Raw genomic sequence first — 56,282 nt, forward strand, 5'->3', positions numbered from 1 at the left:
TAATACTAATCGCTCGAGGACTTATCCTAGAATAAGAGCTTCATCAGAGTGCAGCGAATGGTTTAGAGAAATGTGAGATTTGATATTGTATTCAATTTTGAGTTGACAAGGCTTGTCTGAGAGGACAGGAACGTTAATTCAATAGTTAAGTGACGATAGCCTAGGAGATACACCTGTACCCATGCCGAACACAGCAGTTAAGCCCTAGAACGCCGGAAGTAGTTGGGGGTTGCCCCCTGTGAGATATGGTAGTCGCTTAGCGAAGGGAGTTTAGCTCAGCTGGGAGAGCATCTGCCTTACAAGCAGAGGGTCAGCGGTTCGATCCCGTTAACTCCCATATTAGGTCCCGTAGTGTAGCGGTTATCACGTCGCCCTGTCACGGCGAAGATCGCGGGTTCGATTCCCGTCGGGACCGTTGAAGTCGAGAAGATTTCAATAAAAGTAAGAGACTCGTTAGCTCAGTTGGTAGAGCATTTGACTTTTAATCAAAGGGTCACTGGTTCGAGCCCAGTACGGGTCATAAGAGCGGGTTTGGCGGAATTGGCAGACGCACCAGATTTAGGATCTGGCGCTTTAGGGCGTGGGGGTTCAAGTCCCTTAACCCGCATATAAGATAATAATGAGCCGGCTTAGCTCAGTTGGTAGAGCATCTGATTTGTAATCAGAGGGTCGCGTGTTCAAGTCATGTAGCCGGCATTTTTGAATAGGATGCGAACGTAGTTCAGTGGTAGAACATCACCTTGCCAAGGTGGGGGTCGCGGGTTCGAATCCCGTCGTTCGCTTGAGGCGGCCGGGGTGGCGGAACTGGCAGACGCACAGGACTTAAAATCCTGCGATTGGTAACGATCGTACCGGTTCGATTCCGGTCCTCGGCATAGACTTGTAAGAGGCAGTAGAAGAAGATGAGCACCCTTAGCTCAACTGGATAGAGTACCTGACTACGAATCAGGCGGTTAGAGGTTCGACTCCTCTAGGGTGCATTAAAGCGTCCGGTTCATACCCGGGAGGTCGGGGGTTCGATCCCCTTCGCCGCTATAATGATCTTGTCGGACCTTTAGCTCAGCTGGTTAGAGCTCTCGGCTCATAACCGAGTGGTCGTAGGTTCAAGTCCTACAAGGTCCATAGTGTTATCTTGGAGGATTACCCAAGTCCGGCTGAAGGGAACGGTCTTGAAAACCGTCAGGCGTGTAAAAGCGTGCGTGGGTTCGAATCCCACATCCTCCTTAGGGACGAATAGTAATGACGCGGGATGGAGCAGCTAGGTAGCTCGTCGGGCTCATAACCCGAAGGTCGTAGGTTCAAATCCTGCTCCCGCAATAATTGGCTCGGTAGCTCAGTTGGTAGAGCAATGGATTGAAGCTCCATGTGTCGGCGGTTCGATTCCGTCTCGCGCCATACATTATCATAGTGGTGATGCGGGTGTAGTTTAGTGGTAAAACTACAGCCTTCCAAGCTGTTGTCGCGAGTTCGATTCTCGTCACCCGCTTTGAACGAAAGTTCATACCAAGTTTTCAAACTTGGGCGCGTAGCTCAGGTGGTTAGAGCGCACGCCTGATAAGCGTGAGGTCGGTGGTTCGAGTCCACTCGTGCCCATAAAATATTGGAGAATTACTCAAGAGGCTGAAGAGGACGGTTTGCTAAATCGTTAGGTCGGGTAACCGGCGCGGGGGTTCGAATCCCCCATTCTCCGTATAATGAGGAGTTTAGCATTTGCTATCTCCTTTTCTTATACTTTCTCGTCCTGTTTAGTGAGGTTTTTCTGATGAATCGATTTAAAAAGTCTAAGTTTCTGCTTTCTTTTTTTGTATTAGTTGTTGCAATGACGATACTTATCTTATCTACCTCTTCTAGTTGGTTTGTATCAACTACTTCAAATATTATTTCATTGGTAGATAGACTTGTTGGTTCTCCTTTTGCTTTTGTAGCTGATAAAAAAGAAGAAATGTCAGATTTGATGTCTACTTATAGAGAGAATCAGCAGCTCAAGAAAAATTTTTATAAGGTTGAGGAAAAGGCTGGGAAGGCAGATTCCTTAGAAGATGAAAATGAGCAGTTGCGAAAACTTCTGGAGTTTAAAGAGACTGATAAAAATCAAGTTCAAATTGCCAGCGAAGTGATTGCCCGTACGCCAGCATCCTGGAAAAACGAGCTGACCATTGACAAAGGGACATCTGATAATGTGACAGATGCTATGTTGGTAGTAGCTAATGGTGGTCTAGTAGGAAGCGTTTCTGAAACCAGTAGTCAGTCTAGCTTAGTTTCTTTATTGACTAACGAGGAAAACTCAACTAAAATTTCTGTTAGGATTCAAACGAAGTCTGGTCCAGTTTATGGGATTATTACTGGTTATGATGAAAAAAACTCTGCTTATATCATCAGTCAGTTAAATAGTGCTGAAGATATAAAAGAGGGAGATGAGGTGGCAACCAGTGGCTTGGGTGCTTATAATGCAGAAAATATTCCTGTCGGTAAGGTGCTTTCTGTATCTGAGGCTAAGGATCAGTTAAACAAGGTTGTCCTGGTTAAGCCGGCTGCTGATTTGTCGGATATCCGTGCTGTAATGTTGGTAGGGAACTGATATGAGAGATATTAAAGAACATCTTTTGACTCCTATTATTTTATTTTTTGTTTTATTGATCGATGGGCAGATTTCGACTTTTCTGGCTAATATTCTGCCTTTGCAATGGCACCTAGTCAGTCATTTTATCTTTATTTTCATGCTTTTTGTTTCCATCAACCTCTCTAAAAACTATAATATTCTCTTATTTTGCTGTCTGGGGCTGATTTACGATGTTTATTATTTTCATACCATCGGTATTGCTCTTATTCTTTTTCCTTTTTTAAGTCTCTTGGTTTGTCAGTCTAGTTCGACTATGCTTTTAAATAAATTTACTCGCTTTTTATCTGTTCTGATTCTTGTATTTTTATTTGAATTAACCAGTTTTGCTTTTGCAGCATTTTTGAATCTTTCTAGTCTGAATTTGCAGGATTTTGTCCTTAGCAGTTTAGTACCGACTATCCTTCTCAATGGCCTGATATTCCTCATTTTTCAGCCTATTTTCGAAAAAATGTATTTATGATAAACAAGAAATAAAAATGTAATAAAGGCGTAACATATGATACAGCATTTTCTGGTATACTAGTTAATGTCTTATAAGAAGGAGTGTATTATTTTTATGAAGAAAAAACTACTCACATCAATTTTATTGAGTACGGTTATCCTTTCACAAGGAGCTGCACTTGTGAGCGTTAAAGCGGAGACAACTGATGAAAAGATTGCTGCACAAGACAGCAAGATTAATAGTTTGACAGAGCAACAACAATCAGCTCAGGCACAAGTTAACGAGATTCAAGGACAAGTATCTGCTATTCAAAAGCAACAAGAAGAGCTTAAAGCAGAAAATGAAAAATTGTCTGCTGAATCTGCAAAACTTTCTGCAGAGATTGACGAACTGTCTAAAAATATTGTAGCTCGTAATGAGTCACTTGCAAATCAAGCTCGCAGTACCCAAACAAATGGAACTGCTACTAGCTACATCAATACAGTTGTAAATTCTAGCTCTATCACAGAAGCTATTTCTCGTGTAGCAGCTATGAGCGAAATTGTTTCAGCAAATAATAAAATGCTGGAACAACAAAAGAAAGATAAAGAAGTAATTGCTGAAAAGCAAGTTGCGAATAATGAAGCTATCAATACTGTAATTGCTAACCAAGAGAAGTTAGCTGATGATGAGCAAACTTTGGCAACAAAACAAGCTGAACTGAAAGCAGCTCAGGCAAGTCTTGCAGCTGAAAAAGCGACTGCTGAAAACGAAAAGAATTCTCTTCTTGAAGAAAAAGCAGCAGCTGAAAAAGCAGCAGCTGAAGCGGCAGCTCGTGAAGCAGCTTATAAAGCAGAGCAAGAATCAAAACGTCAAGCAATTGAAGCTTCAGGAAATACTACCCTGCAAGCTCAGGTTCAAGCAGTTGTTAATTCAGCTCCAGCAGCTGAAGCAGCGGCTCCAGCAGCACCTGCAGTAACTCAATCTGTTGCCCGTGCGAATAGACCAGTTTATAGCTCATCTGCATCTTCTTATCCAGTAGGTCAATGTACTTGGGGTGCTAAGACATTAGCTCCTTGGGCTGGTGATTACTGGGGTAATGGTGGACAATGGTCTGCAAGTGCAGCAGCAGCAGGCTTCCGTGTTGGTTCACAGCCAGAAGTTGGAGCAATTGCATGTTGGACTGACGGTGGATACGGACACGTTGCAGTAGTAACAGCTGTTCAATCTACTACAAGTATCCAAGTATCAGAAGCAAACTACCTTGGACAACAATCAATCGGTAACTACCGTGGATGGTTTAATCCAACAACTGCACAAGGTACAGTTTCATATATCTATCCGAACTAATCAGTAAAAAGCGCCTCTGGCGTTTTTTATTTTTAATTGAAAAATCAACTGAAAAAAGTTACAATGGTAGTTGGGAAAAGTTGTAATTGGACAATGAAAGACGATTTAGAATCTGGAGGGAATCATGTCTTTTTCTGATTTAAAACTCTTTGCTCTTTCTTCTAATCAAGAATTAGCGCAGCGTGTTGCTCAAGAGATTGGATTGCCACTTGGGAAATCAACTGTTCGTCAGTTCTCTGATGGAGAGATTCAAGTGAATATTGAAGAATCTATTCGCGGGAAACACGTCTTTATTTTGCAGTCTACCAGCTCGCCAGTCAATGATAATTTGATGGAAATCTTGATTATGGTAGATGCTTTGAAACGGGCTAGCGCTGAATCCATTAATGTTGTCATGCCTTACTATGGCTATGCTCGGCAGGATCGCAAGGCTAGAGCTCGTGAGCCAATTACATCTAAATTAGTTGCTAATATGTTGGAAATTGCTGGTGTGGATCGGATGCTGACTATTGACTTGCACGCAGCGCAAATCCAGGGCTTCTTTGATATTCCAGTGGATCACTTGATGGGTGCACCTTTGATTGCTGATTACTTTGAGCGACGTAATATGACAGGGGGCGACTACGTGGTAGTCAGTCCTGACCATGGTGGTGTGAGTCGAGCCCGTAAGTTAGCAGAGTTTCTGAAAACCCCGATTGCCATTATTGATAAGCGCCGCAGTGTAGACAAGATGAATAGCAGTGAAGTCATGAACATCATTGGTAAGGTGGAAGGAAAAACTTGTATCCTAATTGATGATATGATTGATACAGCGGGAACTATCTGCCATGCGGCTGATGCTCTCGCTGAGGCGGGGGCTGTAGAAGTCTATGCTAGCTGTACGCATCCAGTCTTATCTGGTCCTGCTATGGATAATATTCAAAAATCAGCGATTAAAAAATTGGTTGTGCTGGATACGATTTATCTGCCTCAAGAGCGCTTAATTGATAAGATTGAGCAGATTTCAATTGCGCATCTTTTAGGGGAAGCCATTGTCCGTATTCATGAAAAACGTCCGCTGTCACCCTTGTTTGAAATAGGTAAAAAATAATCTGAGATATATGGCTGGGATACTTGATTCCTGGCCTCTTTTTTATTTTATTTCTACTATCTTTTTTAAAAAAGTCCAACATTTGCTTTGAAAGAAAACTCAAATTACTTGATGTTTCAAATATAAATAAATGACCATTTAAATAGTTGGTAAATTGACAATTTGTCTCATCCCTTGGTATTATTTGGTTTTAAAAATTTTTATGTAGTAAAATTCTTGACTTTTTTAAGAGTTCGAACTATACTTAGTAGTAGGTAATATTAGGTAACGGGGAGTTACAATTATTTTTGAAAAGTAACGAGGAGATGAGATAATGAAAAAGGTTTTGCTTTCAAGTGCTGTGGCCCTTTCACTTTTCGCGGCTGCTGCACCAGTATTTGCTGAGGGTACAGCCAGTCTTTGGGTTAATGACATTGATAATAATGAAGTTCCCCAAGGCAGTACGGACTCAGAATCTAATAAAGTTATGGATGAACTGCAGGCCTATAGAGATGCACAATCAGCTCTGGATCAGCAAGTTGCTGAAGCTAAGAAAGCTCCGGTTGGTAAAAGTGCTGTGATGGAGGATCAAGCTGGTAACAAAGTTCTTGTTATTGGTGAGGGAGAGTCGGCTAATGCGGATCAGCCTTCAGTGGCACCATCTACTACAGATCCATCTACACCGGCTTATTCGGCAGCACCTTACTCCACAGCCTCTTCATCAGTTCCGACTTTTCCAGCACCGTCTCAATCTTCGGCGGCGTCCTCTTCAGCAGTAGGTAAAAAGAAGGCTAAAAAATCAGAAAATAAAGCAAAAAAAGCTCCGGAAGCAAAAGAAGAAAACAAGGAAAATGAGGAAAATTCTGAAGAAAAGTCACTTCCTAAGACAAGTGCAGTCAAATAATTTTGTCTTTAATTTGTGCTAACGCCTAAATATCACTGAGCCTTCGTTCGGTGATATTTTTTGTAAAAAATGAAAAATAAAGGATTTTTAGATTATGCAAGAAAAAGATAGGAGTCAAGCTTCGAATAAGAAACAGCTCTTTGTTGTTGGCATTTGCCTCCTGCTGATTGTTCTGGTTATTTTTTCTGTTTTTTATGCTTTCCGTTCATCAGCATCAGGCAGTAAGCTTCGAGTTTCGCATCCTAGCAGGATTGAGACGTCAAGCTCATCTGCATCTTCAAGTCAGACAGAAAAGGATTATTTAGCAGAGCGTTTTGCTAAACTGAAGTCTGTGAATTCAGAAACGATAGGCTATGTCTATGCTCCTGGTACACAGTTGGATGAGCCAGTGGTGCAAACGAAAGATAATGAGACTTATCTGCTGAAGACTTTTGAAGGAAAGCAAGAGCCCTATATGGGAGCGGTCTTTATGGATAAGGACAATCATAAAGATTTCAGCGATCGTTTGACTTGGCTTTTCGGGCATGCTCGGGGCAGCAAGGCAGGAGATCATCGTATGTTTAATGACGTCAACTACTATGATCGTCAGGATTATTTTGACAAACATAGATATGTCGTGATTGAGACTCCTGAGCGTAAGTATTATTATCAAGCTATGGGACTGGTCATCGTGCCGGAAGAGACGGCTTTTTATCGGACGGAGTTTAAGGACGACGAGGACTTTACAACTCAGCTCAGAAATATCTATGAGGCTGCTCGTACTAAGGATCCTAAGATCCAGATTAAGGCGAGCGACCGGTATTTAGTTCTCTCAACCTGCCGTGAGGAAGATGACACGATTCGTTCTAATCTTTATTTGCGGCAGATTCCTGATTCAGAACTGCCAGATTTTCTGGCCAAGCATGGCAAGGAATTGACCTATACTCCGACTCGTTGATTGGCCTGTTACATGAGATGTGGCTATATCCATTATCTGCCAGAGAAGAATTTTAAGGAAAGGAAAAAAGGGACTGAGTGTAAGCTTAGTCCTTTTTCTGCATAAGAAATCATGTAATAGCTTTTGCTATGCTTCTGCATTTATAGTATAATAGTTCTATTGAGCGGCTGGAGGTATGTATGGATTTAAGTAAGAAATTTAATAAAAACTTAGGAAAAATAGAAATTTCGCTGATTCGTCAGTTCGACCAATCGATTTCTGCTATTCCGGGGGTTCTTCGGTTGACCTTAGGAGAGCCGGACTTTACAACGCCGGATCATATCAAAGAAGCGGCCAAGGCAGCGATTGATGCTAATCAAAGCCACTACACTGGCATGAGTGGTCTCTTGGAGCTGCGTCAGGCGGCTAGCAGCTTTGTAAAAGAAAAGTACAATCTGAACTATCGCCCAGAAGATGAGGTCTTGGTCACTATTGGCGCAACAGAGGCCTTGTCGGCTACACTGACAGCCATTCTAGAAGAAGGAGACAAGGTCTTGCTGCCAGCTCCTGCTTATCCAGGCTATGAGCCCATTGTCAATCTAGTGGGGGCGGAGATTGTCGAGATTGATACAACAGCCAATAACTTTGTCCTTACTCCAGAGATGCTGGAAGCGGCTATTTTAGAACAGGAGGAGCAGCTAAAAGCGGTCATTCTTAATTATCCAGCCAATCCGACCGGTGTGACTTATTCGCGGGAGCAGATAAAAGCTCTGGCGGATGTCCTAGGAAAATACCAAGTCTTTGTGGTCTGCGATGAGGTCTATTCTGAGCTGACCTATACGGAGCAGGGACATGTCTCCATTGCGGAGTATCTGCCAGACCAAACCATTGTCATTAACGGCCTGTCTAAGTCTCATGCTATGACTGGCTGGCGGTTGGGCTTTATCTTTGCTCCAGCAGTTTTCACTGCTCAGCTGATTAAGAGTCATCAGTATCTCGTAACAGCGGCCAATACCATGGCTCAGTTTGCCGGAATTGAAGCCCTGAAAGTTGGGAAAGATGATGCGGAACCAATGAAGGCTGAGTATATCCAGCGTCGCGATTATATCATAGAGAAAATGGCAGAGCTAGGCTTTAAGATTATCAAACCAGATGGGGCCTTTTATATTTTTGCTAAGATACCAGATTGTTATAATCAAGAATCTTTCGCCTTTCTGCAGGATTTTGCAGAGAAGAAGGCTGTGGCTTTTATCCCGGGAGCGGCTTTTGGTCAATACGGGGAAGGTTATATTCGGCTGTCCTATGCGGCTAGTATGGAGACGATTCGAGAAGCCCTGAAACGCCTCAAGGACTACATGGAGGACTATGCTTAAATCTCTAACAAGTCAAGGTCTGGTTCTCTATAACCGCAATTTCCGTGAGGATGATAAGCTGGTCAAGATCTTTACGGAACAGGCTGGCAAGCGTATGTTTTTCGTCAAGCATGCTGGGAAATCTAAGCTAGCACCCGTCATTCAGCCTTTGACTGCGGCGAACTTACTGATGAAAATCAATGATGATGGTCTTAGCTATATCGAGGATTATCAGGATGTAGTCACCTACCATCGCATCAATGAGGACTTATTCATCATGGCCTATGCCAGCTATGTGGCAGCCTTGGCAGATGCCAGTCTTCAGGACAATCAGCCGGATCCGGCGCTCTTTGCTTTTCTGCAGAAAACTCTGGAGCTGATGAATAATGGTCTGGATTATGAGGTGCTGACCAATATCTTTGAGATTCAGATTTTGTCACGTTTTGGGGTTTCGCTGAACTTCCATGACTGTGCCTTTTGTCATCGAACGGGTCTGCCTTTTGACTTTTCTTTCAAATATAGCGGAGTCCTTTGCCCTGATCATTACCATCAGGATGAACGGCGTTGTCATCTGAATCCTAATCTTCCTTTTCTGCTGGACCAATTTCAGGCGGTCCGCTTTAGCGAATTGGAGACCATTTCTTTGAAGCCAGATATTAAAAAGCAGCTACGGGATTTTATCAATCTGCTCTATGATGAATATGTCGGCATCCATCTCAAATCCAAAAAATTTATAGATTCTCTAGGTGACTGGGGAAACATTTTAAAAGATAAGAACGAGGAATAAATCGAATGAAAAAAATAGCTGTTGATGCTATGGGAGGGGACAATGCCCCTCAGGCTCTAGTCGAAGGAGTCAATCAAGCAGTACAGGAGTTTTCGGATATTGAAATTCTCCTTTATGGCGATGAGGCGAAAATCAAGCCTTATCTGACTGCTGGTGAGCGGGTCCGCATCATCCACACGGAGGAGAAGATTGACTCGGACGACGAGCCGACCAAGGCCATCCGTCAGAAGAAAGAGGCTAGTATGGTGCTGGCAGCTAAGGCTGTGAAGGCAGGGGAAGCAGATGCTATGCTGTCTGCTGGAAATACTGGAGCACTTTTGGCAGCCGGCTTCTTTATCGTAGGGCGTATCAAGAACATTGACCGACCGGGTCTTCTATCTACTATGCCAACGGTTGGCGGTCAGGGATTTGATATGCTGGATCTGGGAGCCAATGCTGAAAACACAGCCCATCATTTACACCAGTATGCGACTTTGGGTTCTTTCTATGCTGAAAATGTCCGAGGAATCAAGAAGCCGCGGGTAGGTCTCTTGAATAACGGAACGGAAAGCAGTAAGGGCGATCCTCTACGCAAGGAAGCCTATGAGCTTTTAGCTGGGGATTCAACACTTAACTTTATCGGCAATGTAGAAGCGCGTGATTTGATGGATGATGTGGCGGATGTTGTCGTTGCAGATGGCTTTACTGGTAATGCAGTTCTGAAATCAATCGAAGGAACTGCTATCAGTATCATGGGTCAGCTGAAGAAGTCTATTTTAGGCGGTGGTTTCAAAGCTAAATTGGGAGCTTGGTTGCTCAAGGATAGCCTGCGAGGGCTCAAAAATAGTCTAGACTATTCTAGTGCAGGCGGTGCAGTTCTATTCGGCTTGAAAGCGCCTGTTGTCAAAACGCATGGCTCTAGCGATGCTAAGGCTGTTTATAGCACGATTCGTCAGATTCGCACCATGCTGGAAACAGATGTTGTTGGTAAATCGGTCATTGAATTTTCAGATGCAAAGGAGTAACTATGAGCGAAAAAGAAATTTATGCAAAAATTGTCGAAATCATTCAAGAACATGACAGCAGTAAGCTGCATGTCACTCCAGAGTTGAATTTGAAAGAAGAACTGGGAGTGGACTCTGTGGATTTGATGGAGTTTATCATCAATCTGGAAGAAGCTTTTGATATTGAGATTCCTGATGAGGATATGGATAACTTCAAAACAATTTCCGATGTGGTGGCTTATATCCACGAAAAACTGAAGAAGCAACATTAAAAATCAAAGATCGGTATCTTCCGGTCTTTTTTCGTATCTTGGGAAGGAAACGATTTCTTTAACTGGATACAGAAAGTTTATACGGAATTTCTTGTAAAATGTATTCAAAGATGATAAAATGAGGGTATAAAACCACGAAAGGCGAATATTAAAATGTCTAATAAGTTATTATATTCGGGAAAAGCTAAGGATATTTTCTCTACAGATGATGAGCAAGTCATTCTGGCACGCTACAAGGACCAGGCAACGGCTTTTAATGGAGTCAAGAAGGAGCAGATTGCTGGTAAAGGAGTGCTCAACAACCAGATTTCATCTTTTATTTTTGAGAAACTCAATGCAGCTGGTGTGGCGACGCATTTCATTAAGAAGGTTTCGGATACGGACCAGTTAAATAAAAAAGTAGAGATTATTCCTTTGGAAGTGGTGCTGCGCAACTACACAGCGGGTACTTTTTCCAAACGTTTTGGAGTAGAAGAGGGCATCGCGCTTGAAACGCCGATTGTGGAATTTTACTACAAAAATGACGATTTGGATGATCCTTTCATCAATGACGAACATGTGAAATTCTTGAAGATTGCCAACGACGAAGAAATTACCTTTTTGAAAGAGGAGACTCGTCGGATCAATGAGCTCTTGTCAGACTGGTTCCGCCAAATCGGACTGAAATTGATTGATTTCAAGTTAGAGTTCGGCTTTGATAAAGATGGCAAGATTATTCTGGCGGACGAATTTTCACCAGATAACTGCCGCCTCTGGGATGCGGAAGGCCATCACATGGACAAGGACGTTTTCCGACGTGGCCTTGGTGAACTGACAGATGTCTATCAGGTTGTTTGGGAAAAATTGCAGGCGATTAAGTAAGGACAGGGTGTGAAAAATCATGGACAAGCGTATTTTTGTAGAGAAGAAGAGTAACTTCGGTGTCAAGTCGCAGAGCTTGGTGAGAGAGCTGACGCACAATCTTCAGTTGAAAACATTGTCAGATCTTCGGATGATTCAAGTTTATGATGTCTTTCATCTGGCAGAAGATTTAGTCGCTCGGGCTGAAAAGCATATTTTCTCTGAGCAAGTGACAGATAGATTGCTGACGGAGGAGGAAGTAGAGGCTGCACTTGCAGAGACAGCGTTTTTTGCCATCGAAGCGCTGCCGGGTCAGTTTGACCAGCGGGCAGCCAGCTCTCAAGAGGCCCTCTTTTTGCTCGGCGCTGGGACAGATGTTCTGGTGAGAACCGCTCAGCTTTATTTGGTCAATAAAGACATCTCAGACAGCGAGTTGGCAGCAATCAAGAAATACTTGCTGAATCCGGTTGATTCACGCTTTAAAGATATTGAGCAGCCTATCCAGCTGGAGCAATTCTCAGAGTCAGATAAGACCATTCCGGTTCTGGATTTCTTTAAGGACTATACGGAAGCGGACTTTAAGGCCTACAAGCAGGAGCATGGTCTGGCTATGGAAGTGGCAGATTTGCTCTTTATTCAGGACTATTTCAAATCGATTGGCCGTTTCCCGACGGAGACAGAGCTTAAGGTTTTAGATACTTACTGGTCCGACCACTGTCGACATACGACCTTTGAGACGGAGTTGAAGAAGATTGATTTTTCGGCTTCTAAATTTGAAAAGCAGCTCCAGGCCACTTATGATAAATACTTGGCTATGCGCGATGAGCTGGGACGTGGTGACAAACCGCAGACTCTCATGGATATGGCGACTATTTTTGGTCGCTATGAAAGAGCCAATGGCCGTCTAGATGATATGGAAGTGTCTGATGAGATCAATGCCTGCTCAGTAGAGATTGAAGTGGATGTGGATGGTGTCAAGGAGCCTTGGTTGCTGATGTTTAAAAATGAAACCCATAACCATCCAACAGAAATTGAGCCCTTTGGTGGAGCTGCGACCTGTATCGGTGGAGCCATTCGTGATCCGCTTTCTGGCCGTTCTTATGTTTATCAGGCTATGCGGATTTCAGGTGCGGGCGATATTACCCAACCAATTTCTGAAACGCGGGCTGGCAAGCTCCCTCAGCAGGTCATTTCAAAAACTGCAGCGCATGGCTATTCTTCTTACGGGAATCAAATTGGTCTAGCAACGACCTATGTCCGTGAGTATTTCCATCCAGGCTTTGTTGCCAAGAGGATGGAGCTGGGTGCGGTTGTAGGTGCGGCTCCTAAGGAAAACGTCGTCCGTGAAAAACCAGTAGCAGGTGATGTGGTTATCTTGCTGGGAGGCAAGACGGGTCGTGATGGTGTCGGCGGTGCCACTGGCTCATCCAAGGTGCAGACAGCTGCGTCTGTGGAGACGGCTGGTGCGGAAGTCCAAAAAGGAAATGCTATTGAGGAGCGCAAGATTCAGCGCCTTTTCCGCGATGGCAATGTAACTCGCCTCATTAAGAAATCCAATGACTTTGGAGCTGGCGGTGTTTGCGTAGCTATTGGCGAATTGGCAGACGGGCTGGAAATTGACCTTGACAAGGTACCGCTCAAATACCAAGGACTTAACGGTACAGAAATCGCGATTTCTGAATCGCAGGAGCGCATGGCAGTAGTGGTACGCCCAGAAGATGTGGAGCAATTTATCGCTGCGGCAGTTAAGGAAAATCTACTGGCAGTCGTGGTTGCAAAAGTGACAGAAAAGCCGAATCTGGTTATGCGCTGGAACGGGGAAACTATCGTGGATATTGAGCGGAGTTTTCTAGATACCAATGGTGTGCGTGTGGTTGTGGATGCCAAGGTTGTGGATGCCCAAGCAGCACTGCCAGGGCAGACTGTGACTTCTGAAGCAACTTTGGAGCAGGACCTCAAGAGCATGCTCAGCGACCTCAACCATACCAGTCAAAAGGGGCTGCAGACTATCTTTGACAGCTCTGTTGGCCGCTCTACTGTCAATCATCCAATTGGCGGGCGCTACCAGATTACGCCGACTGAGGCTTCTGTGCAGAAATTACCAGTTGAGCATGGCAAGACAGAGACAGTATCTGTGATGGCGCAGGGCTACAATCCTTATGTGGCAGCTTGGTCGCCTTATCATGGAGCAGCTTATGCGGTGATTGAAGCGACAGCTCGCTTGGTTGCTGCTGGTTCAGACTGGTCCAAGGCTCGCTTTTCTTATCAGGAGTACTTTGAGCGGATGGACAAGCAGGCTGAGCGTTTTGGACAGCCGGTCTCTGCTCTGCTTGGTTCGATTGAAGCTCAGATTCAGCTAGGTTTGCCGTCTATTGGTGGCAAGGATTCCATGAGCGGAACTTTTGAAGAATTGACCGTACCACCAACCTTAGTAGCTTTTGGCGTGACTACTTCAACTGCTGGGCGCATCCTGTCTCCAGAGTTTAAGGCAACAGGAGAGTCCATCTACTATCTGCCAGGACAGGTCCTGTCTCAGGATATTGACTTTGACTTAATCAAGAATAACTTTGAAAATTTTGCGGCCATTCAGGATAAGTATGAGATTACAGCAGCCGCCGCTGTCAAATACGGCGGTCTGGCAGAGAGTCTGGCCTTGATGAGCTTTGGTAATCGTATTGGTGCTCAAGTGGATGTTGCTGACTTGTCTTCCGTTTTGCAAGCGCAGCTAGGCGGATTTGTCTTTACCAGTCCGGAGCAGGATATTCCAGACGCAGTGAAGATTGGTCAGACCAAGCCAGACTTTACACTGATTGTTAATGGTGTCCAGCTTGAGGGAGCAGAGCTTTTGGCAAGCTTTGAAGGCCGACTAGATCCTATCTACCCGACAGAATTTAAACAGGAAACAGTTATTGAAGAAGTGCCAGCTCTTGTCTCTGATACAGTTATCAAAGCCAAAGAGACAGTAGCGGAGCCGCTGGTTTATATTCCAGTCTTCCCTGGAACCAACTCAGAATATGACTCAGCCAAAGCCTTTGAAGCAACTGGAGCTAAAGTCAATCTAGTTCCATTCGTTACTTTGGATGAAGCAGCTATTGTTCAGTCCGTTGACAGCATGGTTGACAATATTGACAAGGCCAATATCATCTTCTTTGCAGGCGGCTTCTCTGCTGCAGATGAGCCAGATGGGTCAGCTAAGTTTATTGTCAACATCCTTCTCAACGAGAAGGTTAAGAAAGCCATTGATGCTTTTATCGCTCGCGGCGGTCTCATCATTGGTATCTGTAATGGCTTCCAGGCTCTGGTTAAATCCGGTCTTCTTCCTTACGGAAACTTTGAAGAAGCAGGGGCTAGCAGTCCAACTCTCTTTTACAATGATGCCAACCAGCACGTGGCCAAGATGGTTGAAACCCGCATTGTCAATACCAACTCGCCTTGGCTGGCTGGTGTGCAAGTGGGAGATATCCATGCCATTCCGGTTTCTCATGGTGAAGGGAAATTTGTTGTGACGGCTGAGGAGTTTGCTGAGCTGCGCGATAATGGTCAGATTTGGAGTCAGTACGTAGACTTTGACGGTCAGCCGAGCATGGACAGCAAGTATAATCCAAACGGCTCTCTCTACGCTATCGAAGGAATTATGAGCAAGAACGGCCAAATCATCGGGAAGATGGGTCACTCAGAACGTTATGAAGACGGCCTTTTCCAAAATATTCCAGGTCAGAAAGACCAGAAATTGTTTGAAAGCGCCGTTCGTTATTTCCAAGCGAGTCACGAATAAAGTTGGCTTGCAAGAGCAAGCAAGCAAAAAAGGAGTCTGCTTGGCCTGTTAGGCCAGGTTTTCTCCCTTTTACAAGATAAAAGAATTTAGGTAAAACAATGACATACGAAGTAAAGTCACTGAATGAAGAGTGCGGTATTTTTGGAATCTGGGGCCATCCACAGGCGGCTCAGGTCACCTATTTCGGACTCCATAGTCTGCAGCACCGCGGTCAGGAAGGAGCAGGCCTCCTGTCAAACGACCATGGGAAGCTCAAACGCCACCGCGATTTGGGATTGGTTGCAGAGGTTTTTAAAAACCCAGCAGACTTGGATAATCTTACAGGAGAAGCAGCTATCGGCCATGTCCGCTATGCGACGTCTGGCGGGGCCTCCATCAATAATGTCCAGCCTTTCTTCTTCAGTTTCTATGATATGCAGATGGGCTTGGCGCATAATGGCAATCTGACCAATGCCCATTCACTGAGACGGGAGTTGGAAAAGAAGGGTTCTATCTTTGCCAGCTCGTCTGATACGGAAATTCTCATGCACTTGATTCGCCATAGTAAGCAGGAAAATTTCTTGGACAAGCTCAAGGAATCCTTGAGACGAGTTCAGGGCGGCTTTGCCTATCTCATCATGAGAGAGGACAAGCTCTACGCTGCGCTGGATCCTAACGGCTTTCGTCCTTTGTCCATCGGCCGTATGAAAAATGGGGCCTGGGTCGTTTCCAGTGAAACCTGTGCTTTTGAAGTGGTGGGTGCCGAATGGGTGCGTGACCTTGAGCCAGGGGAAATCGTGATTATTGATGATGAAGGCGTGACCTACGACAGCTATACGACAGACACCCGGCTGGCTATTTGCTCAATGGAATATGTCTATTTTGCTCGGCCGGACAGCGTCATTCATGGGGTCAATGTCCATGCAGCCCGCAAGCGGATGGGCCGCAGGCTGGCTCAGGAATTCCAGCATGAGGCAGATATCGTTGTCGGCGTGCCTAATTCTTCCCTGTCAGCGGCCTCTGGCTTTTCCGAAGAGTCTGGTCTGCCAAATGAAATGGGCCTGATTAAAAATCAATACATCCAACGGACTTTTATCCAACCAACGCAGGAGTTGCGAGAGCAAGGAGTTCGCATGAAATTATCCGCTGTTTCCAGTATTGTCAAGGGCAAGCGCGTGGTCATGGTGGATGACTCTATCGTACGGGGAACAACCAGCCGACGTATCGTCCAGCTCCTACGAGATGCAGGTGCAGCTGAAGTCCATGTGGCTATCGGCAGTCCAGAACTTAAATATCCATGTTTCTATGGCATTGATATCCAGAATCGTCGTGAGCTCATCTCGGCCAATCATACGGTTGATGAGGTCTGTGAGATTATCGGAGCTGATAGTCTGACTTATCTGTCGCTGGAAGGCCTCATTGAATCCGTCGGTATTGAGACGGACGCTCCGAATGGCGGCCTCTGTGTGGCTTACTTTGACGGTCAGTACCCAACTCCGCTCTATGACTATGAAGAGCGCTATTTGGAAAGCCTGAAGGAGAAGACGAGTTTTTATTAAAACGAGGTCAGCGGTAGTTGTCGCAATCTTTTTCAAAAATAAGAGTAAGGAAGAAAATTATGACAAATAAAAATGCATACGCTCAATCCGGTGTGGATGTTGAAGCAGGTTATGAAGTTGTTGAGCGAATCAAAAAGCATGTAGCACGTACAGAGCGGGCTGGCGTCATGGGAGCACTGGGTGGCTTTGGCGGCATGTTTGACCTGTCTCAGACTGGGGTCAAGGAGCCGGTGCTGATTTCTGGTACGGATGGGGTCGGAACCAAGCTCATGCTGGCCATTCAGTATGACAAGCACGATACCATTGGACAGGACTGTGTGGCTATGTGTGTCAATGACATCATCGCTGCAGGGGCTGAGCCCCTTTACTTCCTGGACTATATTGCTACTGGGAAAAATGAACCAGCAAAGCTGGAGCAAGTTGTTGCTGGTGTAGCTGAAGGCTGCGTTCAGTCTGGGGCTGCCTTGATTGGCGGTGAAACCGCTGAAATGCCTGGCATGTACGGTGAAGATGATTATGACCTAGCTGGTTTTGCTGTCGGAGTTGCTGAAAAGTCAGAGATTATTGACGGCTCTAAAGTCGCAGAGGGCGATGTCCTTCTGGGGCTGGCTTCCAGCGGTATCCACTCAAATGGTTACTCACTCGTTCGCCGTGTCTTTGCAGACTACACTGGTGAAGAAGTCTTACCAGAATTGGAAGGCAAGAAACTTAAGGAAGTACTGCTTGAGCCGACTCGTATCTATGTCAAGGCTTTGCTGCCGCTGATTAAGGAAAAGCTGGTTCATGGAATTGCCCATATTACTGGTGGCGGTTTTATCGAAAATGTGCCCCGCATGTTTGCCGATGACTTGGCTGCTGAGATTGAAGAAGACAAGATTCCAGTCTTGCCGATTTTTAAGGCCTTAGAAAAATATGGTCACATCAAGCACCAAGAAATGTTTGAAATCTTTAATATGGGGTTAGGGATGATTTTGGCCGTAGCTCCTGAAAATGTGGATCGTGTCAAAGAACTTCTTGACGAGCCTGTTTATGAAGTCGGCCGGATTGTCAAAAAAGAAAATGAAAGTGTCCTTATCAAATGAAAAAAATAGCGGTTTTTGCCTCTGGTAACGGCTCAAACTTTCAGGTGATTGCGGAACAATTTCCAGTTGAGTTTGTCTTTTCAGACCATCGCGATGCCTATGTGCTCGAGCGGGCGGATAAGCTAGGTGTCAAAAGCTATGCCTTTGAGCTTAGAGAGTTTGACAGTAAAGCAGCTTACGAGCAAGCTATTGTAGATCTGCTAGAAGAGCACCAGATTGACTTGGTTTGCCTAGCGGGCTATATGAAGATTGTCGGTCCGACCTTGCTTAGTGCTTATGAGGGACGTATCATCAATATCCATCCAGCCTACCTGCCAGAATTTCCAGGAGCTCATGGCATTGAGGATGCTTGGAATGCTGGCGTGGACCAGTCTGGCGTGACCATTCACTGGGTGGACTCGGGTGTGGACACTGGCAAGATTATCCAGCAAGTGCGCGTGCCGTGTTTAGCTGAAGACACGCTGGAAAGCTTTGAAGAACGTATTCATGCCGCCGAGTATCAGCTTTATCCTCAAGTGCTGGAAAGTTTAGAGGTGGGGAGAAGGTAAGAAGTAAATCAAGTTTTGATTGTGCGATATTGCTAGGAGAAAAAATGATTGAGCTGAAATTAGTAGATGAGAGCAGTTTTCAGGCAGTGCTGGATTTGAAAATATCAGAAGCTGATGAACAAGCACGTTTCGTAGCTCCAAATGTGCGCTCTTTAGCTGACGCATGGCTCTACCGGAAAAATGAAGATGTGTTTCCGATGGCAATCTATTGGGATGAGCAAGTGGTTGGCTTTCTCCTGCTGGAAATAGACAAGGATGAAGCGGAATACTTTATCTGGCGGATAATGATTGGTCAGCAGTACCAAGGAAGAGGCTATGGTCGAAAATCCTTGGAAGTTCTGATCAAAAAGGCTCAGATGGATAGAGCTTGCAGTCATATTATCGCAGATTATGTGGTTGGAAATGAAAAAATGAAGCACCTGCTAACTAGTCTGGGTTTTCAGGAAACAGGATTTATAGAAGAAAATAACGAAGTTGCTATGCGCTTGGACCTAAAGAAAGAGGAATAGAATGACGAAAAAAGCCTTAATCAGTGTCTCAGATAAGACAGGCATTGTAGAATTTGCGAAAGAGCTGAAAGCTCTGGGCTGGGATATTATCTCAACCGGTGGGACCAAGGTTGCCCTTGATAGTGCTGGAGTGGGCACCATTGCCATTGATGATGTGACTGGTTTCCCAGAGATGATGGACGGTCGTGTCAAGACCCTTCATCCAAATATACACGGCGGACTTTTGGCTCGTCGTGACTTGGACAGCCACTTGGAAGCGGCTAAAGATAATAAGATTGAATTGATTGACCTTGTGGTGGTCAATCTCTATCCTTTCAAGGAAACCATTCTCAAACCAGATGTGACTTACGCTGATGCAGTCGAAAACATCGATATCGGTGGCCCCTCTATGCTTCGTTCAGCAGCGAAAAACCATGCTAGCGTGACAGTTGTGGTGGACCCAGTGGATTATGCTGTGGTTTTGGAAGAATTGGCACAGGTTGGCCAAACGACCTATGAAACGCGGCAACGCTTAGCAGCCAAGGTTTTCCGTCACACAGCTGCTTATGATGCTTTGATTGCGGACTATTTCACGGCTCAAGTGGGCGAAAGCAAGCCTGAAAAGCTGACCTTGACCTATGAACTCAAGCAGCCCATGCGCTACGGGGAAAATCCCCAGCAGGATGCGGATTTCTATCAGACTGCTTTACCACTGGACTATTCCATCGCTTCCGCCAAGCAGTTGAATGGGAAAGAGTTGTCCTTCAATAACATTCGTGATGCGGATGCGGCAATTCGGATTATTCGAGATTTTAAGGATCGGCCAACTGTTGTGGCGCTAAAACATATGAATCCTTGTGGCATTGGTCAAGCGGATGATATCGAGACAGCTTGGGACTATGCCTATGAGTCTGATCCGGTTTCTATTTTTGGTGGGATTGTCGTCCTCAACCGTCAGGTGGATGCTGCGACAGCTGAGAAGATGCACGGTATTTTTCTGGAAATCATCATCGCACCGAGCTACACGTCAGAAGCGCTAGCTATTTTGACCAATAAAAAGAAAAATCTACGTATTTTGGAGTTGGATTTTGATGCGCAGGCAGCTTCTGGAGCCGAGAAGGAAGTGACCGGTGTTCTGGGTGGTCTCCTCGTGCAAAATCAAGATGTTATCGAGGAAAATCCAGCTGATTGGCAGGTCGTGACCAAGCGCCAGCCGACCGAGCAGGAGCGTGTGGCTTTGGAATTTGCTTGGAAGTCCGTCAAATATGTCAAATCCAATGGTATCATCATCACCAATGACCGTCAGGTGCTGGGAGTCGGTCCCGGTCAGACTAACCGTGTGGCTTCTGTCAAGATTGCTATTGAGCAAGCCAAAGTTCGCCTTGACGGTGCTGCTCTGGCTTCTGACGCCTTCTTCCCTTTTGCGGACAATATTGAAGAAATCGCAGCCGCTGGTATCAAAGCTATCATCCAGCCTGGTGGATCCGTTCGTGATGAGGAATCTATTGTCGCAGCTGACAAGCATGGATTGACTATGATTTTCACCGGCGTACGGCATTTTAGGCATTGAGAAATATAAAAAATCCTCGGCTCGACCGAGGATTTTTGAGTAGACTTATACTCAATGAAATTTATGAACAAACTAAGCAGGAGCAGTCTGCTTAAAGCACTAGTTTGAAGTGATTTTGAAGAGTGCGAAAGCGATTTATTTAGGGTAGATATAGGTCAGGCGGCCCCAGTAAGAAGCAGTTGGATCAAACCAGCCACGGAAGTTGCTGATGTATTGCTTGCCGAGATAGTTAGACTCTTGGATCTGGATGCGGGTATTGGATTCGACATGAGTCACAACACCGACGTGGCCGTAGCCGCCGTCATCCCAGCAGGCAATGGCGCCAACCTCAGGCCTACTGCCGGTACGGAATCCAGCTCTTCTAGCACTAGCTGCCCATTGACCGCCGTTGCCCCAGTAATTTCCTGCCCAAGGAGCTAGAGCTTTGGCTCCCCAAGTGCATTGACCGACCGGATAGGTTGTCGCATTAGCAGCGGCATAGTTAGGCTGAATATTAGCTGATTGAACGCTTGATTTTTCAACCTGATAGCTAGTTCCAGTCAGGCCGATTAACTGTCCCGCTTTTCTACGATAGACATGGGTGTTAAATAGACCGCTCCCCTTGTGATTTTGAGTATCCACGGTAAATTTGTAAGTTCCATTGCCGACCTTATTTGCAGTATACCATTTGATATCATCTTGCCCATTGACTTCTGACCAAGTTGGCAGAATAATATCGCCATCTCCGTAGGCGTCTGTCACGGTCACCTCATAACGATTGGCCTCAGTTTTCATGACTGCAACCTTGGCTTGAATTTGGTCGGTGGACATTGAGACGGAATCTGCTGCGTAGCTACGCTCACTGCCGTCCTTATAGGTGACATACACATGGTTGTTATAGGTTCCAGACAAAGCCTGGTGATTACGGATATCAAAGGTTGCGCTGAAGGAGCCATCTCCGTTAGGAGTGGCTGCATACCATTTAAGATTGCTCTGATTACTAGTGCTCCAAATTGGCACCCGGACAGATTGAATAGGTTTAGATAAGCTAGTTTCGGTAGTTTTCACGGTGTAGGTCCCTTGTTTGGGGTTGATATTTTCCACAGTAAAAAGAGGTTTCTGTTCCTCGTCCGAAGGTAATTTTCCGCTGTCAACTTGAACTGTCGTTCCTGTTATACCAGTTGATTCCGGTTGAACATAGCTTTGACCGTAAAGGTGGATATTGTAAGTTCCAGTGTCGTAGTTATGCTTTCTGAGTTCCACCCGAGCGCTGTAGCTACCATCCGGATTTTTGCTTGCTTCGTACCATTGTAGATCATCTTGCCCTTTCTTATCAGACCAAGTAGGAAGAACTACTTTATACATAGTGTCAGGTACGTTTTTGACAGTAATTTCCATGATACCGGTCTGAGGGAAGCTGGTTTCGATTATCGGTTTCGGATTTTCAAGATGGAACGTAGTACCAGATAGGAAAATCATTTTTCCGTTTACATTTTCATAAGTGTCAACGAAGTATCGTCCATAACCACGATGTTTGGAAAGATTAAATTCAGTTGATTCTTCTCCTGCGTCATACCACTGAAGGTCGTCGCTGCCTTTTTCCTCTGACCAGACAGCATGGACAATCTTTGAGTGAGTTTGGTCTTTGTTACGGGAAAAACTAATGCGTCCTGTACCTCCTGAGACGGATGCATTCGTTTTACTAGCTGGTTTATCTACATGAAAGGTAGTGGCATTTAGAGCTACCAAGCGCTCTCCTATCCGTATGTAAGTATGAACATGAAACGTACCATATCCTGGATGGTTGCTTAAGTCAATGTCAGTGATGGGTGTTTGTGGTGTATCATACCATTTCAAATCATCTTGTCCGTTTTCTTCAGACCAAACAGCATGAGCAATAAGATAAGGTTCTTGAGCTTGAGAACGGGTATAACTAATAGAGGCTGTACGATCGTTCACAGTCACATCGACATTGCTGGCACGATCAGTAGGGCCTAGAATTTTGACTTCAGATTCAGGCGTTTCGGTCGCATGGACTGTTGAGTGGCTCGCAAAGAGACCTAGGACAGCTCCGGATAATAAAAACAGTTTTTGATATTTCTTCATAAAACTCCTTTGTGAGAATGGTTTTGGATGGGCCCACCTGTATTATTCGGAAAACTTATTTGAAAATGATAGTAAATTTGAAAAGCCCTGAATATTTTCTGTCTAAAATAGGCATAATCCACTCAAAAAGGAGAAGGCTGAAGACAACAATAATTACGGCGATCATATAGAGGAGATATTCTTTTTCTCATTAGAATGGAATATAACGAACGATTATGATATAATTTAGATAAATAATTCGTAAAAATGGCAATGATTTTTACGTGATGTGTTAGCTTGGTGCGTAAGCGCCTGTGATATTTGATATTGAGGTATCTTGGCTATGAAGCTTTTAGTTGTTGGTTCAGGCGGTCGTGAGCATGCGATTGCCAAGAAGTTGTTGGAGTCTCAGGGTGTGGAGCAGGTGTTTGTCGCTCCTGGAAATGACGGGATGACCTTGGATGGGTTGGATTTAGTAAATATTGGAATTTCCGAACATTCCAAACTAATCGAATTTGCCAAGGAGAATGATGTTGCTTGGTCTTTTATTGGTCCAGATGATGCTCTGGCAGCTGGAATTGTAGATGATTTTAACCAAGCTGGGCTCAAGGCTTTCGGTCCATCTCGTTTAGCAGCGGAGCTGGAGTGGTCCAAAGATTTTGCCAAGGAAATCATGGTCAAATACGGTGTGCCAACAGCAGCCTATGGCACATTTTCCGACTTTGAGGAAGCTAAAGCCTACATCGAAAAGCAGGGAGCGCCTATCGTGGTCAAGGCGGACGGCTTGGCTCTGGGCAAGGGCGTAGTCGTCGCAGAGACAGTGGAGCAAGCGGTCGAGGCCGCGCAGGAGATGCTCTTGGACAATAAGTTCGGCGACTCGGGTGCGCGTGTGGTTATCGAGGAGTTCCTGGATGGCGAGGAGTTCTCCCTCTTTGCCTTTGTCAATGGCGACAAGTTTTACATCATGCCAACGGCCCAGGATCATAAGCGGGCCTATGATGGCGACAAGGGACCCAATACAGGTGGCATGGGAGCTTATGCGCCGGTGCCTCACCTGCCACAAAGCGTGGTGGACCAGTCAGTTGAGACGATTATCAAGCCCGTTCTCAAAGGCATGATAGCTGAGGGCCGACCTTATCTGGGCGTGCTCTATGCTGGGCTGATTCTGACAGCAGATGGCCCCAAGGTTATCGAGTTCAACTCGCGCTTTGGCGATCCAGAGACACAGATTATCCTGCCGCGCCTGACGTCTGACTTTGCGCAGAATATCACGGACATTTTAGACAAAAAAGAGCCTGCTATCACTTGGCTGGATGAGGGCGTGACCCTTGGCGTGGTTGTTGCCTCAGAGGGCTACCCGCTGGACTATGAGAAAGGCCTGCCTCTGCCGGAGAAGACAGATGGCGGCATCATCACCTACTATGCTGGGGCGAAGTTTGAGGAAAATAGCAGAGCACTGCTGTCAAATGGTGGCAGAGTGTACATGCTGGTCACCACAGCAGATACCGTCTCAGCTGCGCAGGAAAAAATCTACGACCAACTAAAAAAACAAGACACAACAGGTCTCTTTTACCGAACGGATATCGGAAGCAAGGCGGTAAAATAAAACTCTTCGGAAATCTACGATTGACTATGTTAAAGCTCCTTGATGAACTTCATCGCTTTTCTTTGACACTCTGCGATTTTCTTCGAGCATTTTCATACTAGCTCTAGCTTAGGCGACGCAGTCGCTAAATACGATATGGTCGCCGTGGTGAAAAGACCAGAACAGTCTATGTTCTGGTCTAGGGAAAATTTGAGACTTCGGGCTCAAATTTTAGGAATGAAACCGAAGGTTTGCTTCCGACCCACCACCTAAGACCATTATCAAAAAGAAAAAGGATATTAACAATGAAACCAATTATTTCCATCATCATGGGCTCCAAATCCGACTGGGCTACCATGCAAAAAACAGCTGAAATTTTAGATCGCTTCGGTGTAGCCTACGAAAAGAAAGTCGTCTCTGCTCACCGCACGCCTGACCTCATGTTTCAGCATGCCGAAGAAGCCCGCAGCCGTGGCATCAAGGTCATTATCGCGGGTGCTGGCGGCGCAGCCCATTTGCCAGGAATGGTAGCGGCTAAAACCACTCTGCCTGTCATCGGTGTACCCGTCAAATCACGCGCGCTCAGCGGTCTGGACTCGCTTTACTCTATCGTACAGATGCCGGGTGGTGTACCTGTCGCAACCATGGCTATCGGTGAAGCGGGAGCGATAAACGCTGCCTTGACTGCCCTTCGGATTTTGGCCATTGAAGATCAAGACCTAGCAGCAACGCTAGCGAATTTTGCTGAAGAACAAGGAAAAATCGCAGAGGAGTCCACAAATGAGCTCATCTAAAACAATCGGAATTATCGGTGGCGGTCAGCTGGGTCAGATGATGGCCATTTCTGCTATCTACATGGGGCATAAGGTTATCGCGCTGGATCCTGTGGCGGACTGTCCAGCCTCTCGTGTGGCAGAAATCATCGTGGCACCTTATAACGATGTGGATGCCCTGCGTCAGCTGGCTGAGCGTTGCGATGTCCTGACCTATGAGTTTGAAAATGTTGATGCTGACGGTTTGGATGCCGTTATCAAGGATGGACAACTTCCTCAAGGGACAGATCTACTCCGCATTTCGCAAAATCGCATTTTTGAAAAGGACTTCCTCTCAAACAAGGCTCAAGTCACTGTGGCACCCTACAAGGTTGTGACCTCAAGCCAAGACTTGGCAGATATTGATCTATCGAAAAACTATGTCCTAAAGACTGCGACGGGTGGATACGATGGCCATGGACAAAAGGTTATTCGCTCGGCAGCAGACTTGGAAGAAGCCTATGCGTTAGCGGATTCAGCAGACTGCGTTTTGGAAGAATTCGTTAATTTTGACCTTGAAATTTCTGTCATCGTGTCTGGGAATGGCAAGAATGTGACGGTTTTCCCAGTTCAGGAGAATATCCACCGCAACAACATCCTGTCTAAGACCATCGTGCCAGCTCGCATTTCGGAAAGTCTGGCTGACAAGGCTAAAGCAATGGCGGTGCGAATAGCAGAACAACTGAACTTGTCTGGAACCCTCTGCGTGGAAATGTTTGCGACAGCTGATGACATCATTGTCAACGAGATTGCCCCACGGCCACACAACTCTGGGCATTATTCTATCGAAGCCTGCGACTTCTCGCAGTTTGACACCCATATCTTGGGTGTTCTCGGAGCACAATTGCCAGCCATCCACCTACATGCGCCAGCTGTTATGCTCAACGTACTTGGCCAACATGTCGAGGCCGCTGAGAAATATGTCACAGAAAATCCAAGCGCCCATCTTCACCTGTATGGTAAAATAGAAGCGAAGCACAATCGCAAAATGGGACATGTGACTTTGTTTAGTGATGAGCCGGATAGCGTGGTTGAATTAGGGAAAGGGATTGATTTTTAATGGATAGGTTAAGAAAAAAACGACTCTTTACTATAATTTGGATTATCGCATTTGTAGTTGCAGCAGGTCAAGGAAAATATCTTGTGTCATTATTCTTATTTATTTTAATCCCTTTAATGATTTTTTGGTGGCGTAAAGAACTTGTATCTAAGATAAAAGAAAAAATTAATATTTTTAAAGATGTTAAGCAAAAGAAATACTTTTTAATTACTGAGAGTAATCATACATCAGATATTGTAAAAAGGCGAGAAATAGGCGATATTGTTTTGGAAATAGTAGGGCTATCTTTTGTTGCTATTCTTTTAGGGTATTCGCTTATAATGAAGGTTTTTCCGAAAACAGAGCTATATTTTAAGAATATAGTGTTGGTAGTTCTAGGAATTATGCTCGTTATTTTTTTGGTTAGTGTTCTAAATAATCTTAGATATTATTGGACTAGTTTGTATTATTATATAATTCCGTTTATATTTATTGTAATTTGTAGACAGGATGTAGTGAAAAAATCAAATATTTTAATGTTTTTTCTATGGATAGCAGTTGCTTATCTTATATTTGCTATGTCATTACCTATCTATATCCTTAGAAAAATAACAAATAATATTATTTTGTTGAGTATTTTTATATCTGTTATAATTCCCATAGTATTTAACCATCTCTTAGTGAAATATATTATGGAATATATAAATCAGTCAAGGTCTGATATAGATATATATAAGCAAATGATTCACCAATATAAAATTCCCAAAGCTATAGTTGATTATATATATAAAACACCTGAAACATTTAAAATGTTTAACACTATTATAGATAAGTGGACAACAAACGAAACATCTTCAATTTTGGGAACAATGAATTTTTTGTGTATTTCTTCATATTCTCTTGGTAGTTTTATTATAAATATGAAATTAAAATTAGGGGATTCAAAAGCAAAAGAGATATATTCTGAGTTAATTGCACAAGAAAAAACATCTAAAAGCGATGATAGTCAAACTTACTCTAAAATACGAGACTGCATTTTCTATGGTGGTGAGAGTTATAAAAATCGGATTATTGATAATCTAAAGTATAGAGAGCTAATAGATAAGGTAGAATTTTCTAAAACAAAACATACTATAAGGCATAATTGTTTTATAAATTTGCTTAAAAAATTGTGGAATTGGATAAATAATAGGCTGAGAAGCTGGATTTAGTTACGAAGATATAGGAGGTTTCTATGATTCAAATCATCGTCAATGCCTTTGTGGAAGAAGGCAAAGAAACTGCTGTTGTGGAAGTGCTCTTTGCCAGCAGCGACCAGGAAACAGTAAAGGCCAAATATCAAGAACTGACAGCTCAGTATACAGACAATTATTTGGCAATCTACGACTTGCCGCTGGATACTGACCTTAACACCCTGCCGCATTATCCGTCGGTGGCGATAAGCAAGGAGGAATTTAATTAGTCTATGAAAACTATCGGTCTGATTGGTGGTATGAGTTGGGAAAGTACCACATCTTACTACCAAATCATCAACGAAACCATTAAAAAAGAGCTGGGTGGCCTGCATTCTGCTAAGATTCTGCTTTACAGTGTTGATTTTGCAGAGGTTGAGCATTATCAGGCAGTCGGAGATTGGGAGAAAAGCGGTCAACTTTTGGCAGATATTGCTCAGCGCTTAGAGCAAGCTGGTGCAGATTTCATCGTTATTTGCACCAACACCATGCACAAGGTTGCTCCGCAGATACAAGAAAAGATTACGATTCCAATCTTGCATATTGCGCAAGCAACTGCGCAGGCCTTGTTGACTGACAGTATTCAAAAAGTCGGCCTCCTAGGAACCAAGTACACCATGACCCAAGATTTTTACAAGGAGAAATTAATAGAGTCTGGGTTAGAAGTGCTGATTCCAGACCAAGCTGGTATTACAGAGGTTAATCGAATTATTTATGACGAACTTTGCCTAGGGAACATCAAAGAAAGCTCAAAGCAGACTTATCTTGCCGTTATAGATGATTTGAAAAAAGCAGGCGCAGAAGCTGTTATCTTGGGTTGTACCGAGATTGGTCTCCTCGTCAAGCAATCCGACACTGACCTGCCTCTCTACGACACAACAGTGATCCATGCACAGAAAGCAGCGGAGTGGGCAGTAGAGTAAAATGTTGGAATGAACAATCATTAAATTTAGATTTAATTTTAAGGAGAATATAATGATACCTGAGTTATTAAAGAGCGTTGAGAATGGATATACTATTGAAACTGATGGCTTAACTATAAAAAATAATGCAATTATCACTAGAAATAATAGCATCCAAATAACAAATTTATCTATGTTAAGCAAAAATGAGTTTAAATCACCAGTTACACTACTAGATATAATCATTTTGATAGTTCTATTTATTATTGGATTAATCCCACCATTTCTAGGTTTAGTATTTTTCGGTCTGTATGCGTGGTATGTTTATAATAAACATCAAAATCATTTGAAGTCAAAATATTATATAGTGTTTAATTTGGGGTCGAGCCGGAATTATTTATTGTATTTTGAAGACGCTAAATTTAGAGATACTGTTTTTAATATTATTACTGAATCTTTTGGTAATAAAGCGGAAAATATATACATCGATATAAAAAATCAAAATATCGAGAATTATGATAGTAAAAATATCTATGAAAAGGAGGTATCTCAAACAAATGTGTCGGGCAATGATAATGTAATTGGAAATAATTTTGGTTCAGAGAATAATGTCGCAATAAAAGGTGATAATAATGTCAATTCAAGCATTATTAAAGATTCTAAAATAGGAAAATCCAGCATAGATGCTAATATTTCCTTCCCTTGGCCCGAACTTTCTCAACAGCTTCAACAGATTATTAGTAATTCTTCTGTTTTATCTGAACAAACTGTTGAAATTTTAAAGAAATTACTTGATGCGGTTAATAAAAATAATGAGACTGAGTTTACTGTAATTGTTAAAGAAAACGCAACATTTTTTAATCAACAGTTCATTAAAGATATAGTATCAGGTACTTTAGGTAATATTATATCGTCACTACTATTAGGTAGATAAGAATCAAGGAGAACTAACCATGATCAACCGTTACTCTCGCCCCGAAATGGCGAACATTTGGACTGAAGAAAATAAATATAAGGCTTGGCTGGAGGTAGAGATTCTGGCTGATGAGGCTTGGGCTGAGTTGGGTGAGATTCCCAAGGAAGATGTGGCCTTGATTCGTGAGAAGGCGGGCTTTGACATCGACCGCATCTTGGAGATTGAGCAGGAGACGCGCCACGATGTGGTGGCCTTTACTCGGGCGGTTTCTGAGACACTGGGTGAGGAGCGCAAGTGGGTGCACTATGGCCTGACCTCAACCGATGTGGTGGATACGGCCTACGGCTACCTCTACAAGCAGGCTAATGACATTATTCGTGAGGATCTGCGTCGCTTCACTGACATCATTGCAGAGCGGGCGCGGGAGCACAAGTTCACCATCATGATGGGACGGACCCACGGGGTGCATGCGGAGCCTACGACTTTCGGTCTTAAGCTCGCGACTTGGTACAGCGAAATGAAGCGCAATATTGAACGTTTCGAGATTGCGGCTGCGGGTGTGGAAGCTGGGAAAATCTCTGGTGCGGTTGGGAATTTTGCCAACATTCCACCATTTGTGGAAAGTTATGTCTGTGAGAAATTAGGCATCCGTCCGCAGGAGATTTCGACCCAAGTCCTGCCACGTGACCTCCATGCTGAATACTTCTCAGCTCTAGCCTTGATTGCGACGTCTATCGAGCGCATGGCAACTGAAATCCGTGGTCTGCAAAAGTCTGAGCAGCGCGAAGTGGAAGAGTTCTTTGCTAAGGGTCAAAAAGGTTCTTCAGCAATGCCTCACAAACGCAACCCTATCGGTTCTGAGAACATGACTGGTCTGGCACGTGTCATTCGTGGCCACATGGTGACGGCCTATGAAAACGTCGCTCTCTGGCACGAACGTGATATTTCTCATTCATCAGCTGAGCGTATCATCACACCGGACACGACCATTTTGATTGACTACATGCTCAACCGTTTTGGAAATATCGTCAAGAACTTGACAGTCTTCCCTGAAAACATGATCCGCAACATGAACTCAACTTTTGGTCTTATCTTTAGCCAACGTGCCATGTTGACCTTGATTGAGAAAGGCATGACCCGTGAGCAAGCCTATGACTTGGTGCAACCAAAAACAGCCTACTCTTGGGATAATCAAGTAGACTTCAAGCCTTTGCTCGAAGCGGATCCAGAAGTCGCTTCCCGTCTGACTCAGGAAGAGATTGATGAAATCTTCAACCCAGTTTACTATACAAAACGCGTGGATGAAATCTTCAAGCGCGTAGGGTTGGATTAGACATAAAAACGAGCCTGGACAAAAAGTCCAGGCTTTTGAATCTAAATTAGAAAAAATAGATGACGCGGTGGTTAATTGGCATCTTCCTTCGCTTTTTAAGCTCCAAAGATGACCTAACCAACTGCGCGGGGGTGGGAAGACGAACTTTTTTAACTTGTTTGAAGTTCTTTCCCGCTCCCGTTTTCTTTATCTTAAATTTGACTGGCCAGTTGTCCGATTTTCTTGAGCATTTCTTGGCGTTGTTGGTCTGTTTTGCGTTCTACTCCGTTGAGCTCTGTCAGTTTGACTGGAGAAATACCACAAAATTTCAGGATTTGATTTTTAAGTACCTTGCCATAGTCTTGGACAAAAGGCAGGGCAAAACCTGGTGTGTTATGGCTGACGATAATCCAGGCAGACTTGCCTTGCAGGTGGCCTTGGAGTCCGACTTTCTTATAAGAGTAGGCAAAGTCAGCTGCAAGGACACGGTCGATAAATCCTTTGAGAATGGCCGGCATACCGCTCCACCAGATAGGGAAAATGAAAATCAGATGGTCTGCCCAAGTAATCAAATCCCGGTATTTTGCCATTTCAGGGTCTTTGTGCAGGTCACGGCGTCTATGTTCTTGGTCAAAGCGCAAGATTGGATCAAAATTTTCAGCATACAAGTCCAAGGTTTTCACCTCGTGCTTTTTAGAAAGATTGTTTTGAACTTCTTTGAGAATAGCAGCATTGAAGCCAGTTGGGCTGGGGTGGGTGTAAATAATCAAGGTTTTCATGATCGTTCTCCTTTGATATAAATGTCAAGCATGTGCTCAATCGTGCTTTGGATGGCTTGGGGATCAAGGTCTTGTCCGATGGGACTGTTGGCTAGAACGGCTAGGCCTGTGATAAAGCTCCAAAAGTGAAAAAGACTTTCTGCTTCGCTATTGCTAAAATTTTCCTCCTCGCGAAGCTTTAAAACAAGCTCCTTAAATTTATCAAATCCAGGCAGGTCAGACTCCAAGAGGATGGTGTTCTGCGTTACCTTCATATATTTAAAAGGAAATTTGATAAAGAGAGCTTCGAAAAAATGAGGGTAGGTCTTGGCAAAAATAATGAAATTAAGACCAAGCTGGATCAGCTGATCACGCGCAGAATCTGTCGCATCAATATTTTCATTGATTTCCTGATTGAGAAAGAGCGAAAGCTGGGTCAAAACGACCTTAAGGTAGCCTTCCTTGCTCTCAAAATGGCGGTAAGGGCTGCCGTGAGTTACACCGCAGGCCTTGGCAACAGTCCTGAGCGAAAGCTGTTCAATTCCGTGTTTTCCGATTTCGTCAATCCCTGTTTGGATGAGCTGTTCTTTCAGCTGGGCAGTATTGCGTTTCATGTATCTCCTCCAAAAGTATACACTGTCTACTTATCTATCTTTAGTATACACTGTCTACTTTTTCTTGTCAACTAATTTGATGCTTTCTTCTATTCTAGGATGTGGCAGAATTTGCTTTCGGTAAGATAAAATGTTAAAATAATATCAAAATGATAGCGCTTTCTTTTTAGGGCGAATTGCTCAACATAAAGAAACGACGAGAAACGGAGGACACCTATGAAGAAAATTATCAACGATCCAACAGCGGTTGTAGATGAGATGCTGGAGGGCTTAGCCTATATTCACAGCGATTTGGTTTATCGGGTGGAGGGCTTTGATATCATTGCCCGCAAGAGTAAGAAGACAGGCAAGGTTGGCTTGATTTCTGGCGGTGGCAGTGGTCATGAACCTTCCCACGCTGGCTTTGTCGGTGAGGGCATGCTGTCGGCTGCTATTTGCGGAGCGGTTTTTACTTCACCAACACCTGACCAAGTCTTGCAAGCTATCAAGGAAGCAGATGAGGGAGCTGGGGTCTTCATGGTGATCAAGAATTACTCCGGTGACATCATGAACTTTGAAATGGCTCAGGAAATGGCTGAGATGGAAGGGATTGAGGTGGCTAGTGTCGTCGTAGATGACGATATCGCAGTGGAAGACAGCCTCTATACGCAAGGTCGCCGCGGAGTGGCTGGTACCATTCTTGTCCATAAGATTCTAGGGGATGCGGCGCGTGCTGGCAAATCTCTGACTGAAATCAAGGCTTTGGCCGATGAGCTGGTCAAAAATATTCACACGGTTGGCTTGGCTCTGAGCGGTGCAACTGTACCGGAAGTCGGCAAGCCTGGTTTTGTTTTGGCTGATGATGAGATAGAGTTTGGCATTGGTATCCATGGTGAGCCCGGCTATCGCAAGGAAAAGATGCAGCCGTCTAAGGACTTAGCCAAAGAATTGGTCGAAAAGCTCAGTCAGTCTGTTGAGCTCAAATCTGGCAAGAAAATTGGTATCCTCATCAATGGTATGGGTGCAACACCGCTCATGGAGCAGTATGTCTTTGCGGCCGATGTAGCAAATCTTCTGGCAGATGTTGGAGTCGAAGTTGTCTATAAAAAACTGGGCAATTACATGACCTCCATTGATATGGCAGGGATTTCTCTGACCTTTATCGAGCTGGATCAGCCAGACTGGCTGACAGCTCTCAACAGTCCTGTCACGACAGCCGCTTGGTAAGGAGGTGCTTATGGACGCAGCAAGAGCAAAAAAATGGATGCAGTTGTTCAACGAGAAGATCCAGGACCAGAAAGCCTATCTGTCTGATCTCGACACTCCCATCGGCGACGGTGATCACGGTGGCAATATGGCCAGAGGAATGGCAGCAGCAGTAGAGAGTTTAGCTGCTAAGGACTTTGCTAGTGCGGCTGAGGTTTTTCAGGCTGTTTCCATGCAGCTGATTAGTAAGGTCGGTGGTGCTTCCGGCCCTCTCTATGGCTCGGCCTTCATGGGCATGGCCAAGGCCGAAAAAGACGGCAAAGACTTGTCAGGAGTCATCCAAGCTGGGCTGGACATGATTCAGAAGCGGGGCAAGGCTGTGCCGGGTGAGAAGACCATGGTGGATGTCTGGTCGGGGATTCCTATTTCTCTGCAGTCCGGATGCTTGACGCATGAAAAAATTGGCTCCCTAGTGGAAGCGACCAAAGATCTGAAAGCGACCAAGGGGCGGGCTTCCTATGTCGGTGAGCGGTCTATCGGTCATATTGATCCCGGTTCGGCTTCATCTGGTCTCCTCTTTGAGGCTCTGTTAGAAACGGAGGCAGGCTGATGGCAGATACTGGCATTCTTATCGTTTCCCATTCCAAAAACCTGGCCCAAGGCTTGTTTGACCTCATTTCGCAGGTGGCGGCAGATGTGGGCATCAGCTATGTAGGTGGATTGGACGACGGTAGCATTGGTACGAGCTTTGAAGGGATTCAGGCAGCTTTAGATGCCAATGACAAGGACACTATTTTGGCCTTTTTCGATCTGGGTTCGGCTCGGATGAATCTGGAAATGGTCGCGGACTTTTCTGACAAGGAAATCATTATCAATAATGTTCCTTTGGTAGAAGGCGCTTATACGGCTGCTGCTCTTCTTCAGGCTGGGGCAGATTTACCTAATGTTTTGCTTCAGGTGCGTGAATTAGAAATAAAGAAATAGCCGTTTTTCTAAAGACCTGATAAACGACTTCAATTGCAAAATAAGGAACATTTTATATCAAAAAACTGGGATTCAACCCCAGTTTTTTGCTTTATCATTGTATCAATTTTCAGGAGAACAGCCAGTGTTTCTTATTCTTTCTTCTTTAGAATAATTAAAAAATAGAACAAAACAATAAACTGTGCTTACTTTTTGACAGAATTCGCTTTTTAATGAACAAAAGTTCTTAGAATGGATTGCAAATTGGTATAGATAGACTTATAATAGATATAAGTACACAAGATGAAACAAAAAACGACAGCCGATTAGAAGCCATCGTTTTCAATCTTAGTGGTCCCGATTGCAGGAAATGAACTTGATCTTGAAGAAGTCGCCGCGTTTGTAAGTTTCGCTGTACTCTAAGATCTGTCCAGTGCTTTCCAGCTGGGTAATCTTTACCTGATGAACAGTCGGGAAGTTGGTATCAACTTCCAGCACTTTCGCAACATCTTTTGGTGTTGGGAAGACAATTTCATTGGTCTCTTCAAAATGCTCATCATTCATGTGAATGTGGTAGTCAGTTTTGAAGCGGTTGTAAATAGAGCTGTAGTAGTCCATATCTGGATAGTTAGGATTGATGTACTGCTCAGGGATATAGGTTTGGTGATAGATATAGATTTTATCGCCAGTCCGTCTGATCCGGTCAATCTTATAGTAGAACTGCGTTGGTGCTAGTTCTAGCTTATCCAAGATTTTCAGGTCATTCCCGCGTTTGATGGAGAGAACGGTCACCTTATCTTTTTGGATAGGGAAGGTCTCAACGTCAGAAAATTCCACCAGCTTGTGCTTTCTTGCACGTGAAACGAAGGTTCCCTTGCCTTGCTGGCGGATGATGTAACCATCATTGGCCAGTTCATTCAAAGCGCGGACAACGGTAATGGAGCTGACATTAAACATCTGAATCAGCTCAGCCTCTGTGTAAAACTTATCGCCATTTTCAAATTTGCCAGAAATGATTTGCTGCTTGAGCTCATCTTTGATTTGTTGGTATTTTGGAATAGCCATTTTGTTCACCTCTCTTTTTTTACTTCTCTTACTTAAGATTTTAACATATTTTAAAAAAAAATGTTGACATTTATGTAAAAATTTATTATATTAATATTAACAAGAGATGAAAGCGGTTTTACGCCGAAGGGAACATCAGATGGCAAGATTCAAAATTGGTCATTCCTTCTGTTTGGATGATCGGGAGTTTAAGATTTTATCGGGAGCCATTCACTATTTTCGGGTACAGCCTGAGGATTGGTACCATTCCCTTTATAATCTCAAAGCTCTGGGCTTTAATACGGTGGAAACCTATCTTCCCTGGAATATGCACGAACCCCAAAAAGGTGTCTTTAACTTCCAAGGGATTTTAGATATTGAGGCATTTTTACAGACAGCTCAGGATTTGGGACTTTATGCCATTATCCGCCCTTCGCCTTTTATCTGCGCGGAGTGGGAGTTCGGTGGTCTGCCGGCCTGGCTGCTCAATGAAAATATGCGCATCCGCTCATCAGATGAGGCCTTTCTGCAGGCTGTAGCCAGCTATTATGACGAGCTGCTGCCGAGATTGACTCCAAGGCTGCTGGATAATGGGGGAAACATCCTCATGATGCAGGTGGAAAATGAGTACGGTTCTTATGGAGAAGACAAGGCCTACCTAAGAGCAATCAGACAGCTCATGGAAGAACGAGGTGTAACCTGTCCGCTCTTTACTTCAGACGGACCTTGGCGGGCAACGCTTCAAGCTGGTACATTGATTGATGATGATGTCTTTGTGACGGGGAATTTCGGCTCCAAGGCAGATTACAATTTTGCCCAGATGCAGGAATTCTTTGACGAGCATGGCAAAAAGTGGCCGCTCATGTGTATGGAGTTCTGGGATGGCTGGTTCAATCGCTGGAAAGAACCTATCATCAAGCGAGATCCAGACGAGCTGGCTCAAGCTGTTCACGAAGTGCTCCAGCAGGGCTCAATCAATCTCTATATGTTTCATGGCGGTACCAACTTTGGCTTCATGAACGGCTGTTCGGCTAGAGGGGTCATTGACCTGCCGCAGGTAACTTCCTATGACTATGATGCTCTACTCGATGAGCGGGGCAATCCGACGGATAAGTACTATGCAGTCCAGAGGATGCTGAAAGAGTATTATCCAGAATATCCGCAGATGGAGCCGCTGGTGAAAGAGTCTTTTGAGCTTAGGAATATCCCCCTCAGTCAGAAAGTCAGTCTCTTTGAGACCCTGCCTGACTTGGCAGAGCCTATCGAAAGTCTCTATCCGATGAAGATGGAGGAGCTGGGGCAAAATGTCGGCTACTTGCTCTATCGGACTTGGGCTAGTTGGGATGCTGATCAGGAAAGACTCCGTGTCATTGACGGTCGCGATCGGATGCAGCTCTATGTGGACGGTCAGCACATAGCAACCCAGTACCAGACAGAAATCGGTCAGGATATCATGGTGGACGGCCAGAAAAAGGCAGAGCACCAGCTTGACATTCTGATGGAAAATATGGGCCGGGTCAATTATGGGCACAAACTCTTGGCAGATACTCAGCAGAAGGGCATTCGTACGGGTGTCTGCAAGGATCTGCACTTCCTGCTTGACTGGCAGCATTACCCATTGCCGCTGGATCATCCAGAAAAGATTGACTTTTCGAAAGGGTGGCAGGAAAACCAACCAGCTTTCTACGCTTTTGACTTTATAATGAAAGCGCTTAAAGATACTTATCTGGATCTGTCCGACTTTGGCAAGGGCGTCGTCTTTGTCAACGGTGTCAGCATTGGCCGTTTCTGGAATGTCGGACCGACCTTATCGCTTTATATCCCGCACAGCCTGCTCAGAGAAAGCGACAATCGCATCATTATCTTTGAGACAGAAGGGATCTACAGCGAAACCATTCACTTAGTTAACCAACCTACATTTAAAACAATAAAGGGGGAAAATCTATGACAATAGTAGGTGCACGTATCGATGGACGTTTGATCCATGGACAGGTAGCCAATCTTTGGACTACCAAGCTCAACATTTCACGCATTATGGTAATTGACGATGAGGTAGCTGAAAATGCTATCGAAAAGAGCGGGCTCAAGCTCGCAACGCCAGCTGGTGTGAAACTCAGTGTCTTGCCGATTGCTAAGGCAGCAGAAAATATCTTGGCCGGCAAGTATGATTCACAGCGACTCTTGATTGTCGCTCGCAAGCCGGACCGCTTCCTGCGGTTGGTCGAAGCTGGTGTTCCACTGGAAACGCTGAACGTCGGCAATATGTCTCAGTCAGATGAAACTCGCTCCATTACCCGCTCTATCAACGTGGTAGATGCAGATGTTGAAGCCTTTCACAAGCTGCACGAAAAAGGAGTCAAGCTGACCGCGCAAATGGTTCCCAACGATCCAGTTGAGGACTTCATGAAGTTATTAAAATAAGACAAAATTTTAGGAGGACATTGTTATGATACAATGGTGGCAAATTTTACTACTCACTTTGTACTCAGCTTATCAAATCTGTGATGAGTTGACCATCGTTTCTTCAGCAGGATCCCCTGTATTTGCTGGGTTCATTACTGGCTTGATTATGGGGAAACCAGTGACCGGTTTGTTTATCGGTGGTAGCCTGCAATTGTTCGTTCTTGGTGTGGGGACATTTGGTGGAGCTTCTCGTATTGACGCAACATCAGGTGCCGTTCTTGCAACAGCCTTTTCAGTAGCACAAGGGTATAAGCCAGAATTGGCTATTGCGACAATCGCAGTACCGGTAGCAACTTTGCTAACTTACTTTGATATCTTAGGCCGTATGACAACGACTTATTTCGCGCACCGTGTGGATGCAGCAGTTGAACGCTTCGACTATAAAGGTATTGAACGCAACTATCTCTTAGGTGCACTTCCTTGGGCTCTGTCTCGTGCCCTCCCAGTCTTTCTGGCTCTGGCATTTGGTGGAGCATTTGTACAAGCGATAGTAGATGGTGTTGCTGGTGTGAAATGGCTAGCTGCAGGATTGACACTGGCTGGTCGTATGTTACCAGGACTTGGATTTGCTATCTTGCTTCGTTACCTTCCAGTTAAACGTAATCTTCACTACTTAGCTCTTGGTTTTGGCTTGACGGCTATGCTGACTGTGCTTTACTCAAACATTCAAACTTTGGGTGGGGCTGTATCTAGTATTGTTGGGACTCTTCCAAAAGATGCTGCGATCACATTTGCCAACAACTTCAAAGGTTTGTCTATGATTGGTGTAGCTATCTTTGGTATCTTCCTTGCAGTACAGCATTTCAAATACAGCCAAAGAACAGTAGTTGCTGCGCCAGCTGCTAGCACAAAATCAGAAAGTGAGGAAATTGAAGATGACGAACTCTAATTATAAATTAACAAAAGAAGATTTTAAACAAATCAATAAACGTAGCTTGTTCACTTTCCAATTAGGCTGGAACTACGAGCGGATGCAAGGTTCTGGCTATCTCTACATGCTCTTGCCTCAGCTGCGCAAAATGTACGGAGATGGCACTCCAGAATTGCAAGAAATGATGAAATTGCATACGCAATTCTTCAATACATCACCTTTCTTCCATACTATTATTGCAGGTTTTGACCTAGCTATGGAAGAAAAAGACGGTGTTAAATCAAAAGATGCTGTCAATGGTATCAAGACAGGTCTTATGGGACCATTTGCTCCTCTTGGAGACTCTATCTTTGGCTCTCTTGTGCCAGCCATCATGGGATCTATCGCTGCTACCATGGCTATTGCAGGCCAGCCTTGGGGAATTTTCCTTTGGATTGCTGTAGCAGTTGCTTATGATATTTTCCGTTGGAAACAGTTAGAATTTGCCTACAAAGAAGGGGTCAACCTCATCACCAACATGCAAAGCACTTTGACAGCTCTTGTTGAAGCGGCTTCTGTATTGGGTATCTTCATGGTTGGAGCTCTTGTTGCGACTATGATTAACTTTGAAGTTTCATGGGTGCTGAAGATTGGTGAAAAAGCTATTGATTTCCAAGACATGATGAATCTGATTTTCCCACGTTTGATTCCAGCAGTCTTTACAGGCTTTATCTTCTGGCTCTTGGGCAAGAAAGGAATGAACTCTACTAAGGCTATCTTCATTATCATTATCATGGCAGTAAGCTTCTCTGCTATCGGCTACTTCCTGCTGGGACAAGTACCAGAGTAATGGAGTAATTTATGAGTAAGAAATTAGTTTTAGTCAGCCACGGTCGCTTTTGTGAAGAACTGAAAACCACTACGGAAATGATTATGGGGCCTCAGGAAGACATCCATGCAGTAGCCCTGCTTCCGGAGGAAGGTCCAGAAGATTTCGCAGCTAAATTCTTAGAGACGGTCAAAGATTTTGAGGATTACTTGGTTTTTGCGGATCTCTTGGGGGGCACTCCTTGTAATGTAGTCAGCCGCTTCATTATGGAAGGACAGGATATCGAGCTTTATGCGGGGGTCAATCTGCCCATGGTCATTGAGTTTATTAACGCTTCTTTGACAGGAGCAGAAGTTAGCTATCCATCCAAAGCAGCAGAGAATATTGTTAAGGTTAATGATGTCCTAGCAGGCCTAATGGATGATGAAGATGAATAAAAACTTGAACAATCACTTCTAGTTGGGTCAAGTCCTTGCGCTGTCAGCAGATGGGAGACTGCTGATAGGTAAGGATTGGCCACAGTGGTTGATTCAGGCATATTGGTCTAAGAGGAATTTGGGAGATGCCTATTAGCCTAAGGAAATGGATGGTTCAGCATTGCAAAATGCAGTCGCTGTCTGGTTTGAAAAAGCTTGTTAAAAGTATATTTCAAGTCTAGCCATCGTTGCGGGGGTGGGACAGCGAGCCGAAAATCTTTGATTTTCTGGACTCTGTCTCGCTCCCCCTTTTTCAAATGATGGAAAGGAATGAGAAAGAGAATGTTAGATTATTCACAGGAAGAATTGCAGCGTCTGGGGGCTGACATCACAACGAGAGAAATCTATCAGCAGCCTGAGGTTTGGCAGGAAGCCTTTGACAGTTACAAGGCTCAGGCCTCAGATATCGCTGCTTTTCTGAAAAAAATCGAGGACAAACATGACTACATCAAGGTCATTTTTGCCGGAGCCGGCTCATCAGCCTACGTCGGAGATACCTTGACGCCTTATTTCAGGCAGATTTATGACGAGCGTAAATGGAATTTCAATGCTATTGCGACGACAGATATCGTTGCCAATCCCTTGGTGCATCTGAAGAGAGAAGTGCCGACAGTGCTGGTTTCCTTTGCCCGCAGCGGAAATTCCCCAGAAAGTGTAGCGACTGTGGACTTGGCCAAGCAGCTGGTAGATGACTTGTATCAGATTACCATTACTTGTGCTGCCCAAGGCAAGCTAGCTCAGCAGGCTCAAGGTGATGAAAAGAATCTTTTGCTCCTGCAGCCAGAAGCTTCTAACGATGCTGGCTTTGCCATGACCTCTAGTTTCAGCTCTATGATGCTGACAGCCCTTTTGGTCTTTGACCGGGTTGAACTAGTCCAGAAGGAAGCCAAGGTTGCGGCTTTGATTCAGCTCAGTCAGGATGTTTTAGAACGCGTTGCAGATGTGCAGCAGCTGGTTGATTTGGATTTCAGTCGGGTCATTTATCTGGGAGCAGGGCCTTTCTTTGGTCTGGCGCATGAAGCCCAGCTCAAGATTTTAGAGCTGACAGCCGGCCAAATTGCGACCATGTACGAAAGTCCAGTCGGTTTCCGGCATGGGCCTAAGTCGCTGATTAACCAAGACACAGTCGTTCTGGTCTTTGGTTCGGCAGATGCCTATACCAAGGCTTATGATTTGGACTTGGTGCGGGAAGTGGCTGGTGACGGGATTGTCCGCAGACTGGTCTTGCTGACTGACCGGGAGGAGCAGTTGGAAGGAGTCGAGCAAGTGGTGCTAAGTACCCAAGAGCCTCTGGGAGATAGCTATCGCATCTTCCCCTACATCGTTTACGCTCAGCTCTTTGCTCTCTTGTCCTCGCTCAAGGTCAAAAACCGTCCAGATACACCGTCTCCGACAGGCACGGTCAATCGTGTAGTACAAGGAGTTATCATTCACCCTTTTGAGGAGTAAGAGAAGGAAAAGTTATGGAGAAATTACAAATTAGCCACAAAAAAGTGAGCCATCTGAAAAAACTATCAGACGAGCAGGGGATTATCGGGGCTTTGGCCATTGACCAGCGTGGTTCGCTCAAGAAAATGCTGGCCAGCGGAGAAGATGCGCCTTCGGGTGACCAAGCTCTGGTTCAGTTCAAAGAATTAATCTCTAGTCAGCTAACGCCCTATGCCAGCTCTATCCTGCTGGATCCAGAGTTCGGTCTGCCGGCAGCTGAGCTGCGGGATGAGTCCTGTGGGCTAATAGTGGCCTACGAGAAGACTGGCTATGATGCTACAGCGGAGGGCCGCCTGCCGGACTTGCTGCCAAACTGGTCAGCTAGTCGCATCCGAGACATGGGCGCAGATGCCGTCAAGGTCTTGATTTACTATGATGTGGATGACAAACCAGAAATTAACGACATCAAGCAGGCCTGGGTTGAGCGCGTGGGTAGCGAATGCTTAGCTGAGGACATTCCTTATTTTCTGGAGATTCTGACCTATGATGCCAAGAGTGACAGTGTTTTGGACGCTAACTATGCCAAGCTTAAGCCGCATAAGGTCAACGAGGCAGTCAAGCTCTTTTCAGATCCCCGCTATCATGTAGATGTTTTAAAGGTTGAAGTGCCAGTCAATATGAACTTTGTTGAGGGCTTCACCAAAGAAGGCGTTGAGCCAGTCTACAGCGTGACGGAAGCCCGAGATTTCTTTAAAGAACAGTCAGATGCGACACACTTACCTTTCATCTTCCTCAGCGCTGGTGTCAGTGCCGAGCTTTTCCAAGAAACGCTGCGACTAGCCCATGAAGCGGGCTCACAGTTTAACGGAGTTCTGTGCGGACGAGCTACCTGGAAGGATGCAGTCTCGGTCTTTGCCCAAGAAGGAGCTGCAGCAGCTCAAGCGTGGCTGGACGAGACGGGTCGTCAGAATATCGAGGATCTTAATCAAGTTTTGCGCCAAACAGCTGTGTCTTGGCTGGACAAGCTTGACCTGCCTTTTGAAGACAGGACTTGGCAAGTTCGTGATTTTTAACAAGATAGATAAAAGAGGTTTGGTATGAAATCTTACCGAGAATCCATTTTTGGAAAGCTGGGCGGTCAGGAGATTCTAGCTTACACTTTTGAAAACGATCAAGGTTATCGTCTGATAGTCATGAACTACGGAGCGACCGTTGTCCAGTATGTCACTCCTGATAAGGACAATCGCTTTGACAATATTGTTGTCGGGTTTGATCAGTTTGAGGACTATATTGGGAACAGTCCCAAGCATGGAGCCAGTATTGGTCCGGTGGCCGGACGTATTGCCGGAGCAGCTTTTGAGCTGAATGGTCAGAGCTTTCAGCTAGAGGCCAATAATGGCTTAAACTGCAACCATAGTGGCTCCAGCGGCTGGGACAGTAGCGTTTTTGAAGTAGAGGAAGTCAGCAATGACGGGCTCACATTTTATACAGAGCGTACAGACGGAACTGGCGGTTTTCCTGGCAATCTGAAAATCTGGGTTTCCTATACCCTGACAGAGAAGGGCGAGCTGGAAATCTCCTATCAAGTTCAGACAGATCAAGATACCTTGGTCAATCCGACCAACCATAGCTATTTCAACCTGTCTGGTCGTTTCAATCAACCGATAGATGATCATATCCTGCAGCTCAATACTGATGGTGTCTATCCTATCGCAGCTGACGGCCTTCCTGAAAAAAAGGCTGATGCAGAGCGTGACTTTGTCAAGAAGCTGGCCAAGGGCGCTTCCCTTAAAGAAATTTTTGACGCGACTGATGAGCAAATTCGGCTGGTATCTGGCTTGGATCATCCTTTTGCGCTAAGCCCAAGCCGAAACCAGGCAGGCACGCTCTATCATCCAGCATCGGGCCGCCGCCTGACCATTCAGACTCAGGCTCCCTGCCTAGTGATTTATTCAGCGAATTGCGTGGATGATTCTATTCGGTTTGACGGACAGCCTATGATTCAGCATAATGGCTTAGCTCTGGAAGCCCAGGCCCTGCCGGATGCCATTCACAGCAGCCAGCAGTCAGATGTCATTCTCAAGGCCAATCAGATTTTTACCAGCAGGACAGTGTATTTTGCTGATGTACCAGCAACTTTATAAAGAAACAATCGCGAAAGAGCACAAAAAACGGCAGTACCTCCTTCTGCCGTTTTTCTTTGTCCAGTTTTCAGAGACTATGTTTTCAGTAGCTAATCTTGAGCAAGGGAAAAGCCTCCACAATCAACAGCAAAATCTTTTTTGCTAACTGAATTTTACTTTAAGTTTTTCTTAAGCTAAGGCTGCTATACTTATTTTTATCAAATGAAGCCCCCTAACTTTGTTTGATAATCCTAAACTTTTTCATAATAATCTCCCATAAAGGCCACCCAATCTGGTGGTCTTTTTTTGCTCAAATTTTAGAATAAGACGGGAAGTTTATCGGATTGTAACTCAAATGTTAAATTTTAAAGGATACGTTATACAAAGTTAAGATTTCTTTAAGTTAAGGCCAGTATACTATGAGTATCAAATGAAGACCTCCTAACTTTATTTGATAGAAATCCTAAACTTTTTCATAATAATCTCCCATAAAGGCCACCCAATCCGGTGGTCTTTTTTTGTTCAGACGTGGATTAGATTTGCTTCCTCTGACTTATTTTCTGCTATAATAGTTCTATGAGTAGAATTTTAGATAATGAATTAATGGGCGATGAGGAATTGGTGGAGCGCACCTTGCGTCCCCAATATTTACAGGAGTATATCGGTCAGGACAAGGTCAAGGACCAGCTGAAGATTTTTATTGAAGCGGCTAAGCTGAGGGATGAGGCGCTGGACCATACCCTGCTTTTTGGCCCTCCAGGTCTTGGGAAGACGACCATGGCCTTTGTCATTGCCAATGAACTAGGCGTTAATCTCAAGCAAACTTCAGGTCCGGTGATTGAGAAATCTGGTGATTTGGTTGCGATCTTAAATGACCTTGAGCCGGGGGATGTCCTCTTCATAGATGAGATTCACCGCTTGCCAATGGCGGTAGAGGAAGTGCTGTATAGCGCTATGGAAGACTTTTACATCGACATTATGATTGGTTCAGGCGAGACCAGTCGCAGTGTCCATTTGGATTTGCCGCCATTCACCCTGATTGGGGCGACCACTCGGGCTGGCATGCTGTCCAATCCTCTGCGGGCTCGCTTTGGGATTACCGGTCACATGGAGTATTATGAAGCTGGCGACTTGACGGAAATCGTTGAGCGGACGGCAGAGATTTTTGAGATGGATATTACCCACGAGGCTGCGAAGGAGCTGGCTCTACGTAGCCGAGGCACACCGCGGATTGCTAACCGTTTGCTCAAACGGGTCCGGGACTACGCGCAGATTATGGGCAATGGCCTGATTGATGATAAGATAACCGACCAGGCTCTCTCCATGCTGGATGTGGACCAGGAAGGGCTGGACTATGTGGACCAGAAGATTTTGAAGACTATGATTGAGGTCTACGGTGGCGGTCCGGTAGGGCTGGGAACCCTCTCGGTCAATATTGCTGAGGAGCGTGAAACAGTAGAGGACATGTATGAACCTTACCTGATTCAGAAAGGCTTTGTCATGCGAACTCGGACTGGGCGCGTGGCTACCCGTAAAGCCTATGAGCATTTAGGATATGAGTATATGAAGGAATGACGGAAACGTTGTTTCTTTTTTCATACGTCAGAACAATATATCGTAGAATTATTGGCTCTAAAGAACATTATTCTATTATACTTTGCTTTAAAAATTATAGTATAATAAAGCTAAAGGAGAAAAAATCTTATGGCAAAATCTAGATATATGAGCAGATTCAAATGGCTCATTGTTATTGTATTATTGACTATCATTACTGTAGGAGTTATTTATATGTTTACCTTGAACAAAAAATCGGAAGAAGAGCGTCGCAACAGAGAGTATGAAGTCAGTCTAGTAAAGGCTTTGAAGAATTCTTATGAGGGAATTGAGGAAATTTATATTTCGAATCCATCATATACCTCAATTCCTTCAGAAGCGTGGGGGGCAGATGTGAAGCTCAAATTTTTTGATGGGACGTTAAAGGAACACGTTTTAGCTTTTGATAAAAATGTTAAAAAAATTAGAATAGGTGTATATAATAATGAAGATGAAGAATTTCAACATTTTTTAGAGTCTAGGAGAGGTTTAACTAAATCAAAAGTGAAAGTTAGATATTCGGATGGGTCAGAGGAGGAGCAGTGATGACTACATACATGTATACAGATAAGCAACTCAATGAATTAAACCAAGGCCCGAATGTTTATAGTGTTAATCCAGAGTACGCACAGCGTAAAGAAAATAGAACAAACATTGTCTCTGCTAAACCAGATAGTGAATTGAAAAAAGGCGAAACCAACACTATTACGACTTCAGACGGTCAGGAATTTCGTGTTATTGCGACTAAGGTGGATTCTAAGACTGGTTTTGATGGCATGGCTGTTGCGCCAATTGTTAACGGACTGCCTGACTATAAGAGTGTGGCTGTAATTTCGGCAGGAACGGATCCTAAAAGTCCAGTTAACAAGTTGGGTCCGCTTACGCGTGATGCCGCTGGTGCAGTTGAAGCCAGACAAACATACTTATCTCCTCAATATAAGGTAGCGGATCAATTTGTCAAAGAGATTATGGATAATCCTCAGTATGAAGTAAGTAAATTATCTGGTTATTCTCAAGGAGCATACATGCTTAAATTGGGGGCAAAGTATCATATTCCAACAACCACTTTTAATGCTTGGTTTAAATATGGAGCTTTGACTGAGGAAGAAAAACAGTTTCTGGAAAAGAACTCTGCTATGTTTGTGGATTACCGTAGAAAGAATGACGATGTAGTCCGCTATAATGATTTTAATCATCCTGAATGGTTTACTAGTCAAAATGATATATCAAATTCTATTCCCAAAACTATATATTGGATAGATGGAACTAGTCATAGAATTGATGAATGGATATTTGACCCTGTAACTGGACAGGTGATTGATAGCAAGGTAGGTAGACCTTTAGTCAGCGGGCTCTATAAAGCTTATGCTGATAGCTTGAGTAGAATGCAGCGTTATAAGGAATTAAAAACGAGGTGGGCTTCCAATCGTATTAGTGGAGCAGAACAGATTTATCTGGATGCTGTACAGGGACAGATTTTGTCTTCTAGTATGATGAACGCAGCGCGTATTGGAGCGGAAGAGTTATTGAAATTATCTGAAGAGGCAAATAATCAAGTAGCGAATCTCTGGTCCAAAATTGACTTTACTAACTATACAGAACTGTCCATTGAAGAAGTAGAAGCTATCTATGCTAGTCAAGGTGTTACAAAAGACCAATATGTAGATGGCTTTCAGAGTGAAACCAATCATCAAGTTGCTAAAATGGCTGATTCAGCGACAGCTTTTGAGCGACTAAACGGGCAGCTTCAGGAAGCTATTGAAAAAGTACTGGCAACAGATGCAGGATTGGCGGAGGAATTTAAACGATGGAAAGAAGAGATGTAACTTGGGAAGATGTAAACAGAAAAGAACGAGAATTGACTGAGTTTGAAGATAAATATCGTCATGAAAAAAAGTTATTTGAGAGGAATGAGAAAGAACTTTATGACCGCTTCAGGGAATTCGGGAATTTAGTAGATGAGGAGATAGAGAAAATGACTTATGTTTTGGAGAGGTTTTCGGTTTCTTCCGAGGATATGCAGGACTATTTCTTTAACATGGAAAATCTAATGTTGGAATCCCAAACTGTTTATAATCAACAAACTATAAAATTAGATGAAAAACAACTCGAATGCGAAAAAGCTTTCCGAAAGAACAGGGATAAGCTAGAAGAAGAATATTATCAGATGAGGAAGAGATATGAGAGCTCCAATAAATGAATATTATACAGACAAGGAATATGAATTTGCTTTGAAAGAGATGCGAAGGATAATGGAACGCAAGCGTGCATTAGCAGAAGCTCAGGCTGCGCAGAAAGCTCGTGAAAAAGTGAAGAAAGAATTTCAGACTAGAGCTAAGCAAATTGCCCTTGAGACAAAGACAACTATTACCAATATCAGTAGTCAGATGGATACGGCTATCCGGGGTAATATCCTAAAAAGATTAGAAATGTATGTTCCCAATATGCTAGTAAAATATGATGATATAGGTAAGTGATAAAGTGAAGGGGGATACTAATATCCAACATGAAACGAAAATGGAACAGATTGCCTTAAATCAACTAGGTCAGGATCCAGACATCCGAGCGATTTTGGAAATTATTCGCAGTCTGGAGCTCAAGGATTCTTGGTTAGCGGCTGGATGTGTGAGGAATTTTATCTGGAATATGCTGTCAGAGCGACCAGGTTTTGACTCAGAGACGGATGTAGATGTCATTTTCTTTGATCCGACTTATGCTGAGGCAGAGACGATAGAGCTGGAAGCCAAACTCAAGGCAGACTGGCCACAGTATCGATGGGAGCTCAGAAATCAAGCCTATATGCACCGCCATAGTCCTGGAACGGCTCCTTATAAAAATGCTTGCGAAGCCATGAGTAAGTATCCTGAGCGCTGCACTGCTATCGGCCTGCGTTTGCTGGAAAATGACAAACTGGAACTTTTTGCTCCCTATGGTTTGGAGGATATCTTAAACTTTCAGGTCAGACCGACTTCTCATTTTCTTGAAAATAAGGAGCGCCAGCATGTGTATGTTGAGCGCTTGGCTAAGAAGAATTGGCAGAAACGCTGGCCGCAGTTGGAATACCACTATCCTAATAAATAAGCAAAGATTAAGAGTAAAATGTTTAAGTTATTTTAAGGAAGTTTAAAAATCTTATGGCAAAATCTAGATATATGAGCAGATTCAAATGGCTCATTGTTATTGTATTGTTGACTATCATCACTGTAGGAGGGATTTATATGTTTACCTTGAACAAAAACTCCGAAGAAGAGCGCCACAATAGAGAGTATGAAGTCAGTCTAGTAAAGGCTTTGAAGAATTCTTATGAAGGTCTTGAGGAAATTGAGATAACAGAACCCTACTATAATGATAAACCAGGTTCTTGGTCTTGTGATGTAAAAATACGATTTAATAATGGAGAAAAAATAATTTATGGAATAAATCATAAATTGTATAGTAAAGAAAATCATGATGGACTAATGAAAGGAAAGACAGATGAAGAAATTGATCAGCAATGGAAGATGCTTCAAAGTCATAGGGGGAAAACTTCATCCAAAATATTAGTTATCTATTCTAATAGCGAGAGAGGAGAAGTGTAATGTCGTTTGATTATACAGATTAACATTGAATAGTCTGGGTCAGAATTATGCTGTCTATAGTATGAATAAAGACTTTTTAGATCGGAATAAACAGAAATTAGTGACGTCTAATCCAAAGGATAATAACGAAACCAACACCATTACAACTTCAGACGGTCAGGCATTTCACTATCCTAATAAATAAGTAAAAATTAAGAGTAAAATGTTTAAGTTATTTTAAGGAAGTTTTAAGGAATGGATATTATACTATAACCAAGTTAAGAAATTAACTTAACTCCTAAAACTTTTTTCTTTTTAAAAAATAATCTCCCTACAAAAAGCCACCAAACGGTGGTTTTTTGCTATTTTCAGACATGAGAGGGGCAGGGCTTGCCCGTTTTCAACGAGAATCAGGAAACTGTAAACGATTCAGGGCTAGTTTTTGCCATTATTTTGTTATAATAGATAGCGAGGTATTCTATGAAGAAAATTGTATTTGTATGTTTGGGCAATATCTGCCGCAGTCCGATGGCAGAGTTTGTCATGAAGAGTTTAACAGACCAACTGAAAATCGAGAGCCGGGCAACTTCAAGCTGGGAGCAAGGCAATCCCATTCATCGGGGAACACAGGCTATTTTTAAGAAATATGCCATTTCTTATGATAGGAACAAGACTTCTCAGCAGATTTCGACAGCGGATTTTGCGGATTTTGACTACGTCATTGGTATGGATGAAAGCAATGTCCGAGATTTGAAGCGGCTGGCGCCTGAGGATTTTCAGCATAAAATTTATCAGTTTGAAGAAGAAAGTGTACCAGATCCTTGGTACACAGGAGATTTTGACCAAACCTATGATTTGGTCTTGGCTGGCTGCAAGAAGTGGCTAGAGCGTTTGGATGGATAGGAATATGGATAAAGTAAAAGAATTTTACGATAAATACAAGGTCTATCTGACCCGGCAGAATTTAGAACTCTTGGCTGTCACGGTCATTGTACTGTCAGCTATTCTGGTCTTTACTTCGGGGATTCCTGGTAAGGGCGTTTTAACGCTGGATCAGGGGAAAATCAAGTATGACGGAACCTTGGTTCGCGGGAAGATGAACGGTCAGGGGACGATGACTTTTCAAAATGGGGACAGTTATAGCGGTCAATTTCGCAATGGCATCTTTGACGGAAAAGGAACCTTTACCTCGCAGGCTGGCTGGAAATATGAAGGGGACTTCAGCAAGGGTCAGGCTGATGGACAAGGGAAGCTAACGACAGAAGGCAATGTCGTTTATGAAGGAACGTTTAAACAAGGAATTTATCAAAATGCGCATTAAATGGTTTTCGCTCGTCAGAATCACGGGGCTGCTTCTAGTTCTGCTTTATCATTACTTCCAGGGCGTTTTCCCTGGCGGTTTTATTGGTGTGGATATCTTCTTTACCTTTTCTGGCTTCTTGATTACCGCTCTGCTTATTGACGAGTTTGCCAAGAAGAAAGAAATCGATATCCAAGGCTTTTTCAAACGGCGTTTTTATCGGATTGTACCCCCTCTGGTCTTTATGATTTTGGTCGTTATGCCCTTTACCCTCTTGATTCGTAAGGATTTTGTGGCTGGAATTGGAACGCAGATTGCGGCTGCCTTGGGATTTGTGACCAACTTTTATGAAATGCTATCTGGCGGCAGTTATGAGAGTCAGTTTGTGCCGCACATCTTGATTCACACTTGGAGTCTGGCTTTAGAAGTGCACTATTATGTTCTTTGGGGCTTGGCTGCTTGGGGCTTGGGCAAGGTTGCCAAGTCAACGGCCCGCTATCGCGGTATGATTGCGTTGGTTTCTGCAGGTCTCTTTTTGCTCAGCTTTGTATCAATGTTTGCTGGCGGTTTGACCACTAAGAATTATTCTGATATTTATTTTTCAAGTTTGACCCACGTCTTTCCTTTCTTTGCAGGAAGCATCCTAGCAACCTTATCTGGCGTCGGCCATGTCAGCAGTCGCTTTAAGATGCTGGAGGGAAAGCTGGCTCTCAAGCAAGTGCTAGGAATTATGGGGGGCAGCATAGCTGTTTTGCTTTTGCTCAGCTTCCTACTCAAGTTTGATAATCTTTGGACCTACCTGGTAGGATTCTTGATTTCGACTATCTTGGCCTGTCTGATGATTTTGGCAGCTAGGATGTTGCATGACAAGCTCCCTGATGTGAAGGAGCCTGGCATTGTCAACTTTATCGCAGATACCAGCTACGGTGTTTATCTTTTCCACTGGCCATTCTATATTATCTTTACCCAGCTGATGAGTAACGGCTTGGCTGTTCTCTTGACCACGCTGCTGTCTCTTACTTTTGCAGCTTTGTCTTTCTACATCTTGGAGCCAACTCTTGCTGGTCGTCAGCCAGTTATCATGGGAACCAAGATGGATCTGTCATCTCTTACCAGACCAATCTTTTACAGTATGATTCCGCTGACTTTGATTATGTTCTTTATCTCGGTGACAGCACCAAAGGTAGGAGCTTTTGAGGAAAGTTTGATTGTCAATGCTCTGAATCAAGCTGACACTAAGATGCAGACAACTCGAAGTCAGGTTGATCAGTCCAAGGCGACTGAGTACAATGTGGCGGACGGGATTACCATGATTGGTGACTCTGTTGCACTGCGCTCTAGCGATCAATTGCAGCAGATCTTACCAGGAATCGAGCTAGACACTGTCGTTAGTCGCAGTCTGAGTACAGGCTTGGAGGTCTACAAGACAGATATTGCTAATAGAGTGCTGAAGAAGCAGGTTGTTCTGGCTCTTGGAACCAATTCGTCCGGTTACTCGAATGAACTTTTGGATGAGTATGTTTCCAGCCTGCCTAAGGGTCATCAACTGATCCTCGTGACCCCTTATGACGGTCGCTCAGAGGGCGGCGTCTTGGCCCAGCAGCGGGAGTATGAGCTAGAATTAGCCAAGAAGTATGACTATGTCTTTGTGGCCGACTGGCATCAAACTGCTATCGAAAATCCGCAGATTTGGGAAGGGACAGACTATGTCCACTTTGGCTCAAACTCAGAGTCCATCATTGAAGGGGGAACTCTCTATGCCAATACCATTAAGCAAGCCATAGATGAAGCAAATTCTGGTAATGTGAAACCATAAATAATCAGCTCGGTTCGTCCGAGCTTTTTATATCTAAGATAAGAAAGCGCTTTCAAATTTTATGTGAAAGTAAAAGTATGTGAAATCTCTAAAAAATAAAAAATTTTTTCACAAAAACTAAAAGAATAGGCTGTAAAATCAGTAGATTTGTTACTTATTTCACAAATCAATAGAGAAAAGTTTGTGAATGTCAGGTGAAAGTGTTTACAAAAATCATTAAATGGGTTATAATTGAATTGTGAAATATTTAACAAAGGTTAGTGCTCTTCGTCTAACCTAAGGCAAAACCATTGGAGGAATAGAATGGCTGAAAAGAAGAAAACGGTAGAACAAGAAGACAAGTCTTTGGCAGCGCAAAAGCATGTCGACGAATTGGTGCAAAAAGGTCTGGTTGCACTCGAGGAAATGAGAAAGCTGAATCAGGAACAGGTGGACTACATCGTAGCCAAGGCCTCTGTAGCAGCTTTGGATGCCCATGGTGAGTTGGCTCTGCACGCTTATGAAGAAACGGGCCGCGGAGTTTTTGAAGATAAGGCAACGAAAAACCTCTTCGCCTGTGAGCACGTTGTGAATAATATGCGCCATACGAAAACTGTCGGCGTTATTCAGGAAGATGATGTGACTGGTTTAACCTTGATTGCGGAGCCAGTGGGTGTTGTCTGCGGAATTACTCCAACAACTAACCCAACTTCAACAGCTATTTTTAAGGCTCTGATTTCCTTAAAAACACGTAATCCGATTATCTTTGCTTTCCACCCATCTGCTCAAGAATCTTCTGCCCATGCAGCACAAATCGTGCGTGATGCAGCGATTGCAGCAGGTGCGCCTGAAAACTGTGTGCAATGGATTACAGCGCCATCGATGGAAGCAACTTCTGCACTTATGAACCACGAAGGGATTGCAACAATCCTTGCGACAGGTGGTAATGCAATGGTGAAGGCAGCTTACTCATGTGGTAAGCCAGCTCTGGGGGTTGGTGCCGGAAACGTACCAGCTTATGTGGAAAAATCCGCTAATATCCGTCAAGCAGCGCACGATATCGTTATGTCTAAGTCCTTTGACAATGGTATGGTCTGTGCCTCTGAGCAAGCCGTTATCATTGATAAGGAAGTTTATGATGAATTTGTAGCAGAGTTCAAATCTTATCATACTTACTTTGTCAATAAGAAAGAAAAAGCTCTGTTGGAAGAGTTCTGCTTCGGCGCTAAGGCAAACAGCAAGAACTGTGCTGGTGCTAAGCTCAATCCGGATATCGTTGGTAAGCCAGCTACTTGGATTGCAGAGCAAGCAGGATTCAGTGTGCCAGAAGATACGAATATCTTGGCAGCAGAGTGTAAAGAAGTTGGTGAAAAAGAGCCATTGACACGTGAAAAACTGTCACCTGTCATCGCTGTGCTCAAGTCTGAATCCCGTGAAGACGGTGTTGAAAAGGCCCGTCAAATGGTAGAATTCCATGGTCTTGGTCACTCAGCTGCTATCCATACAGCGGACGAAGAGTTGACTAAGGAATTTGGTAAAGCTGTTCGTGCCATCCGTGTTATTTGCAACTCACCTTCCACTTTCGGCGGTATCGGGGATGTTTATAATGCCTTCCTGCCATCATTGACACTGGGCTGTGGATCTTATGGTCGCAACTCAGTTGGTGATAACGTTAGTGCTGTGAATCTCTTGAACATCAAAAAAGTAGGAAGACGTAGAAATAATATGCAATGGATGAAACTCCCTTCAAAAACTTACTTCGAGCGTGACTCTATCCAATACCTGCAAAAATGTCGTGATGTGGAACGTGTCATGATCGTTACAGACCATGCTATGGTAGAGCTTGGTTTCCTAGATCGTATCATCGAACAACTCGATCTTCGTCGTAATAAGGTTGTTTACCAAATCTTTGCAGACGTAGAGCCAGATCCAGATATCACAACTGTTGAACGTGGTACGGAGATTATGCGTACCTTCAAACCTGATACAATCATCGCGCTTGGTGGTGGTTCACCAATGGACGCAGCTAAAGTAATGTGGCTCTTCTATGAGCAACCAGAAGTGGATTTCCGTGACCTTGTGCAAAAATTCATGGATATCCGTAAACGTGCCTTCAAATTCCCGTTGCTTGGTAAGAAGACTAAGTTTATCGCAATTCCTACAACATCTGGTACAGGTTCAGAAGTAACACCGTTTGCCGTTATCTCTGACAAGGCTAACAACCGTAAGTACCCAATCGCTGACTACTCTCTGACTCCAACTGTAGCCATCGTAGACCCAGCTCTGGTACTGACTGTTCCAGGATTTGTTGCAGCAGACACTGGTATGGATGTTCTGACTCACGCAACAGAAGCTTATGTATCTCAGATGGCCAGCGACTTTACGGATGGTTTGGCTCTCCAAGCTATCAAACTAGTCTTTGAAAATCTGGAAAGCTCTGTTAAGAACGCTGACTTCCACTCTCGCGAAAAGATGCACAATGCCTCTACTATCGCTGGTATGGCCTTTGCCAATGCCTTCCTGGGAATTTCCCACTCTATGGCCCATAAGATTGGTGCTCAGTTCCATACGATCCACGGTCGTACCAATGCGATCTTGCTGCCATATGTAATCCGCTACAACGGTACACGTCCAGCTAAGACAGCGACATGGCCTAAGTACAACTACTACCGTGCGGATGAGAAATACCAAGACATCGCTCGTATGCTTGGCTTGCCAGCTTCTACTCCAGAAGAAGGTGTTGAATCATTTGCGAAAGCTGTTTATGAACTGGGAGAACGTGTCGGTATCGAAATGAACTTCAAGGCTCAAGGTATTGACGAAAAAGAATGGAAAGAACATTCACGCGAATTGGCCTTCCTTGCCTACGAAGACCAATGTTCTCCAGCCAACCCACGCCTTCCAATGGTTGACCACATGCAGGAAATCATCGAAGACGCTTACTATGGCTACAAGGAACGCCCAGGACGCCGCAAATAAGCGAGCAGCTTCCTCAATTAAGAATAAGACAGTTTGTCGATCATCCCCTGCCTTTTGGTGGGGGATTTTTCTATGTGTCTCAGCGAGGCAAGACCTCTGGTCGAAGCCGAGCTTAGAGACATTGATGCTGAGGAGCGGAGCGACGTGAGCGCTATGTGTCTTAACGAAACGCGTCCGTAGGACAAAGTTGAGTCATAGAGCAGTGGATGCAGTTTTGCTCGTTAGGAAGAAAGCTGTATACCTTGGAGTAACATTTAGCCAGGCAAGACCGTTGGTCGAAGCCGAGCTTAGAGACATGGATGCTGAGGAGCGGAGCGACGTGAGTGCTAGATCTCTTAACGAAAGGAGTTTGCTGGGGTAAAAAGACGTAAACCTTCTGACTACTTGTGATTGAGTGAGCTTTTGTGCTAAGATAAGGGGACAATGGAAAAAAGGAGAGCAATGTGATTTTTTTATCTTTATGGGCTGGGCTGTTGAGTGGTCTTTGCTGGTTGTTGGGTGATATTCTGCTGGTTGGCTTTGAGGTAGACAAGGAAAGCTATGCTTCCTTTACGGAGCAGAGTCGGATTGGCAATAAGAATCTGTCTATGCTGATGCTGTCTGGCTCTGTCGGTCGGCTGCGTCTGGGCGCTCTGGTGGCTAACTTCTCAATCCCTCTTATGTTAGTCTCGCTTTATGCTCTCTTTGGTTTGACAAATAAGGGCTTGTGGGCCTATCTGTCAATAGCCTTGTTAGGAATTGGATTTGCTCTGTCGCCGGTGGCACATGTGGCCTTTTACTACGTTGGGATCATCAGCAAAAAGGTTTATAAACGAAGCAAAGGACAGGTCTGCTCAGACGAAGATAGCGAGCTTATCAATGAAGCGGTACTCTTTCTAGATATAACCTGGCGGACAGCTATCGCTCTGACCGGACTAGGCTGGTTCGTTTACTCACTGTTAATAGTTACCGGTCAGACAATATTGCCTGCTTATCTGGGGCTGCTGACTCCTTTACCGCTCAGTCTCTTGACTATCTTACTGGTAGAAAAGCTGAGAATCGGACGCCCCTACCTTAACGGAGCTGGCCTAAACATAGGATTTAGTTTGTTCTATTTACTGCTCCTGCTTCATATAGGTTCTTAGGCGATGAATCGGTAAAATTTCAGAAAAACAGAAAATCTATATATTAACCTGTTGAAAACTTCCTCTTTCTATGGTATGATGAAAGAGGTTTCAAGAATCGTTGGGAGGATAAGACATGAAAAACCCTACTTTACTTAAAGAAATGTTAGATTATCGCGGAAGAGATGAAATGCCCGACGATTTTGATGCCTTTTGGAATAAACAAGTGGCGGAGGTTTGCTAATTGGCACTCTGCTGATTTAAATTTCAAATATGGGCTTTCAAATAAGCTGGTTGAGCATAGTGTTTGTTAACTTTTATTCCTTTAAGACTGGAAGTCTACAAAACTGCTTCCCCCTAGGACTAGGCATTCGCCTAGTTCTTTTTAGTTGTAGAAAAATGTTGGAACAGCCACGAAAAAAATAAATATTTTAGCTATATTCGTCTGTATAAGTTTCAAACTGAGATAAAAAGTAATACTTAAAAAGAAAGTACTTTCTAAAAGTAAAATCATATTGAAACTAATTGCAACAAATGTTAAGATAATAAATGTAAAGGCTTACAATAAATGAGTAAGGAGGATAGGAATCAAATGGAAGAGTTGAGACATAAGTTAATTGTGTCGTGTCAGGCTCTACCAAACGAACCATTACATAGCGACTTTATCATGGCTCGTATGGCAGTGGCGGCCAAAGAAGGAGGTGCTAGCGGAATTCGGGCTAACTCGGTTATAGACATCAAGGCTATTAAAGAAGCGGTGGATTTGCCAGTAATTGGGATTATCAAGAGAGATTATCCAGATGCCCAAGCTTTTATTACACCAACTATAGCGGAAGTGGATGAGC

Annotated in this window: 55 protein-coding genes, 15 tRNA genes and 1 rRNA gene (1 of these 71 running past the window's edge); 67 read left to right on the forward strand and 4 right to left on the reverse strand. The window is 44.2% G+C overall.

Annotated elements, in window-relative coordinates; translation table 11 throughout:
- The first annotated feature begins 145 nt into the window (after positions 1-145).
- The 33 genes from rrf (at position 146) to purH (ending at position 20,515) form a co-directional block, all read left to right on the forward strand.
- A 5S ribosomal RNA gene (gene rrf, locus D8877_RS02355) occupies positions 146-261 on the forward strand.
- 3 nt (positions 262-264) lie between these two features.
- Positions 265-337, forward strand: a tRNA-Val gene (locus D8877_RS02360).
- A 5-nt stretch (positions 338-342) separates the two neighbouring features.
- A tRNA-Asp gene (locus D8877_RS02365) sits at positions 343-415 on the forward strand.
- A 32-nt stretch (positions 416-447) separates the two neighbouring features.
- Positions 448-520: transfer RNA gene (locus D8877_RS02370), tRNA-Lys, on the forward strand.
- A gap of 5 nt (positions 521-525) precedes the next feature.
- Positions 526-607 (forward strand) — tRNA-Leu (locus tag D8877_RS02375).
- 16 nt (positions 608-623) lie between these two features.
- Positions 624-696 (forward strand) — tRNA-Thr (locus D8877_RS02380).
- A gap of 14 nt (positions 697-710) precedes the next feature.
- Positions 711-782, forward strand: a tRNA-Gly gene (locus D8877_RS02385).
- Between the two features lie 7 nt (positions 783-789).
- Positions 790-875: transfer RNA gene (locus tag D8877_RS02390), tRNA-Leu, on the forward strand.
- Positions 876-906: 31 nt separating this feature from the next.
- Positions 907-980 (forward strand) — tRNA-Arg (locus D8877_RS02395).
- Positions 981-1,048: 68 nt separating this feature from the next.
- Positions 1,049-1,122: transfer RNA gene (locus D8877_RS02400), tRNA-Ile, on the forward strand.
- Between the two features lie 12 nt (positions 1,123-1,134).
- Positions 1,135-1,224, forward strand: a tRNA-Ser gene (locus tag D8877_RS02405).
- Between the two features lie 19 nt (positions 1,225-1,243).
- Positions 1,244-1,317: transfer RNA gene (locus tag D8877_RS02410), tRNA-Met, on the forward strand.
- 5 nt (positions 1,318-1,322) lie between these two features.
- Positions 1,323-1,395: transfer RNA gene (locus tag D8877_RS02415), tRNA-Phe, on the forward strand.
- A gap of 20 nt (positions 1,396-1,415) precedes the next feature.
- A tRNA-Gly gene (locus tag D8877_RS02420) sits at positions 1,416-1,486 on the forward strand.
- Between the two features lie 33 nt (positions 1,487-1,519).
- Positions 1,520-1,593, forward strand: a tRNA-Ile gene (locus D8877_RS02425).
- Between the two features lie 9 nt (positions 1,594-1,602).
- Positions 1,603-1,690: transfer RNA gene (locus tag D8877_RS02430), tRNA-Ser, on the forward strand.
- A gap of 72 nt (positions 1,691-1,762) precedes the next feature.
- Positions 1,763-2,578, forward strand: coding sequence for a rod shape-determining protein MreC (gene mreC / locus D8877_RS02435; protein ID WP_125341746.1), 816 nt, complete (start codon positions 1,763-1,765; stop codon positions 2,576-2,578).
- A gap of 1 nt (position 2,579) precedes the next feature.
- Positions 2,580-3,080, forward strand: coding sequence for a rod shape-determining protein MreD (mreD, locus tag D8877_RS02440; RefSeq protein ID WP_125341745.1), 501 nt, complete (start codon positions 2,580-2,582; stop codon positions 3,078-3,080).
- A 96-nt stretch (positions 3,081-3,176) separates the two neighbouring features.
- A complete protein-coding gene (pcsB, locus tag D8877_RS02445) occupies positions 3,177-4,391 on the forward strand; it encodes a peptidoglycan hydrolase PcsB (RefSeq protein ID WP_048773600.1) in 1,215 nt (404 codons plus the stop codon).
- 124 nt (positions 4,392-4,515) lie between these two features.
- Positions 4,516-5,481 (forward strand): ribose-phosphate diphosphokinase, encoded by a 966-nt coding sequence (locus tag D8877_RS02450; protein WP_002894321.1) that lies wholly within the window; start codon positions 4,516-4,518, stop codon positions 5,479-5,481.
- Positions 5,482-5,794: 313 nt separating this feature from the next.
- Positions 5,795-6,364, forward strand: coding sequence for an LPKTxAVK-anchored surface protein (locus D8877_RS02455; protein WP_011836284.1), 570 nt, complete (start codon positions 5,795-5,797; stop codon positions 6,362-6,364).
- Positions 6,365-6,458: 94 nt separating this feature from the next.
- Complete coding sequence (gene srtB, locus D8877_RS02460) at positions 6,459-7,301, forward strand: class B sortase, LPKTxAVK-specific (protein ID WP_125341744.1); 843 nt, start codon at positions 6,459-6,461, stop codon at positions 7,299-7,301.
- A 179-nt stretch (positions 7,302-7,480) separates the two neighbouring features.
- A complete protein-coding gene (locus tag D8877_RS02465) occupies positions 7,481-8,653 on the forward strand; it encodes a pyridoxal phosphate-dependent aminotransferase (RefSeq protein WP_125341743.1) in 1,173 nt (390 codons plus the stop codon).
- Positions 8,646-9,419: a DNA repair protein RecO gene (recO, locus tag D8877_RS02470; RefSeq protein WP_002907645.1), complete on the forward strand. Its 774-nt coding sequence runs from the start codon at positions 8,646-8,648 to the stop codon at positions 9,417-9,419. The genes D8877_RS02465 and recO overlap by 8 nt, the downstream gene beginning before the upstream one ends.
- A gap of 5 nt (positions 9,420-9,424) precedes the next feature.
- Positions 9,425-10,423, forward strand: coding sequence for a phosphate acyltransferase PlsX (gene plsX / locus D8877_RS02475; protein WP_002922797.1), 999 nt, complete (start codon positions 9,425-9,427; stop codon positions 10,421-10,423).
- A gap of 2 nt (positions 10,424-10,425) precedes the next feature.
- Entirely contained in the window at positions 10,426-10,674 is a 249-nt protein-coding gene (locus tag D8877_RS02480) for an acyl carrier protein (RefSeq protein WP_002898839.1), read from the forward strand.
- A gap of 153 nt (positions 10,675-10,827) precedes the next feature.
- Positions 10,828-11,535: a phosphoribosylaminoimidazolesuccinocarboxamide synthase gene (gene purC / locus D8877_RS02485; RefSeq protein WP_125341742.1), complete on the forward strand. Its 708-nt coding sequence runs from the start codon at positions 10,828-10,830 to the stop codon at positions 11,533-11,535.
- Positions 11,536-11,554: 19 nt separating this feature from the next.
- Positions 11,555-15,289, forward strand: coding sequence for a phosphoribosylformylglycinamidine synthase (locus D8877_RS02490; protein WP_125352346.1), 3,735 nt, complete (start codon positions 11,555-11,557; stop codon positions 15,287-15,289).
- A gap of 98 nt (positions 15,290-15,387) precedes the next feature.
- Positions 15,388-16,827, forward strand: a complete 1,440-nt coding sequence (gene purF / locus D8877_RS02495) for an amidophosphoribosyltransferase (RefSeq protein WP_125341740.1) — start codon at positions 15,388-15,390, stop codon at positions 16,825-16,827.
- A gap of 59 nt (positions 16,828-16,886) precedes the next feature.
- Complete coding sequence (gene purM / locus D8877_RS02500) at positions 16,887-17,909, forward strand: phosphoribosylformylglycinamidine cyclo-ligase (protein ID WP_125341739.1); 1,023 nt, start codon at positions 16,887-16,889, stop codon at positions 17,907-17,909.
- Complete coding sequence (gene purN, locus D8877_RS02505) at positions 17,906-18,457, forward strand: phosphoribosylglycinamide formyltransferase (RefSeq protein ID WP_125341738.1); 552 nt, start codon at positions 17,906-17,908, stop codon at positions 18,455-18,457. Before purM ends, purN begins: the two co-directional genes overlap by 4 nt.
- Positions 18,458-18,501: 44 nt before the next feature.
- Positions 18,502-18,966, forward strand: coding sequence for a GNAT family N-acetyltransferase (locus D8877_RS02510; protein WP_125341737.1), 465 nt, complete (start codon positions 18,502-18,504; stop codon positions 18,964-18,966).
- 1 nt (position 18,967) lies between these two features.
- A complete protein-coding gene (gene purH / locus D8877_RS02515; RefSeq protein WP_125341736.1) occupies positions 18,968-20,515 on the forward strand; it encodes a bifunctional phosphoribosylaminoimidazolecarboxamide formyltransferase/IMP cyclohydrolase in 1,548 nt (515 codons plus the stop codon).
- Positions 20,516-20,650: 135 nt separating this feature from the next.
- On the opposite strand, the gene lytF is transcribed toward purH, so the two are convergent.
- A complete protein-coding gene (gene lytF, locus D8877_RS02520; protein WP_125341735.1) occupies positions 20,651-22,600 on the reverse strand; it encodes a murein hydrolase LytF in 1,950 nt (649 codons plus the stop codon).
- Between the two features lie 322 nt (positions 22,601-22,922).
- On the opposite strand from lytF, the gene purD reads away from it, so the two are divergent.
- The 8 genes from purD to purB all read left to right on the forward strand — a co-directional run bounded on the left by purD (position 22,923) and on the right by purB (position 30,398).
- Complete coding sequence (gene purD / locus D8877_RS02530; RefSeq protein ID WP_125341734.1) at positions 22,923-24,185, forward strand: phosphoribosylamine--glycine ligase; 1,263 nt, start codon at positions 22,923-22,925, stop codon at positions 24,183-24,185.
- Positions 24,186-24,469: 284 nt separating this feature from the next.
- A complete protein-coding gene (purE, locus tag D8877_RS02535) occupies positions 24,470-24,958 on the forward strand; it encodes a 5-(carboxyamino)imidazole ribonucleotide mutase (RefSeq protein WP_125341733.1) in 489 nt (162 codons plus the stop codon).
- Positions 24,945-26,036, forward strand: coding sequence for a 5-(carboxyamino)imidazole ribonucleotide synthase (gene purK, locus D8877_RS02540; protein WP_125341732.1), 1,092 nt, complete (start codon positions 24,945-24,947; stop codon positions 26,034-26,036). The genes purE and purK overlap by 14 nt, the downstream gene beginning before the upstream one ends.
- Entirely contained in the window at positions 26,036-27,226 is a 1,191-nt protein-coding gene (locus D8877_RS02545) for a hypothetical protein (protein WP_125352348.1), read from the forward strand. Before purK ends, D8877_RS02545 begins: the two co-directional genes overlap by 1 nt.
- Before the next feature lie 23 nt (positions 27,227-27,249).
- A complete protein-coding gene (locus D8877_RS02550; RefSeq protein ID WP_125340204.1) occupies positions 27,250-27,477 on the forward strand; it encodes a phosphoribosylaminoimidazole carboxylase in 228 nt (75 codons plus the stop codon).
- A 3-nt stretch (positions 27,478-27,480) separates the two neighbouring features.
- Entirely contained in the window at positions 27,481-28,170 is a 690-nt protein-coding gene (locus D8877_RS02555) for an aspartate/glutamate racemase family protein (RefSeq protein WP_125340205.1), read from the forward strand.
- A 52-nt stretch (positions 28,171-28,222) separates the two neighbouring features.
- The gene (locus D8877_RS02560) at positions 28,223-29,083 is read left to right on the forward strand and encodes a hypothetical protein (RefSeq protein WP_125340206.1); all 861 of its coding nucleotides are present in this window, start codon (positions 28,223-28,225) and stop codon (positions 29,081-29,083) included.
- Positions 29,084-29,102: 19 nt separating this feature from the next.
- Positions 29,103-30,398, forward strand: coding sequence for an adenylosuccinate lyase (purB, locus tag D8877_RS02565; RefSeq protein WP_125340207.1), 1,296 nt, complete (start codon positions 29,103-29,105; stop codon positions 30,396-30,398).
- Positions 30,399-30,589: 191 nt separating this feature from the next.
- Here purB and D8877_RS02570 read toward each other — a convergent pair whose 3' ends face one another.
- Together D8877_RS02570 and D8877_RS02575 are read right to left on the reverse strand one after the other, a co-directional pair.
- Positions 30,590-31,156 (reverse strand): NAD(P)H-dependent oxidoreductase, encoded by a 567-nt coding sequence (locus tag D8877_RS02570; protein WP_125340208.1) that lies wholly within the window; start codon positions 31,154-31,156, stop codon positions 30,590-30,592.
- A complete protein-coding gene (locus D8877_RS02575; RefSeq protein ID WP_125340209.1) occupies positions 31,153-31,749 on the reverse strand; it encodes a TetR/AcrR family transcriptional regulator in 597 nt (198 codons plus the stop codon). The genes D8877_RS02570 and D8877_RS02575 overlap by 4 nt, the downstream gene beginning before the upstream one ends.
- A gap of 216 nt (positions 31,750-31,965) precedes the next feature.
- Between D8877_RS02575 and dhaK the strand changes: the two genes are divergently transcribed.
- The 3 genes from dhaK to dhaM are packed head-to-tail and all read left to right on the forward strand — an operon-like array spanning position 31,966 to position 33,918.
- On the forward strand, positions 31,966-32,955 hold the full coding sequence (gene dhaK, locus D8877_RS02580) for a dihydroxyacetone kinase subunit DhaK (RefSeq protein WP_125352350.1): 990 nt from the start codon (positions 31,966-31,968) through the stop codon (positions 32,953-32,955).
- 10 nt (positions 32,956-32,965) lie between these two features.
- A complete protein-coding gene (gene dhaL, locus D8877_RS02585; protein WP_125352352.1) occupies positions 32,966-33,544 on the forward strand; it encodes a dihydroxyacetone kinase subunit DhaL in 579 nt (192 codons plus the stop codon).
- Entirely contained in the window at positions 33,544-33,918 is a 375-nt protein-coding gene (gene dhaM / locus D8877_RS02590; RefSeq protein ID WP_125352354.1) for a dihydroxyacetone kinase phosphoryl donor subunit DhaM, read from the forward strand. Before dhaL ends, dhaM begins: the two co-directional genes overlap by 1 nt.
- Before the next feature lie 327 nt (positions 33,919-34,245).
- Here dhaM and agaR read toward each other — a convergent pair whose 3' ends face one another.
- Positions 34,246-34,962: a transcriptional regulator AgaR gene (gene agaR, locus D8877_RS02595; protein WP_002914224.1), complete on the reverse strand. Its 717-nt coding sequence runs from the start codon at positions 34,960-34,962 to the stop codon at positions 34,246-34,248.
- Between the two features lie 139 nt (positions 34,963-35,101).
- On the opposite strand from agaR, the gene D8877_RS02600 reads away from it, so the two are divergent.
- The 23 genes from D8877_RS02600 to D8877_RS02715 all read left to right on the forward strand — a co-directional run.
- Positions 35,102-36,889, forward strand: coding sequence for a glycoside hydrolase family 35 protein (locus D8877_RS02600; RefSeq protein WP_125352356.1), 1,788 nt, complete (start codon positions 35,102-35,104; stop codon positions 36,887-36,889).
- Positions 36,886-37,362: a PTS sugar transporter subunit IIB gene (locus D8877_RS02605; RefSeq protein ID WP_002898809.1), complete on the forward strand. Its 477-nt coding sequence runs from the start codon at positions 36,886-36,888 to the stop codon at positions 37,360-37,362. The genes D8877_RS02600 and D8877_RS02605 overlap by 4 nt, the downstream gene beginning before the upstream one ends.
- 25 nt (positions 37,363-37,387) lie before the next feature.
- Positions 37,388-38,293: a PTS mannose/fructose/sorbose/N-acetylgalactosamine transporter subunit IIC gene (locus tag D8877_RS02610; protein ID WP_125352358.1), complete on the forward strand. Its 906-nt coding sequence runs from the start codon at positions 37,388-37,390 to the stop codon at positions 38,291-38,293.
- Positions 38,280-39,104 carry a PTS system mannose/fructose/sorbose family transporter subunit IID gene (locus tag D8877_RS02615; protein WP_002901971.1) on the forward strand — a complete coding sequence of 275 codons (825 nt, stop codon included), beginning with the start codon at positions 38,280-38,282 and terminating at the stop codon, positions 39,102-39,104. The genes D8877_RS02610 and D8877_RS02615 overlap by 14 nt, the downstream gene beginning before the upstream one ends.
- An 11-nt stretch (positions 39,105-39,115) precedes the next feature.
- Positions 39,116-39,520 carry a PTS sugar transporter subunit IIA gene (locus D8877_RS02620; RefSeq protein WP_002894390.1) on the forward strand — a complete coding sequence of 135 codons (405 nt, stop codon included), beginning with the start codon at positions 39,116-39,118 and terminating at the stop codon, positions 39,518-39,520.
- 309 nt (positions 39,521-39,829) lie between these two features.
- On the forward strand, positions 39,830-41,008 hold the full coding sequence (locus tag D8877_RS02630; RefSeq protein ID WP_125352360.1) for an SIS domain-containing protein: 1,179 nt from the start codon (positions 39,830-39,832) through the stop codon (positions 41,006-41,008).
- Positions 41,009-41,022: 14 nt separating this feature from the next.
- On the forward strand, positions 41,023-42,060 hold the full coding sequence (lacD, locus tag D8877_RS02635; protein ID WP_002901976.1) for a tagatose-bisphosphate aldolase: 1,038 nt from the start codon (positions 41,023-41,025) through the stop codon (positions 42,058-42,060).
- A 24-nt stretch (positions 42,061-42,084) separates the two neighbouring features.
- The gene (locus D8877_RS02640; RefSeq protein WP_002914220.1) at positions 42,085-43,131 is read left to right on the forward strand and encodes an aldose epimerase family protein; all 1,047 of its coding nucleotides are present in this window, start codon (positions 42,085-42,087) and stop codon (positions 43,129-43,131) included.
- Between the two features lie 555 nt (positions 43,132-43,686).
- Positions 43,687-44,685, forward strand: a complete 999-nt coding sequence (ruvB, locus tag D8877_RS02645; protein ID WP_002898800.1) for a Holliday junction branch migration DNA helicase RuvB — start codon at positions 43,687-43,689, stop codon at positions 44,683-44,685.
- 129 nt (positions 44,686-44,814) lie between these two features.
- Positions 44,815-45,249: a hypothetical protein gene (locus D8877_RS02650; protein ID WP_239682250.1), complete on the forward strand. Its 435-nt coding sequence runs from the start codon at positions 44,815-44,817 to the stop codon at positions 45,247-45,249.
- Positions 45,249-46,529, forward strand: coding sequence for a hypothetical protein (locus D8877_RS02655; protein WP_049552803.1), 1,281 nt, complete (start codon positions 45,249-45,251; stop codon positions 46,527-46,529). Before D8877_RS02650 ends, D8877_RS02655 begins: the two co-directional genes overlap by 1 nt.
- The gene (locus tag D8877_RS02660; RefSeq protein ID WP_049552804.1) at positions 46,511-46,903 is read left to right on the forward strand and encodes a hypothetical protein; all 393 of its coding nucleotides are present in this window, start codon (positions 46,511-46,513) and stop codon (positions 46,901-46,903) included. The genes D8877_RS02655 and D8877_RS02660 overlap by 19 nt, the downstream gene beginning before the upstream one ends.
- Positions 46,884-47,180 (forward strand): hypothetical protein, encoded by a 297-nt coding sequence (locus tag D8877_RS02665; protein WP_049552805.1) that lies wholly within the window; start codon positions 46,884-46,886, stop codon positions 47,178-47,180. Before D8877_RS02660 ends, D8877_RS02665 begins: the two co-directional genes overlap by 20 nt.
- A gap of 40 nt (positions 47,181-47,220) precedes the next feature.
- Positions 47,221-47,784: a nucleotidyltransferase family protein gene (locus D8877_RS02670; protein ID WP_049552806.1), complete on the forward strand. Its 564-nt coding sequence runs from the start codon at positions 47,221-47,223 to the stop codon at positions 47,782-47,784.
- A gap of 53 nt (positions 47,785-47,837) precedes the next feature.
- On the forward strand, positions 47,838-48,281 hold the full coding sequence (locus tag D8877_RS02675; RefSeq protein WP_049539667.1) for a hypothetical protein: 444 nt from the start codon (positions 47,838-47,840) through the stop codon (positions 48,279-48,281).
- A 459-nt stretch (positions 48,282-48,740) separates the two neighbouring features.
- On the forward strand, positions 48,741-49,163 hold the full coding sequence (locus tag D8877_RS02680) for a low molecular weight protein-tyrosine-phosphatase (RefSeq protein ID WP_049552807.1): 423 nt from the start codon (positions 48,741-48,743) through the stop codon (positions 49,161-49,163).
- The gene (locus D8877_RS02685) at positions 49,156-49,581 is read left to right on the forward strand and encodes an MORN repeat-containing protein (protein ID WP_002907692.1); all 426 of its coding nucleotides are present in this window, start codon (positions 49,156-49,158) and stop codon (positions 49,579-49,581) included. The genes D8877_RS02680 and D8877_RS02685 overlap by 8 nt, the downstream gene beginning before the upstream one ends.
- Positions 49,571-51,376, forward strand: coding sequence for an acyltransferase family protein (locus tag D8877_RS02690; RefSeq protein ID WP_125340385.1), 1,806 nt, complete (start codon positions 49,571-49,573; stop codon positions 51,374-51,376). Before D8877_RS02685 ends, D8877_RS02690 begins: the two co-directional genes overlap by 11 nt.
- A 303-nt stretch (positions 51,377-51,679) precedes the next feature.
- Positions 51,680-54,334, forward strand: a complete 2,655-nt coding sequence (gene adhE, locus D8877_RS02695) for a bifunctional acetaldehyde-CoA/alcohol dehydrogenase (RefSeq protein WP_125352362.1) — start codon at positions 51,680-51,682, stop codon at positions 54,332-54,334.
- Between the two features lie 202 nt (positions 54,335-54,536).
- Positions 54,537-54,695, forward strand: coding sequence for a shikimate dehydrogenase (locus tag D8877_RS12390; protein WP_125352364.1), 159 nt, complete (start codon positions 54,537-54,539; stop codon positions 54,693-54,695).
- A gap of 82 nt (positions 54,696-54,777) precedes the next feature.
- On the forward strand, positions 54,778-55,458 hold the full coding sequence (locus tag D8877_RS02705) for a DUF6796 family protein (protein ID WP_125352366.1): 681 nt from the start codon (positions 54,778-54,780) through the stop codon (positions 55,456-55,458).
- 115 nt (positions 55,459-55,573) lie between these two features.
- Positions 55,574-55,681, forward strand: coding sequence for an acetylxylan esterase (locus tag D8877_RS02710; protein ID WP_125337556.1), 108 nt, complete (start codon positions 55,574-55,576; stop codon positions 55,679-55,681).
- Positions 55,682-56,005: 324 nt separating this feature from the next.
- Positions 56,006-56,282, forward strand: the 5' portion of a protein-coding gene (locus D8877_RS02715) for an N-acetylmannosamine-6-phosphate 2-epimerase (RefSeq protein ID WP_125337557.1). The gene runs 425 nt beyond the window's last position; the window shows 277 of its 702 coding nt (coding positions 1-277); it begins with the start codon at positions 56,006-56,008; the stop codon falls past the right edge of the window.

The sequence above is a fragment of the Streptococcus sanguinis genome, from assembly GCF_003943735.1.
Taxonomy (GTDB): domain Bacteria; phylum Bacillota; class Bacilli; order Lactobacillales; family Streptococcaceae; genus Streptococcus; species Streptococcus sanguinis_E.

What these genes read in the sequence shown, in the direction of transcription:
- mreC (WP_125341746.1), top strand. Translation starts at nt 1,763, where the DNA reads ATGAATCGATTTAAAAAGTCTAAGTTTCTGCTTTCTTTTTTTGTATTA.
- mreD (WP_125341745.1), top strand. Translation starts at nt 2,580, where the DNA reads ATGAGAGATATTAAAGAACATCTTTTGACTCCTATTATTTTATTTTTT.
- pcsB (WP_048773600.1), top strand. Translation starts at nt 3,177, where the DNA reads ATGAAGAAAAAACTACTCACATCAATTTTATTGAGTACGGTTATCCTT.
- D8877_RS02450 (WP_002894321.1), top strand. Translation starts at nt 4,516, where the DNA reads ATGTCTTTTTCTGATTTAAAACTCTTTGCTCTTTCTTCTAATCAAGAA.
- D8877_RS02455 (WP_011836284.1), top strand. Translation starts at nt 5,795, where the DNA reads ATGAAAAAGGTTTTGCTTTCAAGTGCTGTGGCCCTTTCACTTTTCGCG.
- srtB (WP_125341744.1), top strand. Translation starts at nt 6,459, where the DNA reads ATGCAAGAAAAAGATAGGAGTCAAGCTTCGAATAAGAAACAGCTCTTT.
- D8877_RS02465 (WP_125341743.1), top strand. Translation starts at nt 7,481, where the DNA reads ATGGATTTAAGTAAGAAATTTAATAAAAACTTAGGAAAAATAGAAATT.
- recO (WP_002907645.1), top strand. Translation starts at nt 8,646, where the DNA reads ATGCTTAAATCTCTAACAAGTCAAGGTCTGGTTCTCTATAACCGCAAT.
- plsX (WP_002922797.1), top strand. Translation starts at nt 9,425, where the DNA reads ATGAAAAAAATAGCTGTTGATGCTATGGGAGGGGACAATGCCCCTCAG.
- D8877_RS02480 (WP_002898839.1), top strand. Translation starts at nt 10,426, where the DNA reads ATGAGCGAAAAAGAAATTTATGCAAAAATTGTCGAAATCATTCAAGAA.
- purC (WP_125341742.1), top strand. Translation starts at nt 10,828, where the DNA reads ATGTCTAATAAGTTATTATATTCGGGAAAAGCTAAGGATATTTTCTCT.
- D8877_RS02490 (WP_125352346.1), top strand. Translation starts at nt 11,555, where the DNA reads ATGGACAAGCGTATTTTTGTAGAGAAGAAGAGTAACTTCGGTGTCAAG.
- purF (WP_125341740.1), top strand. Translation starts at nt 15,388, where the DNA reads ATGACATACGAAGTAAAGTCACTGAATGAAGAGTGCGGTATTTTTGGA.
- purM (WP_125341739.1), top strand. Translation starts at nt 16,887, where the DNA reads ATGACAAATAAAAATGCATACGCTCAATCCGGTGTGGATGTTGAAGCA.
- purN (WP_125341738.1), top strand. Translation starts at nt 17,906, where the DNA reads ATGAAAAAAATAGCGGTTTTTGCCTCTGGTAACGGCTCAAACTTTCAG.
- D8877_RS02510 (WP_125341737.1), top strand. Translation starts at nt 18,502, where the DNA reads ATGATTGAGCTGAAATTAGTAGATGAGAGCAGTTTTCAGGCAGTGCTG.
- purH (WP_125341736.1), top strand. Translation starts at nt 18,968, where the DNA reads ATGACGAAAAAAGCCTTAATCAGTGTCTCAGATAAGACAGGCATTGTA.
- lytF (WP_125341735.1), bottom strand. Translation starts at nt 22,600, where the DNA reads ATGAAGAAATATCAAAAACTGTTTTTATTATCCGGAGCTGTCCTAGGT.
- purD (WP_125341734.1), top strand. Translation starts at nt 22,923, where the DNA reads ATGAAGCTTTTAGTTGTTGGTTCAGGCGGTCGTGAGCATGCGATTGCC.
- purE (WP_125341733.1), top strand. Translation starts at nt 24,470, where the DNA reads ATGAAACCAATTATTTCCATCATCATGGGCTCCAAATCCGACTGGGCT.
- purK (WP_125341732.1), top strand. Translation starts at nt 24,945, where the DNA reads ATGAGCTCATCTAAAACAATCGGAATTATCGGTGGCGGTCAGCTGGGT.
- D8877_RS02545 (WP_125352348.1), top strand. Translation starts at nt 26,036, where the DNA reads ATGGATAGGTTAAGAAAAAAACGACTCTTTACTATAATTTGGATTATC.
- D8877_RS02550 (WP_125340204.1), top strand. Translation starts at nt 27,250, where the DNA reads ATGATTCAAATCATCGTCAATGCCTTTGTGGAAGAAGGCAAAGAAACT.
- D8877_RS02555 (WP_125340205.1), top strand. Translation starts at nt 27,481, where the DNA reads ATGAAAACTATCGGTCTGATTGGTGGTATGAGTTGGGAAAGTACCACA.
- D8877_RS02560 (WP_125340206.1), top strand. Translation starts at nt 28,223, where the DNA reads ATGATACCTGAGTTATTAAAGAGCGTTGAGAATGGATATACTATTGAA.
- purB (WP_125340207.1), top strand. Translation starts at nt 29,103, where the DNA reads ATGATCAACCGTTACTCTCGCCCCGAAATGGCGAACATTTGGACTGAA.
- D8877_RS02570 (WP_125340208.1), bottom strand. Translation starts at nt 31,156, where the DNA reads ATGAAAACCTTGATTATTTACACCCACCCCAGCCCAACTGGCTTCAAT.
- D8877_RS02575 (WP_125340209.1), bottom strand. Translation starts at nt 31,749, where the DNA reads ATGAAACGCAATACTGCCCAGCTGAAAGAACAGCTCATCCAAACAGGG.
- dhaK (WP_125352350.1), top strand. Translation starts at nt 31,966, where the DNA reads ATGAAGAAAATTATCAACGATCCAACAGCGGTTGTAGATGAGATGCTG.
- dhaL (WP_125352352.1), top strand. Translation starts at nt 32,966, where the DNA reads ATGGACGCAGCAAGAGCAAAAAAATGGATGCAGTTGTTCAACGAGAAG.
- dhaM (WP_125352354.1), top strand. Translation starts at nt 33,544, where the DNA reads ATGGCAGATACTGGCATTCTTATCGTTTCCCATTCCAAAAACCTGGCC.
- agaR (WP_002914224.1), bottom strand. Translation starts at nt 34,962, where the DNA reads ATGGCTATTCCAAAATACCAACAAATCAAAGATGAGCTCAAGCAGCAA.
- D8877_RS02600 (WP_125352356.1), top strand. Translation starts at nt 35,102, where the DNA reads ATGGCAAGATTCAAAATTGGTCATTCCTTCTGTTTGGATGATCGGGAG.
- D8877_RS02605 (WP_002898809.1), top strand. Translation starts at nt 36,886, where the DNA reads ATGACAATAGTAGGTGCACGTATCGATGGACGTTTGATCCATGGACAG.
- D8877_RS02610 (WP_125352358.1), top strand. Translation starts at nt 37,388, where the DNA reads ATGATACAATGGTGGCAAATTTTACTACTCACTTTGTACTCAGCTTAT.
- D8877_RS02615 (WP_002901971.1), top strand. Translation starts at nt 38,280, where the DNA reads ATGACGAACTCTAATTATAAATTAACAAAAGAAGATTTTAAACAAATC.
- D8877_RS02620 (WP_002894390.1), top strand. Translation starts at nt 39,116, where the DNA reads ATGAGTAAGAAATTAGTTTTAGTCAGCCACGGTCGCTTTTGTGAAGAA.
- D8877_RS02630 (WP_125352360.1), top strand. Translation starts at nt 39,830, where the DNA reads ATGAGAAAGAGAATGTTAGATTATTCACAGGAAGAATTGCAGCGTCTG.
- lacD (WP_002901976.1), top strand. Translation starts at nt 41,023, where the DNA reads ATGGAGAAATTACAAATTAGCCACAAAAAAGTGAGCCATCTGAAAAAA.
- D8877_RS02640 (WP_002914220.1), top strand. Translation starts at nt 42,085, where the DNA reads ATGAAATCTTACCGAGAATCCATTTTTGGAAAGCTGGGCGGTCAGGAG.
- ruvB (WP_002898800.1), top strand. Translation starts at nt 43,687, where the DNA reads ATGAGTAGAATTTTAGATAATGAATTAATGGGCGATGAGGAATTGGTG.
- D8877_RS02650 (WP_239682250.1), top strand. Translation starts at nt 44,815, where the DNA reads ATGGCAAAATCTAGATATATGAGCAGATTCAAATGGCTCATTGTTATT.
- D8877_RS02655 (WP_049552803.1), top strand. Translation starts at nt 45,249, where the DNA reads ATGACTACATACATGTATACAGATAAGCAACTCAATGAATTAAACCAA.
- D8877_RS02660 (WP_049552804.1), top strand. Translation starts at nt 46,511, where the DNA reads ATGGAAAGAAGAGATGTAACTTGGGAAGATGTAAACAGAAAAGAACGA.
- D8877_RS02665 (WP_049552805.1), top strand. Translation starts at nt 46,884, where the DNA reads ATGAGAGCTCCAATAAATGAATATTATACAGACAAGGAATATGAATTT.
- D8877_RS02670 (WP_049552806.1), top strand. Translation starts at nt 47,221, where the DNA reads ATGGAACAGATTGCCTTAAATCAACTAGGTCAGGATCCAGACATCCGA.
- D8877_RS02675 (WP_049539667.1), top strand. Translation starts at nt 47,838, where the DNA reads ATGGCAAAATCTAGATATATGAGCAGATTCAAATGGCTCATTGTTATT.
- D8877_RS02680 (WP_049552807.1), top strand. Translation starts at nt 48,741, where the DNA reads ATGAAGAAAATTGTATTTGTATGTTTGGGCAATATCTGCCGCAGTCCG.
- D8877_RS02685 (WP_002907692.1), top strand. Translation starts at nt 49,156, where the DNA reads ATGGATAGGAATATGGATAAAGTAAAAGAATTTTACGATAAATACAAG.
- D8877_RS02690 (WP_125340385.1), top strand. Translation starts at nt 49,571, where the DNA reads ATGCGCATTAAATGGTTTTCGCTCGTCAGAATCACGGGGCTGCTTCTA.
- adhE (WP_125352362.1), top strand. Translation starts at nt 51,680, where the DNA reads ATGGCTGAAAAGAAGAAAACGGTAGAACAAGAAGACAAGTCTTTGGCA.
- D8877_RS02710 (WP_125337556.1), top strand. Translation starts at nt 55,574, where the DNA reads ATGAAAAACCCTACTTTACTTAAAGAAATGTTAGATTATCGCGGAAGA.